The organism is Gordonibacter sp. RACS_AR49, assembly GCF_030418435.1.
GTDB lineage: Bacteria > Actinomycetota > Coriobacteriia > Coriobacteriales > Eggerthellaceae > Gordonibacter > Gordonibacter urolithinfaciens.
In genome coordinates this window covers 54,812-111,629 of the sequence record NZ_JAIUDM010000006.1, presented here as the reverse complement: position 1 = coordinate 111,629, position 56,818 = coordinate 54,812, and the positions used below count along the sequence as shown (strand labels likewise).

At 67.1% G+C, this 56,818-nt stretch carries 51 protein-coding genes (2 of these 51 cut by a window edge); 43 read left to right on the top strand and 8 right to left on the bottom strand.

What is annotated here, in order from left to right; genetic code table 11:
* The 3 genes from LB310_RS10985 to LB310_RS10975 all read left to right on the top strand — a co-directional run.
* Window positions 1-1,833, top strand: partial view of a methionine--tRNA ligase gene (locus LB310_RS10985; protein WP_227115507.1) — the 3' portion only. The gene continues 222 nt to the left of window position 1, outside the view; the window shows 1,833 of its 2,055 coding nt (coding positions 223-2,055); its start codon lies off the left edge, out of view; it ends in the stop codon at window positions 1,831-1,833.
* 47 nt (window positions 1,834-1,880) lie between these two features.
* Entirely contained in the window at window positions 1,881-2,357 is a 477-nt protein-coding gene (rnhA, locus tag LB310_RS10980) for a ribonuclease HI (protein WP_278806484.1), read from the top strand.
* A gap of 161 nt (window positions 2,358-2,518) precedes the next feature.
* Window positions 2,519-3,625: an NlpC/P60 family protein gene (locus LB310_RS10975; RefSeq protein WP_278806485.1), complete on the top strand. Its 1,107-nt coding sequence runs from the start codon at window positions 2,519-2,521 to the stop codon at window positions 3,623-3,625.
* A 103-nt stretch (window positions 3,626-3,728) separates the two neighbouring features.
* Here LB310_RS10975 and yihA read toward each other — a convergent pair whose 3' ends face one another.
* Complete coding sequence (yihA, locus tag LB310_RS10970) at window positions 3,729-4,310, bottom strand: ribosome biogenesis GTP-binding protein YihA/YsxC (protein WP_278806487.1); 582 nt, start codon at window positions 4,308-4,310, stop codon at window positions 3,729-3,731.
* Window positions 4,311-4,587: 277 nt separating this feature from the next.
* Here yihA and LB310_RS10965 point away from each other — a divergent pair, with 277 nt between their 5' ends.
* The 16 genes from LB310_RS10965 (at window position 4,588) to rpmE (ending at window position 21,250) form a co-directional block, all read left to right on the top strand.
* Window positions 4,588-5,208 carry a YbaN family protein gene (locus LB310_RS10965; protein WP_278806488.1) on the top strand — a complete coding sequence of 207 codons (621 nt, stop codon included), beginning with the start codon at window positions 4,588-4,590 and terminating at the stop codon, window positions 5,206-5,208.
* A 6-nt stretch (window positions 5,209-5,214) separates the two neighbouring features.
* Window positions 5,215-8,871, top strand: coding sequence for a thiol reductant ABC exporter subunit CydC (cydC, locus tag LB310_RS10960; RefSeq protein WP_278806489.1), 3,657 nt, complete (start codon window positions 5,215-5,217; stop codon window positions 8,869-8,871).
* 248 nt (window positions 8,872-9,119) lie between these two features.
* A complete protein-coding gene (gene rpsB / locus LB310_RS10955; protein ID WP_096228148.1) occupies window positions 9,120-9,929 on the top strand; it encodes a 30S ribosomal protein S2 in 810 nt (269 codons plus the stop codon).
* A 138-nt stretch (window positions 9,930-10,067) separates the two neighbouring features.
* A complete protein-coding gene (gene tsf, locus LB310_RS10950) occupies window positions 10,068-10,934 on the top strand; it encodes a translation elongation factor Ts (protein WP_123673614.1) in 867 nt (288 codons plus the stop codon).
* A 175-nt stretch (window positions 10,935-11,109) separates the two neighbouring features.
* Window positions 11,110-12,399, top strand: coding sequence for a UDP-N-acetylglucosamine 1-carboxyvinyltransferase (gene murA / locus LB310_RS10945; protein ID WP_278806493.1), 1,290 nt, complete (start codon window positions 11,110-11,112; stop codon window positions 12,397-12,399).
* A 12-nt stretch (window positions 12,400-12,411) separates the two neighbouring features.
* Entirely contained in the window at window positions 12,412-13,908 is a 1,497-nt protein-coding gene (locus LB310_RS10940; protein WP_278806495.1) for an LCP family protein, read from the top strand.
* A gap of 232 nt (window positions 13,909-14,140) precedes the next feature.
* The gene (locus tag LB310_RS10935) at window positions 14,141-14,377 is read left to right on the top strand and encodes a NifU family protein (RefSeq protein WP_015540363.1); all 237 of its coding nucleotides are present in this window, start codon (window positions 14,141-14,143) and stop codon (window positions 14,375-14,377) included.
* An 18-nt stretch (window positions 14,378-14,395) separates the two neighbouring features.
* Window positions 14,396-14,686: a hypothetical protein gene (locus LB310_RS10930; protein ID WP_087191019.1), complete on the top strand. Its 291-nt coding sequence runs from the start codon at window positions 14,396-14,398 to the stop codon at window positions 14,684-14,686.
* Between the two features lie 151 nt (window positions 14,687-14,837).
* On the top strand, window positions 14,838-15,728 hold the full coding sequence (pdxS, locus tag LB310_RS10925) for a pyridoxal 5'-phosphate synthase lyase subunit PdxS (protein WP_087191018.1): 891 nt from the start codon (window positions 14,838-14,840) through the stop codon (window positions 15,726-15,728).
* 7 nt (window positions 15,729-15,735) lie between these two features.
* Complete coding sequence (pdxT, locus tag LB310_RS10920) at window positions 15,736-16,326, top strand: pyridoxal 5'-phosphate synthase glutaminase subunit PdxT (RefSeq protein WP_096228151.1); 591 nt, start codon at window positions 15,736-15,738, stop codon at window positions 16,324-16,326.
* A 73-nt stretch (window positions 16,327-16,399) separates the two neighbouring features.
* Window positions 16,400-16,618, top strand: a complete 219-nt coding sequence (locus LB310_RS10915; RefSeq protein WP_087191016.1) for a UDP-N-acetylmuramoylalanyl-D-glutamate--2,6-diaminopimelate ligase — start codon at window positions 16,400-16,402, stop codon at window positions 16,616-16,618.
* A 96-nt stretch (window positions 16,619-16,714) separates the two neighbouring features.
* The gene (gene lgt, locus LB310_RS10910; RefSeq protein WP_087191015.1) at window positions 16,715-17,554 is read left to right on the top strand and encodes a prolipoprotein diacylglyceryl transferase; all 840 of its coding nucleotides are present in this window, start codon (window positions 16,715-16,717) and stop codon (window positions 17,552-17,554) included.
* A 94-nt stretch (window positions 17,555-17,648) separates the two neighbouring features.
* Window positions 17,649-18,029: a desulfoferrodoxin family protein gene (locus LB310_RS10905; protein ID WP_087191057.1), complete on the top strand. Its 381-nt coding sequence runs from the start codon at window positions 17,649-17,651 to the stop codon at window positions 18,027-18,029.
* 179 nt (window positions 18,030-18,208) lie between these two features.
* The gene (gene pyk / locus LB310_RS10900; protein WP_278806204.1) at window positions 18,209-19,666 is read left to right on the top strand and encodes a pyruvate kinase; all 1,458 of its coding nucleotides are present in this window, start codon (window positions 18,209-18,211) and stop codon (window positions 19,664-19,666) included.
* 93 nt (window positions 19,667-19,759) lie between these two features.
* On the top strand, window positions 19,760-20,668 hold the full coding sequence (gene rhaD, locus LB310_RS10895; RefSeq protein ID WP_278806205.1) for a rhamnulose-1-phosphate aldolase: 909 nt from the start codon (window positions 19,760-19,762) through the stop codon (window positions 20,666-20,668).
* Window positions 20,669-20,782: 114 nt separating this feature from the next.
* Entirely contained in the window at window positions 20,783-21,250 is a 468-nt protein-coding gene (gene rpmE / locus LB310_RS10890; RefSeq protein ID WP_087191012.1) for a 50S ribosomal protein L31, read from the top strand.
* A gap of 119 nt (window positions 21,251-21,369) precedes the next feature.
* Here the strand turns inward: rpmE and LB310_RS10885 are convergent, their stop codons facing one another.
* The 4 genes from LB310_RS10885 to LB310_RS10870 all read right to left on the bottom strand — a co-directional run bounded on the left by LB310_RS10885 (window position 21,370) and on the right by LB310_RS10870 (window position 26,022).
* The gene (locus tag LB310_RS10885; protein WP_154248886.1) at window positions 21,370-22,509 is read right to left on the bottom strand and encodes an ABC transporter substrate-binding protein; all 1,140 of its coding nucleotides are present in this window, start codon (window positions 22,507-22,509) and stop codon (window positions 21,370-21,372) included.
* Window positions 22,510-22,545: 36 nt separating this feature from the next.
* Window positions 22,546-23,328 (bottom strand): ABC transporter ATP-binding protein, encoded by a 783-nt coding sequence (locus tag LB310_RS10880; RefSeq protein ID WP_096228157.1) that lies wholly within the window; start codon window positions 23,326-23,328, stop codon window positions 22,546-22,548.
* Window positions 23,325-24,485, bottom strand: coding sequence for an iron ABC transporter permease (locus LB310_RS10875; RefSeq protein ID WP_301155064.1), 1,161 nt, complete (start codon window positions 24,483-24,485; stop codon window positions 23,325-23,327). The genes LB310_RS10880 and LB310_RS10875 overlap by 4 nt, the downstream gene beginning before the upstream one ends.
* 643 nt (window positions 24,486-25,128) lie before the next feature.
* Window positions 25,129-26,022, bottom strand: coding sequence for a DUF364 domain-containing protein (locus tag LB310_RS10870; protein WP_278806207.1), 894 nt, complete (start codon window positions 26,020-26,022; stop codon window positions 25,129-25,131).
* Window positions 26,023-26,173: 151 nt separating this feature from the next.
* Here LB310_RS10870 and LB310_RS10865 point away from each other — a divergent pair, with 151 nt between their 5' ends.
* Both LB310_RS10865 and LB310_RS10860 read left to right on the top strand, forming a co-directional pair.
* Window positions 26,174-27,067 (top strand): hypothetical protein, encoded by an 894-nt coding sequence (locus LB310_RS10865; RefSeq protein WP_278806208.1) that lies wholly within the window; start codon window positions 26,174-26,176, stop codon window positions 27,065-27,067.
* A 69-nt stretch (window positions 27,068-27,136) separates the two neighbouring features.
* On the top strand, window positions 27,137-27,829 hold the full coding sequence (locus tag LB310_RS10860; RefSeq protein WP_278806209.1) for a flavin reductase: 693 nt from the start codon (window positions 27,137-27,139) through the stop codon (window positions 27,827-27,829).
* Window positions 27,830-27,931: 102 nt separating this feature from the next.
* On the opposite strand, the gene LB310_RS10855 is transcribed toward LB310_RS10860, so the two are convergent.
* The gene (locus tag LB310_RS10855) at window positions 27,932-28,879 is read right to left on the bottom strand and encodes a LysR family transcriptional regulator (RefSeq protein ID WP_278806210.1); all 948 of its coding nucleotides are present in this window, start codon (window positions 28,877-28,879) and stop codon (window positions 27,932-27,934) included.
* Between the two features lie 546 nt (window positions 28,880-29,425).
* Between LB310_RS10855 and LB310_RS10850 the strand changes: the two genes are divergently transcribed.
* The 8 genes from LB310_RS10850 (at window position 29,426) to LB310_RS10820 (ending at window position 40,064) form a co-directional block, all read left to right on the top strand.
* A complete protein-coding gene (locus LB310_RS10850) occupies window positions 29,426-30,676 on the top strand; it encodes an MFS transporter (RefSeq protein ID WP_278806211.1) in 1,251 nt (416 codons plus the stop codon).
* A gap of 90 nt (window positions 30,677-30,766) precedes the next feature.
* On the top strand, window positions 30,767-32,983 hold the full coding sequence (locus LB310_RS10845) for a molybdopterin-dependent oxidoreductase (RefSeq protein ID WP_278806212.1): 2,217 nt from the start codon (window positions 30,767-30,769) through the stop codon (window positions 32,981-32,983).
* Window positions 32,983-33,321: a hypothetical protein gene (locus LB310_RS10840; RefSeq protein ID WP_087191002.1), complete on the top strand. Its 339-nt coding sequence runs from the start codon at window positions 32,983-32,985 to the stop codon at window positions 33,319-33,321. Before LB310_RS10845 ends, LB310_RS10840 begins: the two co-directional genes overlap by 1 nt.
* Before the next feature lie 140 nt (window positions 33,322-33,461).
* The gene (locus LB310_RS10835) at window positions 33,462-34,769 is read left to right on the top strand and encodes an MFS transporter (RefSeq protein WP_123673586.1); all 1,308 of its coding nucleotides are present in this window, start codon (window positions 33,462-33,464) and stop codon (window positions 34,767-34,769) included.
* A gap of 76 nt (window positions 34,770-34,845) precedes the next feature.
* On the top strand, window positions 34,846-35,040 hold the full coding sequence (locus LB310_RS15350; RefSeq protein ID WP_143412717.1) for a zinc-ribbon domain-containing protein: 195 nt from the start codon (window positions 34,846-34,848) through the stop codon (window positions 35,038-35,040).
* A gap of 109 nt (window positions 35,041-35,149) precedes the next feature.
* Complete coding sequence (locus tag LB310_RS10830; protein WP_278806213.1) at window positions 35,150-35,377, top strand: hypothetical protein; 228 nt, start codon at window positions 35,150-35,152, stop codon at window positions 35,375-35,377.
* Between the two features lie 9 nt (window positions 35,378-35,386).
* Window positions 35,387-36,226, top strand: a complete 840-nt coding sequence (locus LB310_RS10825; RefSeq protein WP_278806214.1) for a hypothetical protein — start codon at window positions 35,387-35,389, stop codon at window positions 36,224-36,226.
* A gap of 34 nt (window positions 36,227-36,260) precedes the next feature.
* Window positions 36,261-40,064: a BadF/BadG/BcrA/BcrD ATPase family protein gene (locus tag LB310_RS10820; protein ID WP_278806216.1), complete on the top strand. Its 3,804-nt coding sequence runs from the start codon at window positions 36,261-36,263 to the stop codon at window positions 40,062-40,064.
* Between the two features lie 70 nt (window positions 40,065-40,134).
* Here the strand turns inward: LB310_RS10820 and LB310_RS10815 are convergent, their stop codons facing one another.
* Window positions 40,135-41,079 (bottom strand): class I SAM-dependent methyltransferase, encoded by a 945-nt coding sequence (locus tag LB310_RS10815; RefSeq protein ID WP_278806217.1) that lies wholly within the window; start codon window positions 41,077-41,079, stop codon window positions 40,135-40,137.
* A 112-nt stretch (window positions 41,080-41,191) separates the two neighbouring features.
* Between LB310_RS10815 and thyX the strand changes: the two genes are divergently transcribed.
* From thyX to LB310_RS10775, 8 genes are all read left to right on the top strand, one after another.
* Window positions 41,192-41,872 (top strand): FAD-dependent thymidylate synthase, encoded by a 681-nt coding sequence (gene thyX / locus LB310_RS10810; protein WP_301155063.1) that lies wholly within the window; start codon window positions 41,192-41,194, stop codon window positions 41,870-41,872.
* 1 nt (window position 41,873) lies between these two features.
* Window positions 41,874-43,337, top strand: coding sequence for a DUF1385 domain-containing protein (locus LB310_RS10805; RefSeq protein ID WP_301155062.1), 1,464 nt, complete (start codon window positions 41,874-41,876; stop codon window positions 43,335-43,337).
* 86 nt (window positions 43,338-43,423) lie between these two features.
* Entirely contained in the window at window positions 43,424-44,200 is a 777-nt protein-coding gene (locus tag LB310_RS10800; RefSeq protein ID WP_278806284.1) for an ABC transporter ATP-binding protein, read from the top strand.
* Complete coding sequence (locus tag LB310_RS10795; RefSeq protein ID WP_278806285.1) at window positions 44,197-45,372, top strand: ABC transporter permease; 1,176 nt, start codon at window positions 44,197-44,199, stop codon at window positions 45,370-45,372. Before LB310_RS10800 ends, LB310_RS10795 begins: the two co-directional genes overlap by 4 nt.
* A gap of 303 nt (window positions 45,373-45,675) precedes the next feature.
* Complete coding sequence (locus LB310_RS10790) at window positions 45,676-46,407, top strand: amino acid ABC transporter ATP-binding protein (protein ID WP_087190992.1); 732 nt, start codon at window positions 45,676-45,678, stop codon at window positions 46,405-46,407.
* A gap of 7 nt (window positions 46,408-46,414) precedes the next feature.
* Window positions 46,415-47,239 carry a transporter substrate-binding domain-containing protein gene (locus tag LB310_RS10785; protein WP_157005726.1) on the top strand — a complete coding sequence of 275 codons (825 nt, stop codon included), beginning with the start codon at window positions 46,415-46,417 and terminating at the stop codon, window positions 47,237-47,239.
* Window positions 47,232-48,947, top strand: coding sequence for an amino acid ABC transporter permease (locus LB310_RS10780; RefSeq protein WP_301155061.1), 1,716 nt, complete (start codon window positions 47,232-47,234; stop codon window positions 48,945-48,947). Before LB310_RS10785 ends, LB310_RS10780 begins: the two co-directional genes overlap by 8 nt.
* Window positions 48,944-49,606 carry an amino acid ABC transporter permease gene (locus LB310_RS10775; protein ID WP_278806288.1) on the top strand — a complete coding sequence of 221 codons (663 nt, stop codon included), beginning with the start codon at window positions 48,944-48,946 and terminating at the stop codon, window positions 49,604-49,606. The genes LB310_RS10780 and LB310_RS10775 overlap by 4 nt, the downstream gene beginning before the upstream one ends.
* Before the next feature lie 127 nt (window positions 49,607-49,733).
* Here LB310_RS10775 and LB310_RS10770 read toward each other — a convergent pair whose 3' ends face one another.
* Window positions 49,734-50,201: a hypothetical protein gene (locus LB310_RS10770; protein ID WP_278806942.1), complete on the bottom strand. Its 468-nt coding sequence runs from the start codon at window positions 50,199-50,201 to the stop codon at window positions 49,734-49,736.
* 679 nt (window positions 50,202-50,880) lie between these two features.
* On the opposite strand from LB310_RS10770, the gene LB310_RS10765 reads away from it, so the two are divergent.
* The 6 genes from LB310_RS10765 to LB310_RS10740 form a co-directional block, all read left to right on the top strand.
* Complete coding sequence (locus LB310_RS10765; protein WP_197533111.1) at window positions 50,881-51,138, top strand: type II toxin-antitoxin system RelE/ParE family toxin; 258 nt, start codon at window positions 50,881-50,883, stop codon at window positions 51,136-51,138.
* Window positions 51,131-51,403: a helix-turn-helix domain-containing protein gene (locus tag LB310_RS10760; protein ID WP_041239715.1), complete on the top strand. Its 273-nt coding sequence runs from the start codon at window positions 51,131-51,133 to the stop codon at window positions 51,401-51,403. Before LB310_RS10765 ends, LB310_RS10760 begins: the two co-directional genes overlap by 8 nt.
* Window positions 51,404-51,619: 216 nt before the next feature.
* Window positions 51,620-54,181: a DNA topoisomerase I gene (locus tag LB310_RS10755; protein WP_278806941.1), complete on the top strand. Its 2,562-nt coding sequence runs from the start codon at window positions 51,620-51,622 to the stop codon at window positions 54,179-54,181.
* A 410-nt stretch (window positions 54,182-54,591) separates the two neighbouring features.
* Complete coding sequence (gene mdh, locus LB310_RS10750; protein ID WP_301155060.1) at window positions 54,592-55,515, top strand: malate dehydrogenase; 924 nt, start codon at window positions 54,592-54,594, stop codon at window positions 55,513-55,515.
* A gap of 208 nt (window positions 55,516-55,723) precedes the next feature.
* Window positions 55,724-56,515: a nitroreductase family protein gene (locus LB310_RS10745; protein ID WP_278806937.1), complete on the top strand. Its 792-nt coding sequence runs from the start codon at window positions 55,724-55,726 to the stop codon at window positions 56,513-56,515.
* A gap of 105 nt (window positions 56,516-56,620) precedes the next feature.
* Window positions 56,621-56,818 carry the 5' portion of a hypothetical protein gene (locus LB310_RS10740; RefSeq protein ID WP_015540341.1) on the top strand. It continues 123 nt past the right edge of the window, so the window shows 198 of its 321 coding nt (coding positions 1-198); it begins with the start codon at window positions 56,621-56,623; its stop codon lies beyond the right edge, outside the window.

Genomic DNA, 56,818 nt, shown 5'->3' with positions numbered 1-56,818 from the left:
TGCTTCGGCTCGCCCATAAACGAGGGCTACCGGAAGCTGGTGGAGGCCGGCGAGTTCGACGGCACCATCGAGGAGTACGTGCAGAGAAACCACGACGCCCAGAAGGCCACGCTCGATGCCTACGGCATCAGCCTGTCCATCTACGAGGGGTCCGGCATGGGCCACTCGGGCGACGTTCACCAGCTCATCAGCGAGAAGTTCATCGAGAAGCTGCACGAGAACGGGCACTTGCACAAGCGTGCCACGCTGCAGTTCTACGACGCCGAGGCGCACACGTTCCTGAACGGCCGCCAGGTGACGGGCCGCTGCCCCGTGCAGGGTTGCAAGTCGGAGCACGCCTACGCCGACGAGTGCGACCTGGGGCACAGCTACGCGCCCGAGGACCTCATCGCGCCGAAGTCGTCCCTCACCGGCACCGTCCCCGAGATGCGTCCGGTGGAGAACTGGTACTTCGACCTGCCCGCCTTCGGCGACTTCCTGCGCGAGCGGGTGGCCGCGATGGAGGCCGACCCGAACATCCGCGCCATCGTGCCCCAGGCTGTAAAGGAGTTCCTGGCGCCGCCGGTCGTCTACATCAAGAACGACGCGCGCGAGGCCTACGAGGCCGTGGCCGCCGAGCTTCCCGCCCACGAGCTGCGAGAGCCCGAGCGCGGCAAGCAGAGCTTCGAGATAGAGTTCAAGGACATCGACGCCCGCGACGCGGCGCGCGATGCGCTGGGGCGGGCGGGCATCCGCTTCCGCACTGGCAAGGCGCTCGTGCCGTTCCGTATCACGGGCAACATCGAATGGGGCGTGAAAGCCCCGGTCATCGACGGGCTTGAGGGGCTCACCGTGTGGTGCTGGCCCGAGAGCCTGTGGGCGCCGATGTCGTTCACCATGGCAGTGAACGACCAGATGGGCCTGCCGCGCGGCAGCTGGCGCGACTGGTGGTGCTCGGACGATGCCGAGGTCTACCAGTTCATCGGCCAGGACAACCTGTACTTCTACGGCGTGGCCCAGCCTGCGCTCATCGAGGCCATCCGCCCGGGCGACCTCATCATGCCGGGCGTGGCCGAGCATCCGCTGCACCAGACGCGGCTCGTGGCGAACCACCACATCCTGTTCGGCGACAAGAAGGCGTCGTCGTCGGGGTCGGTGAAGCCTCCCACGGCCGACGAGCTTCTGGACTTCTACACGGTGGAGCAGCTGCGCGCGCACTTCCTGGCACTCGGGCTCGATCAGAAGTCGGTGGGCTTCAAGCCCAAGCCGTTCCTGGCCACCGAGGAGGAGCTGGCCGACCCGCGCGTGGCCGACCCGGTGCTCAAGGAGGGCGCGCTGCTCACGAACGTGTTCAACCGCCTGGCCCGCAGCTGCTTCTACGAGGCGCAGAAGAACTTTGAGGGCTACCTGCCGCTCGGCCGCCCCACGGACGCCGCGCTCGCGCGCGCGAACGAGACGCTTGCGGCCTACGACCGCCTCATGCTGAAGGTGGAGCTGCACTCCGTCATGTCGCTGATGGACGACTTCATCCGGTTCGCGAACAAGCACTGGTCGGACGGCATCAGGGCCGCCGAGCTGGAGGGAGACGACGAGGCGCGCCGCCAGGTGCTCGTAGACTCGTTCTACCTGCTGCGCGTGGCCACGCTGCTCATGCACCCCATCGTGCCCGCGGGCACCGAGAAGATCTGCGACTACCTGAGCTTCGAGTTCGACGACTTCTTCAGCTGGAACTACGACCTGGAGGACATGGGCGAGTTGTGCAGCGCCGGCGAGATCGACGAGGGCCGCCACCGCATCCGCGAGTTGCCGCCCCGCTTCGACTTCTTCGAGAAGCACCCGTCCCAATACAAGTAACCTGAAGGCGCCGCTCATGCGGCGCCTTCCATCGCGAAAGGGCATTCATGCAGGTAGAGATCTTCACCGACGGCTCGGCGCGGGGCAATCCGGGGCCGGGAGGGTACGGCGCGGTGATGCGCTTCGTGGACAGCTCCGGCAAGGTGCACGAGAAGGAGCTCTCGCAGGGATTCGAGCACACCACGAACAATCGCATGGAGCTCATGGCCGTGATAGCAGGTCTCGAGGCGCTGAAGCGCCCGTGCGATGTCATGTTGTATTCCGACTCGCAGTACGTGGTGAACGCGTTCAACCAGCATTGGGTGGACGGCTGGCTCAAGCGGGGTTGGAAGAACTCGCAGAAGCAGCCCGTGAAGAACGACGATCTGTGGAAACGCCTGCTGGACGCCAAGAAGCCCCATCGGGTGGAGTTCGTATGGGTGAAGGGCCACGCCGGCCATCCCGAGAACGAGCGCTGCGACGAGCTGGCCACCGCTGCCGCCGACGGGGAGGGACGCATCGCTGACGAGGGGTTCGCCGGGTAGGGGCCCTGCTCGTTCATGGACGCGCGCCCTCGACCTATCCCGTACCCGCTTGCGCTGTGATGTTCCTGTATCGATACGGTTGTGTCTTGGGAACGGAGGGGCAGGGTCTGTTAGACTGTTGCTCAACGTATCAGAGCTAACGAAGCAGGTGGAGGCCCCACATGCAGCACAGTGCAACGAAGGCGCGCGCCAAGGGCGCGCTGACCGGATTCGTCGCGGCATCGCTCGCCGCATCCCTCATGATCCCCTCGCTCGCCTTCGCCGAGCCGACGTCTGCCGAGAAACAGGCCGAGGCCCAGTCCGCCCTCGCCTCGCTGAACGCGATGCAGGAGAAGCTGGAGCAGACGGCCATCGCCTACGACGAGGCGGTAGCGGCCCAGGAAGAAGCCGAGGCCAACCGCAACGAAGCGCAGGCGCGCATCGACGTGGCCACCGGCCAGATAGCCGACTTGCAGGATCACCTGGGGACCCGTGCCCGCAGCATGTACCGCACCGGCAACAGCACCCTGCTCGACCTGCTGTTCGGCTCCACCACGTTCGCGGCGTTCGCCACGAACTGGGATCTGCTCAATACCCTGAATCAGAACGACGCCGACCTCGTGCAGCAGACGAAGGACCTGCGTGCCGAGGTGCAGGAGCAGGAGGCCGTGCTCGCCGAGCAGGAGCGCATCGCCAAGGAGAAGGCCGACGAGGCGAAGCGCAGCAAAGACGAGACGGCGGGAACCATAGCATCCATGCAGGCCACATACGACAGCCTGAGCGCCGAGGCCGCCGCCCTGCTCGAGCAGGAGCGCGCCGCCCAGCAGGCCGCCGAGGCCGCCAAGGCCCAGGATGTGGTGGACGCCTCGATCCAGCAGGCGACGGGCGGCAACACGGGCAACACGGGCGGCAATCCGGGCTACACGCCCTCGCCGTCGCCTGGGCCCTCCTATGACGAGGCTATCGCCGACACCGTGGTCGGACGCGCGTACAGCCAGATCGGGAAGGCGTACGGATACGGCGACCCGAGCTACGGCGCAGGTCCGAACGAGTACGACTGCTCCGGTTTCGTGTCGTTCTGCCTGTCGGGCAGCTACTCGCGCATGGGCAGCACCTCGACGTTCATGGGATGGCCCACCGTAAGCGACCCCCAGCCGGGCGACGTGTGCGTCAATTCGGGCCACTGCGGCATCTATATCGGCAACAACCAGATGATCCACGCGGCCACCTACGGCGTGGGCGTCGTCATCGGCCCCGTGCAGGCGGGCATGAAGATCGTCCGTCCGTAACGCTATCTGAATACAAACGCAAGGAGGGGCGGCCGTTCAGTTGGCAGCCCCTCCTTGCGTTTGCGATCGGCGCGAGCGAACGCGCGCCGATCGTTGGCCGCGCCTACGCCACCGCATCCCTGATGATCTTCCGCAGCTCCTCGATGCCGTCGCCCTTCGCGGACGACGTTACCACCATAGAGGCGTCGTCGCCCAGCGCGAGCTGGCGCTTGAGGGCGGCCTTCTGCTTCATCTGCTGCTGGCGGGACAGCTTGTCGGCCTTCGTGAGCGCCACGACGAAGGGGAGGTCGGCCTCGCGCAGGAAGCGGATCATGTTCTCGTCCAGCTCGGACGCCTCGTGGCGGATGTCAACGAGGGCCACCACGAGCGCGAAGGAGCGGTCTTGGTTGAAGTAGCCCTCGATGAGCTCCGACCAGCGCGCCTTCTCGGACTTCGACACCTTGGCGTAGCCGTATCCCGGCAGGTCCACGAACGTCACGCCGTCGCCGTCGAAGAAGTTGATGGTGGCCGTCTTGCCGGGCGTCTGCGACACCTTCGCCAGGCCCTTGCGGTTGAACAGCTTGTTCAGCAACGACGACTTGCCCACGTTGGACCGCCCCGAGAACGCGACCTCAGGAGCCGCCGAAGGCGTAAGCTGCGCCGACGTGCCGAACGACCGTTCGAATCGCACGTTGTTGAAGTTCATGCTGCGCTCCTTCCCATCGGATGCGAGCGTCGGCGGGAAGCGGCTCGCCCGTCCATGGTAGCGCAGCGTTGACGGGGAAACCGCGGGAACCGCGTCCCTGCCCGGTATTTCCATGCGTCCGCTGCGACCGCTCGACGGGTGGTGGCGAATGGGGCGCGTTTGGGAGGGGGCCGCGGCTTTCACTCAATAATTACCCATGGTTTACTTTTTATCGCGACTTCGCTATCATGCAAGTGAAATAAGTTAGCTATAGCAAACTATGAACGGAGTCAAGGAGATGGAAAACCAGATGCAGGAAGCCGAAGGGGAGCAGCGAGCACGCAGCGGCCGGAGGGCCGTGCACTACGCCTGGGCGGCGGCCGGGTTCGCCGCATTTGGGCTCGGCGCCCTCGGTGCTGTGCTGCCTGTTTTGCCGACGACGCCCTTTTTGCTGGTGGCCGCCTTCTGCTTTGCCCGCAGCTCCGAGCGCCTCAACGCCTGGTTCCGCTCCACGAAACTGTACCGCACGGTGCTTGAGGGCTACGTGGCCAAGCGCTCGATGACCGTGAAGGCCAAGGTCACGCTGCTTATACCCACCACGATCATGCTTTCCTTGTCGTTCGCGCTCATGGGCTCTATACCGGTCGGTCGCGTGGTGGTCGCCGTCATCTGGGTGGCCCACGTGGTGTACTTCGGCTTCGTGGTGAAGACCGAGCGTGCGGGTGCGGCCGATGTCAGCGGGGCAGGTTTAGGCGAGAGTGCCGTGCCGGTTGCTGCCGTCGAGGCTGTGGGTGTCGCGAGCGCTGCCGGCGCTGGCAGCGCCGTTTCGGAGCCCGTCCGCAAGTCCGCAGCTGCAAGCGAGGTCCTGCTCCACGCGCCGGTTGCCGCGCGCCTGCATGCCGATGGGGAAGGGGCCTAAACCGCCGTGTTCGACAAACGCCTGCTCGCCCTCGTCCCGTCGGCGCGGAAGTTTATCGCTGCCGACGTCGTGTTCCAGTGGATTGCCCTTCTTGCCAATATCGCCCTGTTCTTCATGATCGGCTCGTTTTTGCAGACGCTGCTCGCCGATGCGGTTACGGTGCAGGCGGCGGCGAACCTCGCCGTTTTCGCCGCGCTGGCCGTGGTCGTGCGCATGGTGTGCCAAACGCTCGCGCAGCGCATGGGCCTTGCCGCGAGCGAGGCCGCGAAGCGCGCTGTGCGCCAAGAGGTGTACGACAAACTCGTGCGCCTGGGGCCTGCCTATCGCGAGCGCATCGCCACGAGCGAAGCTGTGCAGATCAGCGTGGAGGGCACCGAGCAGCTGGAAAGCTACTTCGGCTCGTACCTACCGCAGCTGTTCTACGCGGTGCTGGCTCCGCTTACGCTGTTCGCCTGCTTGGCACCGGTCTCGTTGCCGCCGGCTGTGGCGCTCATTGTGTGTGCGCCGTTCATTCCCGCCTCCATTATGGCAGTGCAGAAATTCGCCAAGCGCACCATGCGCAACTACTGGGGCTCCTACACCGACCTTGGCGGCATGTTTCTCGAGAATATCCAAGGCTTGACCACGCTCAAGATTTACCGTGCCGACGAGCGGGCGCACGAGCAGATGAACGGCCAGGCCGAGGGCTTCCGCCGCCAGACCATGCGCCTTCTGCGCATGCAGCTCAACTCCATCACTATCATGGACCTGTTCGCGTTCGGTGGCGCCGCGGTGGGCATCTCCGTGGTGCTCGGGCAGTATGCGGCAGGCGCCGTGGCGTTCGGTGCCGCGTTCGCCATCGTGTTCTTGTCGGCCGAGTTCTTCCTGCCGCTGCGCACGCTGGGATCGTTTTTCCATACGGCCATGAACGGTATGGCTGCCGCCGAGAAGATGTTCACCATTTTGGACACACCGGAGGACCGCGACGGCACGCGTTCGGTGGACCCGGCGGGTGCGGATATTTCGTGCCGCGGCGTGGGCTACTCGTTCGACGGTGAGCGAACGGTGCTCCAAGACGTCGACTTCGAGGCTCCTGCCGGCAGCTTCATCGGCGTGGCGGGGGAGAGCGGATCGGGCAAGTCCACGCTCGCCGGCATTCTGACCGGGGCGAATGCCTCCTATAGTGGCACGGTTGAAGTGGGCGGGATCGACCTGCGCGACGTCTCGCGCGCCTCGTTGCGCGAGACGATCACGGCCGTGTCGTTCCAAAGCTACCTGTTCAAGGGAACGCTGCGCTCGAACCTCGCGCTGGCGAAACCTACGGCGACCGACGACGAGCTGTGGTGTGTGCTGTCTCGCTGTCGCCTCGATGGCTTTGCGCGCGAAGCCGGGGGCCTGGATGCCCCCGTGGCGGAGGCCGGCCGCAACCTGTCGGGCGGCCAGCGCCAGCGTCTGGCCATGGCCCGAGCGCTGCTGCACGACGCTCCGGTGTACCTGCTGGACGAGGCCACCTCGAACATCGATGCCGAAAGTGAGAGCGCTATCATCGAGCTTGTACACGAGCTGGCGCGCACGAAGACGGTCATCATGATCTCGCACCGTCTCGCAGCCCTGCGCAATGCCGATTGCATCTACGTGCTCGAGGATGGCCGCGTGGCTGAATCGGGCCCACATGATGTCCTTGTCGCAGCTTCAGGCGCCTACGCCCGCCTCTGGGAACAACAAGCCGAACTGGAAGCCTTCGCCCGCGGCGAAACGGGGGAACCCACCAAAACGGCACCCGCCGAAGTCGCTACCCCCTACCATTCCGCCGCCGAAGTCACCGTCGCCGAACACACCGCCGAAGCCCTCGCCTCCGAGCACGCCGTTGCCGAGCGCGTCGCCGTCGAAGCCTCCTGCGCCAATTCTACCCCCTATCATTCCGCCGCCGTTGACTCCGGGAGCATTTCTGACGAGTCGGCGGTTCCGGGAGGTCTCGCCGGGTCGTCCTCTTCCGCAGACTCCGCAAACGCCGCAGCCCCCGCTCCCCATCGCTCGCATCTCTCCGTCATGCTGCGCCTTGTGAAGCTCACGCGGCCGCTGTTGCCGGTTATGGCGCTTGCCGTGGTGCTGGGCGTTGTGGGCTTTGCGGCGGCTATCTTCCTCACCGTGTTCGCTGCCTATGCGCTCCTTGATCTCGCCGGATTGCCGCAGCCTATCGCTGCCGGGGTAGCCGCTGTGGCGCTCGGCGTGTGCGGTGTTGCGCGCGGTCCCCTGCGCTATGGCGAGCAGCTGTGCAACCACTACCTGGCCTTCCGCATCCTTGCACTCGTGCGCGACCGCGTGTTTGCGGCGCTGAGGCGCCTGGCGCCCGCCAAACTGGAGGGCCGTGACAAGGGCGACCTCGTGTCGCTCGTCACTTCCGACGTGGAGCTGTTGGAGGTGTTCTACGCTCACACCCTCTCCCCGGCGCTTATTGCGCTCATCGTGTCGGTAGGTATGACGGCGTTCGTCGGCTTCCAGTCGCCGGTACTTGGCGCGCTTGCGCTTGCCTCGTACGTGCTCGTGGGCGTGGCGGTGCCGCTCGTGTCTTCCAAGGCCAGCGGAAGTGCGGGGCGCGCTGTGCGCGACCGCATCGGCGACATGAACGCGTTTGTGCTCGACAGCTTGCGCGGCCTCGCCGAGACGCTGCAGTACGGTCGAGCGGCCGACCGCGCGCACGAGCTCTCGTCGCGCATGGTGAACCTGGCCGGCGTCGAGCGGCGCCTCAAAGGCCGCACAGCGCTGTTCATGGCGCTTGTCGGCGCCGTCGTGATTGTCTGCGATGTGGCGATGCTGCTCGTTTCTGCCGCGCTTGTGATGCAGGGAGATATCGGCGTGGGCGCCGCCGTGTTGGCCACCACGGCGCTCATGTCATCGTTCGGCCCGGTTATCGCCGTGGCGAACCTAGGTTCCACCCTGCAGCAGACCCTGGCATCGGGCGCACGCGTGCTCGACCTTCTGGACGAGCGCCCGCAGACCGAGGAGGTGGCCGACGGGGTGGATCTGGACGGCTTCGAGGGCGCGGCCGCACGGCGCGTAGACTTCTCCTACGGTGGCGCGCGCGTGCTCGAGCAGGTGGATGTGCGCATCGAGCCGGGCGAGATCGTGCGCGTGGCGGGCCGCAGCGGCGCGGGCAAGTCCACGCTGCTCAAGTTGTTCATGCGCTTCTGGGATGCCGAAAAGGGCGTCGTGGAGGTGTCGGGCCGCGACGTGCGCCGCGTCAACACCGCCAGCCTGCGCGAGGTGGAAGGGTTCATGACGCAGGACACGCACCTGTTCGAGGGCACCATCCGCGACAACCTCGTGCTCGCGCGCCCCGATGCCGCCGAGGCCGAGCTTGCCGACGCCGTGCGCAAGGCATCGCTCGCGGATCTGGTGGAGCGCCTGCCGCAGGGCCTCGACACGCCGGTGGGGGAGCTTGGCGACACGCTCTCGGGCGGCGAGCGCCAGCGCATCGGGCTTGCCCGCGTCTTTTTACACGACGCCCCACTCGTGCTACTCGACGAGCCCACGAGCAACCTCGACAGCCTGAACGAGGCCGCCGTGCTGCGCGCGCTCGCCGAGAACCGCGACGGCAAGACCGTGCTCATCGTCAGCCATCGCGCCTCAGCGGCCGCCATAGCCGACCGCACGTTCTCCGTCGAGCACGGCCGCGTGTCGTAGGCGTCACCTGGCTGGCCGAGCGCTCCGCCAGCTGCTCGCCCCCGCTGTCTCGGAGGAGGAGGGGTCGGCCGTCATGCAGTTTTTTTGCAACACCGTGAACGGAGGGTTGCAATCAGAAGGCGCTGTGGTAAACTTTCAAAGTTTCTAATTACGCATGCTCGTGCGACCCGCTCCGCCAGTGGCCAACCGGAAAAGGCTGCGGAGGCAGGGGATGACCTCGGGCAGAGGACTAACGAATGGAGAGAGCAATGACGAAAGTCAGCATTCAGACGCTGCTCGATGCGGGCAGCCACTTCGGCCATCAGACGCGCCGTTGGAACCCCAAGATGAAGCCCTACATCTTCGGCAGCCGCGGCGACATCTACATCATCGACCTCAAGCAGACGCTCTACGGCCTGGACGCGGCCTACACGTTCGTGTCCGAGATCGCCCGCAAGGGCGGCACCGTGCTGTTCGTGGGCACGAAGAAGCAGGCCCAGGAGGCCGTGGCCGACGCTGCCAACAAGTGCGGCATGCCCTACGTGAACGCCCGCTGGCTCGGCGGCATGCTCACGAACTTCGTTACCATCCGCTCCCGCGTGACCCGCATGGAGGAGCTGGAAGCCATGGAGGCCGACGGCCGTATGGCGGTGCTGCCGAAGAAGGAGCAGATCCTGCTGCGCAAGGAGCTCGGCAAGCTGCAGACGAACCTCAACGGCATCCGCAACATGAAGCGCGTGCCCGACGCCATCTTCGTCATCGACACGAACCGCGAGGCCATCGCCATCCATGAGGCCCGCCGCCTGGACATTCCCGTCGTGGGCACGCTCGACACGAACTGCGACCCGGACGACGTCGATTTCGGCATCCCGGCCAACGACGACGCCATCCGCTCCGTGCGCCTGCTCGCCGACTTCGTGGCCGACGCCGTGATCGCCGGCGTGGGCGTGCCGGTGACGGCCGCCGAGATCGCTCCGGCCGACGCCGAGGCCGCCCCTGCCGCCGAGGCCCCGGCTGCCGTGGAGGCCGCCCCTGCCGAGGCTGCCCCCGAGGCTGCGGCCGCCCCTGCCGCCGAGTAGGCTGCGCGCGGCGAACCCGCCCCGCTACTGCGGGAGCGGGCTTTATGAGAGAAGAGTCGAGCCCTCCCCGCCTATGCGGCCCGAGGGCGCTTCCACCCCGGCACCGCGCATGCGGCGCCGTAGAGAGAAAGGAACAACGTGGCTGAGATCACCGCTTCCCTGGTCAAGGAGCTCCGCGAGATGACCGGCGCCGGCATGATGGAGTGCAAGAAGGCGCTCGTCGAGGCCGAAGCCGACCTGGAAAAGGCCGTCGACGTCCTGCGCACCCGCGGCCTGGCCGCCGTTGCCAAGAAGGCCGGCCGCGCCACCAACGAGGGCACGGTCATGGCCATCGTCTCCGACGACGCCACGACGGGCGCCGTCGTGGAGCTCAACTGCGAGACCGACTTCGTGGGCATGAACGACAAGTTCAAGGCCTACGCCGAGAAGATCGCCAAGGCCGCCCTGGCCGCCAAGCCCGCCGACCTGGAGGCCCTCAAGGCCGCCGACGCCGAGGGCGAGACGGTGGAGGCCGTGGTGACCGACGCCATCCACACGCTGGGCGAGAACATCCAGCTGTCCCGCTTCGCGCTCGTCGAGGGCGGCGCCGTGTCGTCCTACATCCACGGCGGCGGCAAGATCGGCGTGCTCGTGCAGTTCGACGTGGAGGGCATCGACCCCGCGTCCGACGGTTTCAAGGCCTACGGCCGCGACATCGCCATGCAGGTGGCCGCCGCGTCCCCGGTCGCCGCGAACCGCGATGCCGTCGACCCGGCCATCGTCGAGCACGAGAAGGCCATCTACATGGCCCAGGCCGCCGAGTCCGGCAAGCCCGAGGCTATCCAGGAGAAGATGGCCACCGGCCGCCTGGAGAAGTTCTTCAAGGAGAGCACCCTCACCGAGCAGGCCTTCGTGAAGAACCCGGATCAGAGCGTGTCCGAGTACACCGACGAGGTGGCCAAGAGCCTCGGCGGCACGATCGGCATCGTCGACTTCAAGCGTTTCGTGCTGGGCGAAGAGGCGTAAGGCCCCGCATCGACCGCGGCCCATCTGCTCTTCTGCTTTCGCTGTGAAGGCCCGCTTCGTGCGGGCCTTCGCTTTCTATAATGGCAGGGTGCTGCAAACGGCGCCGGGGCAACGGCGCGTGGACGATAGACGAGCGATGCCCGGCCGCCTTCGAGCCGGGTGCGAAGGACAATCCATGGCTGAAGAAATCATCATCGTGCAGGGCACGGGCGTGCTGACCGGCGAGGTTCCCGTGTCGGGCGCAAAGAACTCGGCGCTCAAGCTCATGGCCGCCGCCTTGCTGGGAGGTGGAACCACCGCCATCCACAACGTGCCGCTCATCTCGGACATCGCCATCATGTCCGAGGTGCTGCGATGCCTGAACGCGCGCGTTGAGCGCGAGGGCCACACGCTCGTGGTGGACACCGGCTCCGTGGACAAGTGGGAGACCCCCTACGAGCTGGTGTCGAAGATGCGCGCGAGCATCGCCGTGCTGGGCCCGCTCATCGGGCGGTTCGGCCAGGCGCGCGTCGCCATGCCGGGCGGCTGCCAGATCGGCGCCCGCAAGATCGACATGCACCTCGTGGGGCTGGAGGCGCTGGGCGTGGAATTCGTGGTGGACCACGGCTTCCTGGAGGCCACCACGCCGCACGGTCTGACCGGCGCGCACGTCGTGCTGGACTTCCCCAGCGTGGGCGCCACGGAGAACCTGCTCATGGCCGCCGTGGCAGCCGAGGGCACCACCACCGTGGAGAACGCGGCGCGCGAACCGGAGATCGTCGACCTGGCGAACATGCTGAACGCCATGGGGGCGCGCGTGTCCGGCGGCGGCTCGTCGCTCATCGAGGTGGAGGGCGTGCCCGTCGAGAGCCTGCATCCCTGCGAGCACACCACGGTGGGCGACCGCATAGAGGCCGGCACGTTCCTCACCGGCGGCGCGCTCATGGGCGGCCCGGTGACGGTGCGCGGCATCGACCCGTCGTACCTGCGCATGGCGCTCATGAAGCTGGAGGCCATGGGCTGCGACGTGCAGGCCGGCGCCGACTGGATCACCGTGCGGCGCGAGGGGCCGCTCGCGCCCATCGATTTGCAGACGCTGCCGCACCCCGGCTTCCCAACCGACCTGCAGGCGCAGTTCATGCTGCTGGCGGCCCGCGCCGAGGGGACGTCCGTCATCACGGAGAACGTGTTCGAGAACCGCTTCATGTTCGCCAGCGAGCTCATGCGCATGGGTGCCGACATCGCCATCGAGGACCATCATGCCCTCGTGCGCGGCGTGGATGGGCTGCAGGGTGCCGACGTGTCCTCCACCGACCTGCGTGCCGGCGCGGCGCTCGTGCTGGCGGGCGTCTCGGCCGAGGGGGAGACGCGCGTGCACGACATCCGGCATATCGACCGCGGCTACGAGGACTACGTGGGCAAGCTGGGCCTGCTCGGCGCCGACATCGAGCGCGTGACGATAGACGACGCGCTGCCGGCGTGCTAGCGGGGCCGTTGCATGGCTAGGCGCAAGAAGGGCTTCACCGCAGCCCAATCGAAGCTCACGTCGCACCGTATGAGGTCGGCGATGCTCGGCACGCACGTGCCGCGGCGCATCCGCCCGGCATCGGCCCGCATGAACGCCGATGCTGTGGGATTCTCCAGCACGCGCAAGAAAAAGCGCGCCGCGCGCGGCGTGGTGGATACCCTGTTGCCCTCCACGGCCACGCGCGAGACCTCGTCGGACTACAGCCGCCGCGTGGGGCGCCGCGACATCGCCCAGGAGCTGCAGCGCAAGGCGCGCGTCCGCCGCATCGCGGCCGCCGTCATCGCCGTCGCGGTGGTGGCCGTGGTCGCCGGCGGCGTGGGGCTGGCCACGTTCTTCGGCTCGGTAGATGGGAAGATGGGGCTGGGCGACTCCGACGTGAAGGCCGCCCTCACGGCGCCGAAAGAGGGCGCCTGGTACGCCCTGCTCGCGGCCGACCTGGGCGCCGCCACGGCCACGCAGGAGCAGGAGGGCCCCGACGCGCTCGTGCTCGCGCGCGTGGACGCTTCCTCCCGTGCGGTCACGCTCGTCTCGATTCCGGCGAACTTGCAGGTCACGCTCAAGGACGGCAAGGTCCATCCCCTGCGCGAGGCCGCGGTGCAGGGCGATGCGGCGCTCGTGTCAGCGGTGGCCGGTTTCGCGGGAGTGGACATCGCGCACTATGCGAAGACCGATGCGGCGGGCATCGCCTCCCTGGTGGATCATTTGGGGGGTATGGAGGTCGACGTGGCGCAGGAGGTGGACGACCCTGCGGCAGGCGACGTCTACCTGGCCCCCGGCGTGCAGACGCTCGACGGCAATGCGGCCGTCACGTTCCTGCGTGCGCGGAACTTCTCGAACGGGATCGACGATCAGGCGCGGAACCAGCGTGAGTTCCTGGCGTCCTTGGCCGCGCGCATGCTCGAGGACGGCGGCGCTTTGGCGTTCGCCACGCAGCTGGACGCTGTGGGCGGCTCGTTCCATACCGACGTTGCGGCTGTGGACGCCCTCAAGCTGGCTGGCGCGCTGGGCGGCATCGATGCCGCGAGCGTGCAGGGAGCGCTCGTGCCCGGTTACGAGGCCACACGCGACGGCGCGACCCGCTACGTGGCTTCGAGCGACGCGTGGGCGGGCATGATGGAGCTGGTTGACGCAGGTCAGCCGCCCGTTGTGGACGAGGGCGCGTATGCGCAGGTCGACCGCGGCAGCTTCAAGCTGGAAGTTCGCAACGGCGCGGGCATAACGGGCGGGGCGGCCCAGGTGGGAGAGATCCTGGCGGCCGACGGGTTCAACGTGGCCGGCACGGGCAACGCCGACAGCTCCGAGTTCCCCGAGACGCTCGTGGTGTACGACGGCGAGGAGCACAAGGAGCAGGCCGAGGAAGTGGTGCGCGCTCTGGGCACAGGCCGGGCTATCGTGGGCGCGGGCTATTACGAGTACGAGACCGATGTGCTCGTGATCATCGGCAGGGACTGGAAGCCCGTGGCGTAGGCGGGACGCGATGCGGCTGGCTCCGGTGCCTGTGACTTGCTCCCAGCGACGGCCCTGCCGCCTTTCGGGCCGCTCGATGCGCCCCTCCCGCATGTCCTGCAGCCACCCGCCTCGGAACGCGGCCGGCCGGTCGGTGTCGCCCGCGTGCATTTACGGCACCGAGCGCGTCGCACCCGCCGCGCTATGGTAGAATCGGCACCCGAGAAACATCATTTCGACGAAGGAGCTTTTCATGGTAGACAAGAACGACGTGGCGGCGGTGCTCGAGCTCATCCGCCCCAGCCTGCAGGCCGACGGCGGCGACGTGAGGTTCGTCGATGTGGACGAGGACGGCGTGGTGTCGGTGGAGCTGCAGGGTGCCTGCAAGGGCTGCCCCATGTCCGAGATGACGCTGGCGAACGGCGTGGAGCGCATCCTGAAGGAGCGCGTGCCCGGCGTGACGAAGGTCGTCGCCGTCCACGAAGGCTAGAACGGAGGGACCGGGGCCATGGCGAACTGTTGGGAGCGGCGCGGGTGCGACGAGGAGATGATGTCGCGCTGCCCGCACAACACGCCCGGCGAGCCGTGCCCGGCCGACTGCCACTACGCCGCCTGCGACCGGCCGACGCACGTGGTGGCGACCGACTTCGCGGTGCTGCTCAACCCCGAGCGGTACTACGATGCGGCCGTGAAGGAGGTGTGCCGCTTCTGCGAGCACTTCCTGGAGCACGGCCCGGACATCGCCGACGCGCCCGAGGACGGGCCGCGCGCCGGCAACCCGAACCGCTTCCTGCTGTAAGGCGGGCCGCGGCTGCCGCTTGCACGGCGGGACGCCGTTCCCGCTCTCCGCATGCAGCGTTTGGGGTATCATGAGCAAGGCAGGAACGCGCGGCCGCCCGGGAGGGCGGCCGCGTTGCACGCAGGGGCCAACGATGGAAACAGGAGGAAGCATGACCGAGCAGGTGCAGGGCACGCTGAAGGTGAAGACCGGGTTCGCGGAGATGATGAAGGGCGGCGTCATCATGGACGTCGTGAACCCCGAGCAGGCGAAGATCGCCGAGGATGCGGGAGCGGTGGCCGTTATGGCCCTCGAGCGCGTCCCGGCCGACATCCGCGCCCACGGCGGCGTGGCTCGCATGAGCGACCCCACCATGATCGAGGGCATCGTGGAAGCCGTGTCCATCCCCGTCATGGCGAAGTGCCGCATCGGGCACTTCGTGGAAGCCCAGGTGCTGCAGAGCCTCGGCGTCGACTTCATCGACGAGAGCGAGGTGCTCACGCCGGCCGACGACGAGTACCATGTGAACAAGTGGGACTTCGACGTGCCGTTCGTGTGCGGCGCCCGCAACCTGGGCGAGGCCCTGCGCCGCATCGCCGAGGGCGCGGCCATGATCCGCACGAAGGGCGAGCCGGGCACGGGCAACGTGGTGGAGGCCGTGCGCCACATGCGCACCGTGACCACCGACATCGCCCGCATCAAGGGCCTGCGCGACGAGCAGCTGTTCACTGCCGCAAAGGACTTGCAGGCGCCCTACGAGCTGGTGAAGTGGGTGGCCGAGCACGGGTGCCTTCCCGTGGTGAACTTCTCCGCCGGCGGCATCGCCACGCCCGCCGACGCGGCGCTCATGATGCAGCTGGGCTGCGACGGCGTGTTCGTGGGCAGCGGCATCTTCAAGTCGGGCGACCCGGCCAAGCGCGCCCGCGCCATCGTGGAGGCCACGACGAACTACGACGACCCCGACACCATCGCGCGCGTCTCGCGCAACCTGGGCGAGGCCATGGTGGGCATCGAGATCTCGGACATCCCCGAGAACGAGCTCATGGCCGGACGCGGCTGGTAAGGCTCGCATGACGACGAAGCGCATCGGCGTCCTGGCTCTGCAGGGCGCCTTCCGCGAGCATCGGCGCATGCTCGAAGGGCTGGGGGCCGACACGCGCCTCGTGCGCTGGCCGGCCGAGCTGGACGGGCTGGACGGCCTCGTGATACCGGGGGGCGAGTCCACGGCCATCGCGAAGCTCCTGGCCATCCACGGCTTGTACGAGCCGCTGCGCGCCGCGCATGCGGCCGGCATGGCCGTGTTCGGCACGTGCGCCGGCGCCATCCTCATGGCGCGCGATATAGAAGGCGCGCGCCCCGACCAGGAGCCGCTCGCCCTCATGGACGTGCGCATCCGGCGCAACGCCTACGGCCGGCAGATCGACTCGTTCGAGACGGCGGTGCCGTTCGACGGGGTGGCGGGAGGCCCGGTGAAGGCCGTTTTCATCCGCGCACCCCGCTTCGCCGATTTGGGGCCGGGCGTGCAGGTGCTCGCCGCCGGCGACGACGGCGAGCCGCTTGCCGTGCGCGAAGGTCGCGCGCTGGCCGTGGCGTTCCACCCCGAGCTCACCGACGACGACCGCGTGCATGCCTATTTCCTCGAAAGCGTGGTCGGCGCGTGACGTTCGGCCTCGGGGAAGTCTGCTACAATGGGTTTCATTGGCGGACCCGGCAAGGCGAAGGAGCGTGAGGCGCATGAGTCAGACGATTACCTGCCCGGCGTGCGGCGCGTCCGATCTGGACGTGTGCTGCTACGACTCCATGATGGTCGTGCGCGCGGACCTCGCCATGTTCACGTTGCGCTGCCCCTCGTGCGGCGCCAAGGTGTCCAGCATGCAGACCATCCCCTCCCAGCTGCGCGAAGAGGTGCGGTTCGCCGCCATCGAGGTGGGCGCGGGCATGGGCCGCGAGTAACGTCACGCGCCCGGCTGCGCGTCGGGGCGGGCCCGCACGCGGCGGAACCTTCCGCCGGCGCCGCAGGGCCGGCGATCGGCAAGGCAAAGGAATCCTATGCTCAACGACCTTTACTGGAATCTCGACCCCGTCCTGTTCTCGGCGGGGCCGTTCACCGTGCGGTGGTACGGCATCGCTTACGTGGCGGGGTTCGTGTGCGCCGCCCTGCTCATCTGGCGGCTGGCCAAGCGCTGGCGCATTCGCGTGGACGCCGACGCGCTGCTCACCATCATGTTCTGCGTCATCATCGGCGTCGTGGCGGGCGGTAGGCTGGGATACGTGCTGTTCTACGGCAACGGCCTGGAGTTCTACCTGCAGAACCCCCTCGAGGTGCTCGCGTTCAACCATGGCGGCATGAGCTTCCACGGCGGGCTCGTGGGAGCGCTCCTCGCCGGCATAGCGGCCGCGAAGATGACGGGCATCCCGTACCTCACGTTGGCCGACCTGGGCTGCGTGGCGGCTCCCATCGGGCTCTTCTTCGGCCGCCTGGCGAACTTCGTGAACGGCGAGCTGTGGGGCGGCCCCACCGACCTGCCGTGGGGCGTCGTGTTCGGCGGGGCCGCGGGCTCCATGCCGCGCCACCCCTCCCAGCTCTACGAGGCGCTGCTGGAGGGCGTGCTCATCTTCGCCGTGCTGTTCCTGCTCTCGCGCAGGCTCCCGCCGCGTCCGCGCGGCACGTTCCTGGGCGTGTTCCTTATTATGTACGGTTGTTGTCGGTTCGCCATCGAATTCGTGCGCCAGCCCGATGTGCAGCTAGGATACCTGTGGGGCGGTTGGCTGACCATGGGCCAGCTTTTGTCCGTCCCGCTCGTGCTCGTGGGAATCGGCGTGCTCGTTTATGCGCTTCGGATGAAGAAGCCGCAACAGGGTCTTCCTGAATTGCCACAAGGCGAGTAACATATAAGGCGTGCCATCAAGGAACGAACCTGAAGCCCGGTCGGGCCCCGCGCAGGCGGTGGTTGCGGTCGGGAACGACCTCGAAGGGGGAACCATGGAACTCAAATTCTACCATTGCCGCCACTGCGGCAACATCGCCGTCAAGCCGTTCGACTCCGGCGTGCCGCTGGTATGCTGCGGCGAGCAGATGGAGGAGCTTGTCGCCAACACGACCGACGCCGCGCTCGAGAAGCACGTGCCCGACGTGAAGGTGGACGGCTCGAACGTCCACGTGCAGGTGGGCAGCACGCTGCATCCCATGACGCCGGAGCACTACATCACGTTCGTGTGCCTGCAGACGAAGAACGGCTACCAGTTCGTGCAGCTCACGCCCGAGGACGCTCCCGTGGCCGACTTCGCCGTGGCCGAGGGCGACGAGCCGGTGAAGGTGTACGAGTACTGCAACATCCACGGCCTGTGGGTGGCCGAGGTCTAGGCCCCGCTTCCCAAGCCGCACCGAGCGCCCGTCCCGCACCGCGCGGGGCGGGCGCTCGCGCTTTCCCTTTGTGAAACTCCGCTTCCGATTCGGCCGCCGCCCGGACGCGCGGCGGGGTTCGCGGTATCATGCAACGTGCAGGGCCCGGTCCGGGCACCGCACATGGCGGAAGGAGCAGCATGGCAAGGCGCACGAAGATCGTTTGCACGCTGGGTCCGTCGGTGGACGACGAGGCGTCGCTGCGCGCCCTGCTGGGGGCGGGCATGGACGTCGCGCGCTTCAACTTCTCGCACGGATCGCACGACGAGCACCGCGCGCGCATGGAGCGTTTGCGCAAGGTGCGCGGCGAGCTGGACTCGCCCTGCGCCATGCTGCTGGACACGCGCGGGCCGGAGATCCGCACCGGCCGCTTGGCGGGAGGCCGTCCGGTGGAGCTTGCGGCCGGCAGCCGGATCGTGCTCGTCGAGCGCGCGGTGGAGGGCACGCCCCAGCTGGTCTCGCAAAGCTGCCCGGGCCTGGCCGCGGCCGTGGGGGAGGGCACGTCCATCCTCGTGGACGACGGGCTTTTGGAGCTCGAGGTGGAGGGCGTGGACGGCACCGACATCCGCTGCATCGTGAGGAACGCGGGCACGCTCGGCGAGCGCAAGTCCGTGAACGTGCCGGGTGTGGCGCTTCCCCTGCCGGCGCTCACGGACCAGGACTGCGACGACCTGCTGTTCGGTATCGGGCAGGAGGTCGACTTCGTGGCCGCGTCGTTCGTGCGCGACGCCGACGGCGTGCGGGCGGTGCGCCGGTTCCTGGACGGGCACGGCGGCGAGGGCATCAGGATCGTCGCGAAGATAGAATGCTCCGAGGCCGTGGAGAACTTCGACGCCATTCTGGAGGCCGCCGACGGCGTCATGGTGGCGCGCGGCGACCTGGGCGTGGAAGTGCCCGCCTGGCGCGTGCCCCATATCCAGAAGAACATCATCCGCGCGTGCAACCGCGCATCGAAGCCCGTGATCACGGCCACCCAGATGCTGGAGTCCATGGTGCGCAACCCGCGCCCCACGCGCGCCGAGGTGGGCGACGTGGCCAACGCCGTGTACGACGGCACCGATGCCGTCATGCTGTCGGGCGAGACGGCGTCGGGATGCTACCCGGTGGAGGCCGTGCACATGATGGCGCAGGTGGCGGAGGCGAGCGAGCCGTACCTGCACGACGAGGCCGCGCCCGACCGCAGCCGCGAGCATGCGCGCGTGGCCTTGGCTGTGGGCATGGCGGCCGTGCAGGCCGCCGAGACGCTGGGAGCCTCGTGCATCGTGGCGCCCACGATGTCGGGGCGCACGGCGCGGCTCATGTCGAACCTGCGCCCGCGCGTGCCCATCTACGCGGTCACGCCGTTTCCGCGCGTCATGCGCCAGCAGCAGCTGAGCTGGGGCGTCACGCCCATGCTGGGCGACGTGCAGGGCGACATGCAGCATGTGGTGGAGAACGCGCGGGCCAAGGTGCTGGAGCGCGGCCTGGTGGCGCCCGGCGACATCGCCGTGTTCACGGCGGGCGACCGCGCCACGAGCCCGCTGGAGGACGTGGGCCGCGGGCGCACCGACGTGGCGGCCACGAATGCCATGTACGTGGTGCAGATCCGGGAGGACTAGGACGCGCGGGCGGCCCGGTTCGCGCCGAGGGCGCGGGCTGCGGGCGCGCCTGCAGACGAGGGCCGCCGCGGGCGGCCGGACAAGGAGCAGGACATGGGCTTTTTCGACAATGCGCAAGAAGTGATCGACCGCGGCGTCTCGGTGGCGAAGGGCGCCGTGTCGGGCGTGGCCGTGGAGCAGCAGGGCTTCGTGAAGGGCTTCGTGCGGCTGTGCAACGACGGCTGGGAGCAAGGCTGGCACGAGCGCAACGGCGGCAACGCGACGTACCGCCTCACGCCGGAGGACGTGGCGTCCTGTCGCTCGTTCTTCTACGACACGGCCAGCTCGTGGGTGCCGATGGGGCTTGCCGCGCCGGGCATGCGCCGCTCGTTCTTCCTGGTCACACGTGCCGGCGCGTTCATGCGCAACGTGGCGCTCGACCCGGACGCCACGCTCGGCATCGTGGAGCTGAACGACGAGGGCGACGCCTGGCGCATCGTGTGGGGCTTCAAGGAGGGCGGCATGCCCACGAGCGAGCTGGCCAGCCATGTGCTCATCCACGAGAAGCGCGCCGCCGCCACGGCGGGCGCGGCCCGGGTGCTCTACCATGCGCACCCGGTGAACGTGGTGGCCTTGTCGGCTGTGATGCCGCTCGACGCGCGCACGTTCACGCGCGCGCTCTGGAAGGCCATGACCGAGTGCGTGATCGCCTGCCCCGAGGGCCTGGGCGTCGTGGGGTGGATGGTGCCGGGCGGCGCGGACATAGCGCAGGCCACCGCCGAGCTCATGGGGCGCTATCCGGCCTGCGTGTGGGCGCAGCACGGCCTGTTCTGCTCGGGCGCGGACTTCGACGCCACGTTCGGCCTCATGCACACGGTGGAGAAGGCTGCCGCCGTGTACGCGCAGGCGCGCCTGCTCAACGGCGGCAGCGATGCCTTCCCGAACACGATCCCCGACGCCGGCCTGCGTGCCATTGCGGAAACGTACCACCTGCCGATCAACGGGGAGTTCCTGGAGGGGTAGGATTCCGCTGTGCGCGTTGCCTATTTTCCCTCGCATGAGCGTTCCGACTGTGCTATCATGCAAAGGCTTGTCTTCGCCTTGGTCGGAAACCAAGGCCTGTCTAAGGAGAACCAAATGAAACAGGGAATTCATCCGGAATACGTCGAGTGCACAGTGAAGTGCAGCTGTGGCAACACGTTCACCACCATGTCGACGAAGCCGGAGCTGAAGATCGACATCTGCAACGTGTGCCACCCGTTCTACACCGGCCAGCAGCGCTTCGTTGACACCGGCGGACGCGTGCAGCGCTTCGCCGACAAGTTCGGTGCCGCCAAGGAGACCGTGGCCGAGCGCGAGGCTGCGAAGAAGGCCGCCAAGGCCGCAGCCGTCGCCGAGGCCGAGGCAAAGCGCAAGGCCGAGCGCGAGGCGAAGGCTGCCGAGAAGGCCAAGCGCGCCGAGGAGTTCGCCAAGAAGGCCGAGCGCGACGCCGCCAAGGCCGCCGAGGCCGAGGCTGCCGCCCCTGCCGAGGATGCCACGGCCGAGGAAGTCGCCGCCGTGGATGCCCTCGTGGAGGCTCCGGCCGAGGAGAAGGCCGCCGAGTAGCGCGCAACCGAGATCCGGTACGAAACAGGAACGCCCGGCCATCGGCCGGGCGTTCCTGTTTCGGGGCCCGGCCATCGGCCGGGCGCTTCTGCTTCCGAAGGAGGGAGGAGGGAAGCCGTTTACTTCGCCTGCGCGTGCGCGGCGATCTCGTCGAACTCGGCCTGCGAGAGGTCGTAGCCGTAGAACGTCTTGAAGTAGCCGGCCACGGTGTCGTACATATCGTCATCGTAGTGGTCGGGGTACAGCAGGCGGGGCAGCCACTGCATGCCCAGCACCTGGTTCACGGTCGGGGGGTTGTTGAGCCAGCACCACGGCGCGCCGGGCACCTCGTAGTAGTTGCCGCTCTTCACGGCCGAAAGGTCGGCCCAGGCCGGGTCGCTGCCCACGGTGTCGTAGATGCTGCCCTCCTGGAACAGGATGAGCTCGGGATCCCAGAGGGACACCTGCTCGAGGCTCACCTCGGTGCCGCTGCCGCTGCCCGACACCTTGCCCAGGTCGGCCACGTTGTTCGCCACAAGGTCGACGACCTGGCCCTGGTAGGAGTTCTTCGCGATGGTGTTCGTGCCCGCGTCGCCCAGCAGGTAGGCCACGCGCACGCGCTGGTCCTCGGGAATGCCCGCCATCACGGACACGGTCTCGTCGTAGGCGTTCTTGCAGTAGGCGGACAGCTCCGCGCCGCGGTCCTCCATGCCCAGAAGCTCGCCGAGCATCTCGTAGGCGTCGCCGTAGGTGTCCATGGTGGTCTCGACGAACACGACGGGGATGCCCAGCTGGGTCTGCAGCGTATCGAGGTCCTCCTTGATGCCGTCCTTGGCCTCGCCGGTGTCGATGAGGATCTGCGCGCCGGCCGCGGCCACGGCCTCCTTGTTGAGGTCGCCCTTGGCGCCGAACGCGGCGCCGGTGACGGGCAGGTCGGCGTAGTCGCCGCCCAGGTACTTCGCCTGATCGGCGGTGAGTTCCTGCGAGAGCGTGACCAGCTTGTCGGGGGCCATCGTCAGCAGGACCTGCGTGGCGGTGTGGCCGGCGGGGGCGATGCGGTCGATCTGGGCGGGAACCTCCACCTCGCGCCCGGCCGAGTCGGTGAACGTGCGCGTGGCGCTCTCCGCCGCCTGGTCGTTCTTGGGGGCGTCGCCGCCTGACGCGCCCTCGCTGCCGCCGCCGGAGCAGCCGGCGAACGCGAACGCCAGCCCCAGGCAGAGCGCGCAGGCGGCCAGCAGCCGCACGAGGCGCGTGCGTTTCAAAGTCCTCGTTCCTTCCATGTTCCTTCCTTTCCTTCCGTTCCCTTTTCCTGGAACCTATCGCTGTATCTCGCGTACGGGCACGCAGACGCGCACCTTGTCGCCGTAAAGGGAGTTGACCTCCACGTCCACGCCGTAGATGGTGCTCACCAGCTCGCGCGTGATGACGTCCTTCGGGTCGCCGTGCGCGAAGACGCGGCCCTCGTGGATGACGAGGGTCTGGTCGGCGTAGAGGAACGCCTGGTCGGGCTGGTGCGTGGACTGCACGATGCTCAGGCCCTCTCGGGCCAGCTGCCGCACGCACGACAGCACCCGCACGGTGTTGCCGTAGTCGAGCGCGCTCGTGGGCTCGTCCATGATGATGGTGCGCGCGTTCTGCGCGATAGCGCGTGCGATGAGCACGAGCTGCTGCTCGCCGCCGGAGATCTGCGTGTAGGGGCGGTGGCCCAGGTGCGCGATGCCGATGCGCTCGAGCGCGTTCCACGCCTGGTCCACCTGGCCGCGCTTCGGCGTGCCGAACAGGCCCACGCGGCCGCCGGCGCTCATGAGCACCACGTCGAGCACCTCGTAGTTGTACACGGGGGCGTGCGACTGGGGGATGTAGGCTATCTCGGAGGCGCGGTCGCGGATGGACAGGGCGCGCAGGTCCTTGCCGTTCACCGTGATGCCGCCCTCCCAGTTCCTGTTCAGGCACAGGATGCAGCGGAACAGGGTGGACTTGCCCACGCCGTTCGGACCCAGCACGTTCACCAGCGTGTTGTCGGGGATGGAGAACGTCAGGTCGTGCAGCACCTCGCGGCGCCCGTACGAGAAGCTCAAGTGCTCGACGTCGATGCTCATAGCTGCTTCTTCCTCGTGATGAGGTACAGGAAGAACGGCGCGCCGATAAAGGCGGTGAGGATGCCGATGGGTATCTCGGAGGTGGTGGCAAGGCGTGCCACGTCGTCCACGATGAGCAAGAAGCTGGCACCCATGAGCATGCTGGCCGGCAGGAGCTTGCGGTAGTCGCAGCCGATGACCATGCGGGCGAAATGGGGAATGACGAGGCCCACCCAGCCGATCATGCCCGTGACCGCCACGCTGGCGGCCGTCACGAGGGTGGCCGCGAAGATGACCACGATGCGCACGCGCTGCGCGTTCACGCCCATGGTGGACGCCTCGTCGTCGCCCATGGTGAGGATGTTGATGCGCCACCGAAGGGCGAACAGGATCAGAAGGCCGGCTGCCATAGGCGCTGCGGCCATGGCCAGGTCGGCGGGCTTTGCGCCGGTGAGGCTGCCCATGAGCCAGTAGGTGATGACCGCGAGCTGGTCGGTGGGGTCGGCGATGAGCTTGGTGTAGGACACGGCTGCCTGCAGAAGCGAGCTCATCATCACGCCGGCCAGTACCACCACCATCATATGGTTGCCCTTGGCACGGCTGCTTACCAAGAGCACCAGCAGCACGGTGACGATGGCTGCCGCGAACGCGAACGCGGAGATGCCGAAGGCCCCGAGTCCCAGGAGAATGGCCACGGCCGCGCCGAATGCCGCGCCCTGCGAGGCGCCCAGGATGTCGGGCGACACGAGCGGGTTCTGGAACGTGCCCTGGAACGCCGCGCCGGCGGCCGCGAGCGAGCAGCCCACGAGCAGCGCGAGCGCGATGCGCGGCAGGCGCACCTGGAAGAACAGCGTTTCCTGCTGGGCGGTCCAGAACGGCTCGACGGGCGCTACCAGGTTCGCCAGCATGCCCCCGGCCTCGGCCGGCGTGATGGGAAAGCGGCCGAGCATGAGCGAGGCGAGCGTGGACGCGACCACGAGCACGCCGAGCGCCACGAGGACGATGGCCGCGCGCCGCCGCTGGTTGCGCGAGGCGCACCGGGCTGCGTGGGAATCGTCGCGGGAGGTTTCGCGAGACGCGTCGCACGTGGCGTTGCGGGCGGCATCGTCCGGACGCCGAGGGGGCACCCCCTCGGCGTCCCTGATGCCGGAAGCATCAGGGACGCCCCCATCCCCCATGAAGGTATGCTCAAGAGCCCCGATCGTCCCCGCCCCCTATAGACTGTAATAAGAATAATACCTAAACCAATATATCCTAAAAAATGAATATTATCAATTGGGAACATATAAATCGGGAATTGGAAGACAATGGACAATGGCGAGAGGGGGATCGATGCGAAAGGCGCAATATTTAAAACGCCCGCTCTTACTCCCCCTTTGACGCACAATCGGCGATTAGCGCAATCTGACGACCTTCGCGCGTTGTGGCCCTCGGGGCAGCCGCTCGACGCGCGGGGTATGCGGCGCCGTGGACAAAAAGGGGCAGTTGTCGCTATTCTGGATAAAAGATAATTTAAACACCGGGCCTGCCACCAGGCGTTTCGAAAACGCCGCATTCGCAACCCCTTGATTTTTGCCCAAAATCTATAGACTACCGCGCCTTTTTGTCCCTTACCCTTTCAATCATATATTGAATCGCCGCAGGCATGCGCAAGGAGCTTTGCGCATGCGGCACGACCGCGATCATCGACTATGTGTCAAAGGGGGAGTCGGAACATTCGTTTGAAATAATGAATGAACTTTCCTTTGCTTGGCGGGAGGGTTCGCCGATGGGCGGCCTGCAAGGCCCGGTACGCCCGCGCTGGGAGCGCGCGGGCCCCGCCTACGCCCCTGGCCGGGTGATGGACATCATCTGCAGCGCCTCGCCGAAGAACTGGCCGGCGCCGTTCTGGACAGCGAAGCGGGCCTTGTCGGGGTCGGCCACCACGCTGCCGGCCAGCATCTCCACGTCCCAGTCGAACAGGAACGGCGACATGACCACGCTCGGGCCCACCATGACGGTAGTGCCGTTCTTCGTGAGGTCGAGCAGGCGCGGGGCCGTCTTGTTGATGATGGTGACGCCGGTGATGAACGTGTAGTCGCTTTTCGGCAGCACGTACTCGCAGGCGGGGTCGGGCGTGTCGAGGGCCTGCGTGCAGTTGCGCTCCAGCACGGTGAGGTCAGCGTACTCGGCGATGCGGTCGACGTGCGGGAAATGGCCGACCACGGTGACGCGGGTGCGGCCGTCCCCGCCGCGCGCCTCCCCGGCGGCCTCGATTTGCGGGCGGTACTGCTCGAAGGCGTCGCGCGGCGGCACGCCTCCGCGCGAGCCGCGCTCGGAGCGCTCGACGGGCGGGTCGTACACGGCGCCCAGCGGGTCGAGCAGGGGCTTCTGCGCGTAGTAGGCGTTGAGGGCCGCCACGCCGAGCGTGGCCTCCTCGAAGCACCACGACTTCGCCAGCTCCGCCACGGTGCGCAGCGGCAGGCCGCGCAGGTCCATCGTGTGCTTGCGCTTGGCGCCGCCCTTGCAGGTGAAGCTGATGCCCATGCCGCAGTCCGCCTCCACGTAGGACCAGTGCGTGCCCAAACAGTAGTCGCGGACGACCAGGTCCTCGGGAACGTGCCCTATCAGGTGGTTGTAGAACTTCCACGGCGTGTCGTGGCCGTGCGTGCCGGGGAAGCTGATAACGTCGTTTCCGAGGTTGTTCGCGCAACAGTCTTTCTCGGGGCATCCCATGGTCGTACCGTTCCTCTCTCTCGCGGAGCCGCCGGATGGGCGCCTCCCTCGGGGCCGTTCACGGCGGCCCTATCCGTATCTTCAATAGAGTATAATACAGAGTCGAGGAGAAATAAATGCAGGGCGAGGGCGGCGCGAGGAAGGGGATGCGATGCTGTTCATCTTGACGGGGGACGTGCAGTCGGGTAAGACGCGCTGGCTCGAGCGTCTGGTTGCCGAGCTGGCGGCCGACGGCGTGGAGAGCCGCGGCGTGCTGGCACCCGGCGTGTGGCGCCTGCGCGCTGACGGGGACGATGGCGGCCCGCGTCCGCTCGGATCGGGAGAGGGGGCCTACGAGAAGCTGGGCATCGACAACGTGCTGCTGCCCCAGGGCGAGCGCCTGCGCTTCGCTCGCCGCCGCGACCTGGCCGAACGCGACGGTCAGCTGAACCCGGCCAGCCAGAGCACGGCGGCGCAGCTGGCATGGGAGATACCCGGGGAATCTCTCTCGCGCGTGAACGCGCACTTCGAGATGCTGGCGAAATCAACCCTTCCCGAACGACGGGCATCCGATGGCGCTGCGGTTTCCACGCGCTTCGGTCAACGGGCGCCTGACGCTGCCGCGAATTTTCCACATTCCGAAAAACGGTCGCCGGATGGACAGCTGTTCGAGAAAGCGGCAAATGTTTCATGTAAAACATTTATTCGCGAAGAAGGCGAAGGAGGTGCGGCTGCGCCCGCGGCAGGGGAAAACGCATACGTTCCTGCGGCGGGGAGAACCGTGGCTGCCGCGTGCCCTTGGCTGCTCGTGGTGGACGAGCTCGGGCGCTTGGAGCTGGAGCGCGGATGCGGGCTGACCGCCGCGCTGGACCTGGTGGAACGGGGGCCGGTCCCCGGGTGCCCCCATGCTCTCGTCGTGGTGCGCGCACGGCTGCGCGACCGCGCCGAGGAGCGCTTCGCCGCGGCATGGGGCGGCTGCGAGGCGCTCGCGCCCGGCGACGGCGCGCGCAAGGCCGTCCGCCGCGCGTTCGGCCTTGCTTCCCTTATCGATAACGAGTATCATTAGGTTTCAGAGAGGCATCCGAAGGTCTTATCGCAAGCCGGGCGCGAGCGCGCCGCGGCGGAAAGGCGCACCATGATCGATCAAACCGCGTTCTTCAGCCTGAGCTACGGGCTCTATGTGATCTCGTCGAAGGACGCAGACCGCGCGGCCGGCTGCGTGGCCAACACGTTCCAGCAGGTCACCTCGTCGCCGCTGCAGGTGAGCGTGGCGCTGAACAAGGGGAACGCCACCACCGGCGTCATCCGCGCTGCGGGCCGCTTCTCGGCCACGTGCCTGGCGCAGGATGCGCCCATGGAGCTCATCGGCACGTTCGGCTTCCACTGCAGTGACGACTTGGACAAGTTCGCCGCCTGCGAGCACGCCTTCGACACCGCCGGCCTGCCCTACGTGGCCGAGCATGCGTGCGCGCACTACTCGGCGCGCGTGGTGCAGGAGATCGACCTGGGCACGCATGTCCTGTTCGTGGGCGAGGTGGAGGAGGCCGAGAAGCTGCTTTCCTGCGAGCCCATGACCTATGCCTACTACCACCAGGTGAAGGGCGGCAAGACCCCGCCGAAGGCCTCGAGCTTCCTGCCCGACGCCGTAGGCGCCCCCCTGCCGGCCGACGCCTCTGCCGAGGCGGCCGCCGCCGAACCCGGCCAGCCGAAGATCGCTTGGCGCTGCACCGTGTGCGGCCATATGGAGTACGTCGAAGAGCTGCCCGACGATTACGTGTGCCCTGTGTGCGGCGTGGGAAAGGATATGTTCGAGCGGGTGGAGCTGTAGCGGCTCCGCTAGCAGAATGCCCTCGCAAGGGCGGCTCTGTCGTCGTCGAGCCGCCCTCGTGGGGAGTCCCTCCCTGCGAACCTCATGGTGCCCGCCGGGCGTTCACAGCGTGTACTTGCCAAGATAGTGCCGGTGCTTGTACCTGATGAGCGCGCGAAGTCGTTGGACGTAGCCATACTGGTCGGAGCTCTTCTGAAGGCCCGAGTTCTCGAGCACGCCCACGAAAAACCAGTGAGGCGGGTTCAAATCGAGCGATATGATGCTCTCGGTATCCTTGCGAACCGATTGGGTGAACGTGTCGCTGAAGGTAACCGCCTTGGAGTTTCGCACCAGGGAGTTGATGCGCTCGATGTTGGTGCTATGCAGGATGATCGTCGGTGCCTTGCGGCCGGGTCCTTGGAAAGCGCGCTTGACGAATTTGTTGAGGACCGGCTCGTTGAAGTAGGCAAGCGACAGGTCCGACATCTGCTGTGGCGTGATCTCGCCGTCGGGGAACTTCGCGACCAGGCTTTTCGGCGCCTTGACGGTTATCCGCATGGAGAGGAACGGGGTGAAGGTGAGGTAGGGGAATGCGTCGAGTTCCGCAACGTCCTCTTGGAGGATGTTGACCAGGCCGAAGTTGGTTTCCCCGCACTCGATGGCCGCGATGATCTCGTTGAGCTCGCATTCGCTGACGGAGCAGTTGTCCAGGCCGTGCTCGCCCAGCTCCCCGTCGAGCAGGTTGAAGATAGCGTTGCATACGTACGAGGTTGCGAACACGTTCACGGTCGTGCTCGTCGCGGAGGGGCCGACCTGCATTTTGAAGAAGCGCTCGCGGGCGCGGTCGCTCTGCCTCACGATCTCCGTCGCGTGCGACTTCAGGATCGAGCCCTCTTCCGTCAACTCGATCCCCCGGCCCTTTTTCCTGAAGAGCACGACTCCCAGCTCGCTTTCGAGCGCGCGCATCGCCTTGCTCAACCCCTGCTGCGAGATGAAGAGGTTGTTGGAAGCTTGCGAGAACGATCTGCATTCGGCGATTTCCAAGAAGTACTCGAGGACCTCGATGCGCATACCTATCCCCTTACTTTGGCTTATGGCATCTTGAAAGCGTTGGGTGCGTTGGGCTCGGGCAAGTCCATTGTACCGGGTATAGCCGAATATTCAAACGACATTAGGTTGGGGCAAGAAGATACGAAAAGTTGTCGAAAATCTTATACCATCGCATTGACGAGGCTCATGATCTGGTATTAAGCGATTCTTCCTCCTGTTTCTGCCTTCCTCGCAGCCGCCTGAAACGGAAACCTTCGGTTTGCCTGCCGGGCGAGCGAACCCTGTTGGATTGTTCCGCCCGAAGTCCGTACAATCATTGCCATCGACCGAAGCGAAAGCCGATCCGGCCCCGTTCACCGGGCCGGCGGTTATGAACGAAGAGCCCCTCAACGCGAAAAAGAGAACCCGTCAAGCGGGTCGGCTTCGCACACTCTTTTTCCGGGCTTCCGGCGCAGCGTTCCCGGTATCGCCGATCAACGGGGACCGAGGCCGGTTCAAGGCGCTTCGGCTTGGGGACGGGGCATTGCGCCCCTCGGATGCACGAGCAAGGAAGGGGATGAATTCACTATGGGCTACAGCAAGGGGAAGAGGGTCTCCGCGGCGGTTGGCGTGACCCTTGTTTTGGCGAGCGCCTCGGGAGGGACGTCCGTCATGAACGCGATCGTGCCGTTTCTGCTCGAGGGCATGCAGGTCAACCTCACGACCTTCATGATAGGCCCCACGGTGGCAACGATACTCTCGTTCGCCATGAGCGCGATAGGGGTCAAGATCATCGACATCATCAGCCCGAAGTGGTGCATGCTGATCGGCTCGGTATGCAGCGCGCTCACCATGTACATGGTGGGGACCGCGACGTCGTTCGTCTTCTGGATCATTGCGAACGTCCTGAACGGCATCGTTCTCGCATTCGCCACGTATGCGGCGGCGGGTGGGGTTATCGCGGTATTCTACGGCGAGAATACGCAGAAGGCGTTCGGCGTTGTAGGAGGAATGACGGCCCTGCTCGTGGCCGCCTGGATGGCCGCCACCTCGGGCCTGCTCCACATCATGCCGTACTCCCAGCTCTTCACGGTATACGCCGTCGGCATCGTCGTGGTCGGCGTCTTCTGCAACCTCGTGCTCATCGGCAAGGTTCCCCGCCGCAAGGCCACGCTGAAGGCGCAGCCCGCCGCTGGAGCGGAGCAGGGTGACGCTGCCTCACAGGATCTCCCCGGATACACGTTCGGCGAGACTTTGAAGAAGGGCGCCTCCATCTACTTCTTCCTCATTGCGATGTTCCTCGTTGCGTGGTGCGCGTCGGGCATCACCTCGTATGCGAGCGTCTACTACACCTCGTTCGGAATGGCGGCCACCACGGCTGCGGCGATGCTCAGCCTGTACTCGTTCGCCGCGGCGTTCCTCAAGCTCGCCTCCGGCTTCATTTTGAAGAGAATCGGTGCGAAGGCCATGAGCATCGTAATCTACCTCGGGTTTGCGGCGGGTATCGTGTGCCTGCTCGTCTGGAGCCAGACGCAGCTGTTCCCGCTTGCGATCGTCGGCATCGTGCTCTGCGCATTCATATCGTACGCAACGATGATCCCCGGGCTGTTCGTGCCCGACCTGTACGGCATGAAGGACTACACAGGCATCAACTCGGCCGGCGTCGCCGGATACTACGCGGGCGCCGTCACCGTGCTGTTCGGCCTGTCGATCGTCATCGGCTTCCTCGGCTACTTCAACGCCTTCGTCGTGCTGGCAATCGCGGCGCTGGTGACGATGGCCTTCATGCTCGCAGCGGTTGCAACCAGCCCGATGAGGGGCATGAAGGGGAAGGAGTGATGCGCAGGGCGGTTTCATGAAGGGGGACGGCCGCGGGCGGGCATCCGAAACCGCGCGCCCGCGAAAAGCAAAGGAACGGAAGGAGAGGAAATGGCGCTGAAGAAAACGCGAACCATGTGCACGACGTGCCACGCACGCTGCGGCGTCCTGGTCTACTCGGACGAGGACAACCGTATCGTCAAGATCGAGGGCGACCCCGATAACGTCAAGTCTAAGGGCGTGATCTGCGGCTCGGGCATGTCCGAGCGCGAGATCCACAACAACCTGGAGGGTCGCCTGCTCTATCCCATGAAGCGCGTCGACTGGGACCCGAAGGGCGAGCGCAACCCCGAGAACCGCGGCAAGAGCGAGTTCGAGCGCATCAGCTGGGATGAGGCCATGGACATCATCGCCGACGAGTGCCTGCGCATCAAGGAGGAGTACGGCCCCGAGGCCATCATCACCGGCCAGGGCACGGGCCGTGTGGCGAACCATTGGCACTGCCGCCTGAACTCGTCGCTCGGCCTGGAGGGCTGGAGCCTCGTGCCCACGCACGTGTGCCTCATGCCGCACATCCTGCCGAACGCGTTCACGCTGGGTGTGTTCAGCTCGGCGGCCGGCGACATGCGCAACGCCCACTGCGCCGTGCTCTGGGGTCAGAACCCCGCCATGGAGACCGCCTGGTGCAAGGAGGTGTTCAAGAACCAGGCCGCCGGCATCACGAAGCTCATCGTCATCGACGTGCGCTTCCAGGATATGTCTAAGCACGCGGACGTGGCCCTGCAGCCCCGTCCCGGCACCGATGCCGCCCTCGCGCTGGCGTTCATGCACGAGATCATCGAGCATGGGTGGTACGACCCCGAGTTCATCGAGAACTGGACGTACGGCTTCGACGAGCTGGCCGAGCGCGTGAAGGACTGGACCCCCGAACGGGCTGCCGAGATCTGCCAGGTGGATGCTGACGACATCCGCCTGGCCGCGGAGTACATGGGCAACTGGGGTCCGGTGGGCATGTGCATAGGCCTCGGGCCCGGGTGCATGCACACCAACGCCATCCAGAACGGCCGCGCCATCGCCTGCCTCCAGGGCATGCTCGGCTACCTGGACGTGAAGGGCGGCATCCCCGTGCCCTTGTCGTTCTCCGTCATGCTCGACGACAAGATCACCCTCTGGGATTCCCAGAAGGACCCCGGACGGCCCGAGCTGTTCACGTTCGGCGGCGAGGAGCACCCGCTGTACAAGTCCTTCGGCCGGTCCAACGACCCGCATGCGGTGTTCAACGCCATCATCACGGGCGAGCCGCGACCGGTCAAAGCATACATCGCCATCGCGAACGACCCGCTCCTGTGCTACGAGAACACCAACCTCACGTACCGGGCCATGACCTCGCCGAACCTCGATTTCGTGTGCGTGAAGGACTTCTATATGTCGCCTACGGCCAAGATCGCCGACCTCGTGCTTCCCTCGGCCGACTGGTCGGAGCGCTACTCCTACGACGAGGAGCTCGACGGCAACTTCCTGTTCACGTTCGACAAGGCCGTGGACGCGCCGGGGGAGTGCTGGTGCGACTGGCAGTTCTTCCTCGAATGGGGCAAGCGCATCGACCCCGACAACTGGTGGTGGAACGACGTCCAGGAGATGGTGCTGTGGCGCATGAGGGAGTTCTACGGCTTCGATCTGACTTGGGACGAGTTCCAGTCAGAGAAGTACCGCTCCACCGAGCCCGGCGGCAAGCAGGGCGAGGTTGTGGAGAAGAAGTACGAGAAGGGCCTGCTGCGCCCCGACGGCTCTCTGGGATTCCCGACCCCGTCCGGCCGCATCGAGTTCTGGTGCGAGTCGCTCGCGGCGTTCGGCTACGACCCGCTCCCCGACTTCGAGGAGCCGGCCGAGTCGCCCGTTTCCACGCCGGAGCTGGCAAAGGAGTACCCGCTGGTCGTGGTCACCGGCATCCGCATCTACTCCTTCTTCCACTCGGCTTGGACGAACACTCCCGCCCAGCGCAAGATGTACCCGGACCCGTTCGTCATGATCCACCCCAACGATGCCCGGAAGTACGGCATTACCGACGGGGAGTGGGTGACCGTCGAATCCCGGGTGGGGCATATGATCTCGAAGGCCTACGTCACACGCGAGATCAAGGAGGGCGTGGTCGGCGTGCCGCGCCCCGGTTGGCGCGACGAGTGCAAGGAGCTCGGCCTTCCCGGATACGGCTGGGACAAGGCGAACGGCAACGTGCTGATCCCCTCGACCCCTGCGGAGCCCGGCTACGGTGCTACCCCCATGCGCTCCTCGCTTGTCAAAATCTATCCTGGAAGGGGTGACCTGTAATGAAGAAGCGCGTGAACGGGGAGGGCATCGCCCTTCTCCATGACCTCGACGACTGCACCGGCTGCTTCGGCTGCGAGGCCGCTTGCCGGGAAACCTGGCGCTATCCCTACGACGAGGATTGGATGCGCGTAATACGACGCACTCCTTTCGTGGTCGATGGAAAGCTGCGCACCTACCATGTGGTGGCTCCCGTGCTCGACAAATGCGCCGCCTGCTACGCGAAGGATCCCAATCCGCTGTGCGTGACCGGATGTCCCGGCCAAGCTCTGAGGATCGGGCCGCTTGCCGAGATCGTCAGGGAGGCCGAAGACCGCCACTGCAACATCTACACGGCGTAGGCCTTCCTCGTCGATCGCATGCGCGTCGACGATCGCCGCCGCCCGTCCGAGGGGCGGACGGCGGAAGATAGAGCGGACGGGCGTGAAGGGGTGTGCTCTAAGAGCGTCGCGCCCGTCCACCTTCACAAGGAGGAACATCGATGGCAGAAACAAAGAAAAGCTCCAAGTTCTTCACGCCGGGCTGGATACAGGTTGTCGTCGCCTTCGTGGTGGCTATCGTCACGCAGGGCTTCGGTATCTACCACTTCGGCATGCTCAAGGTGCCGATGACCGAGGCCCTGGGCGCCCAGCCGGCGGAGGTTGCGCTCGGCTTCTCCATCTACGCCTTGGCGGCGGGTTTCGCAAGCCTGGTGGTAGGGGACGTCATCAACAAGATCAAGCTGCGCGGATCGATGCTGTGCTCCGCAGTCCTGTTCTCGGGCGGTTTCCTCATCTTGGGGCTCATGACCGAGATCTGGCAGGTGTATGTCGCCTACGTGGTCATGGGCATCGGCTCCGCCCTGGGCGGAATGGTCATCCTCTCCGGCATTCCCAACAACTGGTTCAACAAGCGCCGCGGCATTGCCACGGCCATCATCTGGTCGGCCATGTTCCCCGGTTCCCTGGTCGTCGGCCAGATCATACCCGCGGCCACGGCCTCGGGCAACTGGCAGATGGCTCCGTTCGCCCTCGCCGGCATCGCCTTCGTCGTCCTTGTCGTGGGGGCGTTCCTGCTTAAGTGGCAGCCCCAGGAAGTGGGCCTGCTGCCCGACGGCATGACCGAGGAGGAGGCCGCCGCCCAGGCCGAGGCCGCCGGCGCGGCGAAGCTCGTCGGCCTCACGCGCGGCGAGGCGCTCAAGACCACGACGTTCTGGTTCATCGCCATCGCCTTCGCCCTCATCGGCATCGGCGAGCAGGGCCCCTTCCAGAACTTCCCCGCTTACATCGTAGGCAACGGTTTCGACCTCGCCGTCGCCGGCGCGTTCATGAGCGCCATCTCGCTCTCCGGCGTGGTGGGCAAGCTCGCCTCGGGCGTCATCATCGATGCCGTCGGGCCCCGTATTGCCTACTGCATCCTCAACTCGCTCGCAGTCGTCGGCCTCGTGCTGATCATCTTCGTGGGCGACAACATCGTGCTTCTGTTCGCGAGCTCTATCCTCTTCGGCGTGGCCCTGAGTTCGTCCGCCGTGTGCTTCTCCACGGCAACCGCCATGTACCTGGGGCCGAAGCACTTCGGTGCGATCTACGGTTTCGTGTTCCTGGGCAAGCCCATCTGCGATGCCATTGGCGTGCCGCTGGTTGCTGCTGTATCGGGGACGGCGCTCGGCTTCTCGGGTGCGTTCGGCATCTGCGCTGTGTTCGTGGCCGGCTCGACCATCTCCATGTTCATGGTGCGCAAGAACAAGAAGCTCGTCCAGATGGAGGAGGAAGCCGCCAAGGAGCTTCAGGCGGAGGTCGCAGCGCAGTAGCTTGAACGCCCTCGAATACGCGCTTCGGGCTCGTGCCGGGGGCTTGGAATAACCCACGTGTACAAGGAGGTTGACCATGTGCTTCAGACCAGCTGCCGCCGCTTCCGGCGGACCGGTCAAGTGTCCCAAGTGCGGCGCTTCGGTATCGGCATCCGCCGACGCCTGTCCGAGCTGCGGCGCCGTTGCCGCAGGGCCGGCCAAGCCCGCACCGCCCGGCGTTCCCGGCGCCCCTAAGGCGCCCGGTCCGCCGAAGGCTCCGGGTCGGCACTAGCTGCTGAAAAGGTTGAAGGAGGCGCGGGCACGGTCCGGCGAGGAGCTCGCCGGGCCGTGCCTCCGGGTCGATCGATGCCCCTCGCGGCGCATCGGGGAGGGAGCAGACGATGGCCTGCGGATTTGCCTGCGAGCTGTGCGGGAAGTGCAACGGCGAGAACAAGAAGAGGGCTGCCGGAGGCGGTTCGAGGCTCGTCACCCAGCCGCGCGGCCTGTGCGGTTCGTGCGGCACGCTCAACAAGCCGTCTGCGAAGGTGTGTGCGGAATGCGGATGCGAGCTCAAGGTTCCCGAGCGGAAGGTCTACGTTCCGGGGCTGAACCATTCCGACAACGGGTAGGTGGGGCACGTGTTCTCCGAATTGCCGCTGGCGCTGTGCACGACGTTTTCCCTTATAGGGGCGGGAGCCTTCATGGTTCTCGCCGTGCTGCCGGACGGGCCGCTTCGGCGGCCGCAGGTCCGCGGGAACGTGGACGTGCTGTGCATCATGCCCTGCCTTGCCGTGGTGCTCGGGCTGGTCGCCGCCTGCTTCGGCTTCCAAGACCAGAGCACCGCCGTGGTCTTGCTCCGGGGCCACGGCGGTGCGGCGCTGGTCCTTGCCGCCGTGGCGGACGTGCTGCTTGCGTGCGCAGCCGTGGCCTACTGCCTCTGCGTCAATTTCGGGAAGGCTGCGGAGGGCTGGCGCAGGGCGCTGCTCCGTGTCGTGGGCGTGCTTGCCGCGCTGTTCGCGTGCGCGTCGGGCCTCGCCCACCTGGCGGCACCCGAGCCGTCTTGGGCGACGCTTGCGACGCCGCTGCAGATGCTCGGCTTCTCGCTGCTCGGCGGCTCCGCCCTCGTCGCGCTGATGCTCGAGAAGGCGGGCGCGTTGGATGATCCCTCGGTGAAAAGGTCGCTGACCGTTGCCGCCGTGCTGGGGGCCGTGCTGGGCATCGGCGGCTTTTCCGCCCAGGTGCTCGCCGTCTCGGGGATGACAGGGGCGGCGGGCGCAGGCGCCGACCTCGTGCGCGCCGCTTCGATGCATATAGCGGTAGGCATCATCTGCCTTGTTGCGACGCTCGTTTTCGAGGCCATGGCGATTCGCATGAAGGAGAAGGGCTTCCACTCCGTCATCGCGGTTGCCAGCGGCTTCGTCGGCGTGTTCTGCCTGCGCCTGGCTTTCTACGCCTTGCAGTTTGCGGGAGCCGCCTAGCTGGGAGGCGGCAGAGAGGTCGGGAGGGTTTCACGTGGCGAGCATCGGCATAGACATAGGGTCGAAGACGATCAAGGTCGTCGTCCTGGACGGGGAGGGCGCCGTGGTCCATTCGGTGTACCGGAGGCACCGTGCGGACGTCGCGTCGACGCTTGCAGGAGCGTTGCACGAGCTGACCTGGTGCTTCGGCGACATAGAGGGCACCGTGGGCGTCACCGGCTCCGCCGGCATAGGGATTTCCGGCCTGCTCGGGCTGCCGTTCGTGCAGGAGGTGGTTGCCACGACGACGGCGGTTCGGAGAGAGTGCCCCCAGGCAGATGCCATCGTGGAGCTGGGCGGCGAGGATGCGAAGCTGGTGTACCTCACCCGGGGTCTCGAGCAGCGTATGAACGCTACCTGCGCGGGCGGGACCGGAGGCTTCATCGACACGGTAGCGTTTATGCTCGGCTTGAAGACGGCGGAGCTTAGCAAGCTCGCGCTCGGCGCGAACCGCGTGTACCCCATCGCGTCGCGTTGCGCCGTGTTCGCCCAGACGGATATCCGCCCCCTGCTCAACGCGGGAGCGCGTGCGGCGGACATTGCGGCGAGCGCCTTGGAGGCCGTGGTACGCCAGACGCTCGGAGGGCTTGCGTGCGGTCGCCCCATCGAGGGCACCGTCGTCTTCCTCGGCGGGCCCTTGGAGCACATCCCCGAGCTCGTGAGGCGGTTCCGCTCCGCCTTGGGCCTCACGGCGCGAGAAGGCATCAAGCCCCTCGACGCCCACCTGTTCACCGCGCGTGGCGCGGCGCTGCACGGTGCGGAGGCCTTCGGCGAGCGTGGTGACGCGGATGTGTCGCTGGTCGCCCTCGAGGAGCGGCTTGCCCGCCTGGCCTCCTTCGCGGACGACTTCCCCCGGTTGCCCCGCCTGTTCGCGTCCGAAGGAGAACTTGCCGCCTTTCGGAGGCGCCACGCCTCCTGCACGATGCCGCGCACAAGGCTGTTCGACTGCGAAGGCCCGCTCTACCTCGGGCTGGACGCCGGATCGACGGCCGTCAAGCTGGCGGTGCTCGACGAGGCGGGGCGCCTCGCCTACGCCGACTGCCGCCCTCCCGGCGGTGAGGTGCTTGAGACGGCTATCGCCATGCTCCGGGACTTCCATGCCGTCGTGCCGCGTGCCGTCGACGGGACGCCCTACGCCTACGTGGCCCACGCCACGGCCTGCGGGTACGGGGAGGATCTGATCAGGGCGGGGTTGGGCTTCGACTCCGGGGTGGTGGAGACGCTCGCCCATGTGCGCGCTGCACGGAGCTTCAGCCCCGATCTCACGTTCCTGCTCGATATAGGCGGCCAGGACATGAAGGCTGTCTGGGTACGAGACGGACGGGTGCTCAACGCCGTGCTGAACGAGGCCTGTTCCAGCGGATGCGGCTCGTTCGTAGAGGGGACGGCGCATTCGCTGCGCTCGACCCCCGAGGAGTTCTCCGAAAAGGCGCTCCTGGCGGAATCGCCCGTTGACCTGGGAACCAAATGCACCGTATTCATGAGCTCGCGTGTCCGCCACGCCCAGAAAAGCGGTGTTGCCGTGGAGGACATCGCCGCCGGCATCGCGTGCTCCGTCGTGCGCAATGCGCTGTTCCGCATCATCGGCCTCGATCGGCTCGACTCCCTCGGCGACTGCGTGGTGGTGCAGGGAGGCACGTTCATGTCCGATGCCGTGCTGCGGGCCTTCGAGCTCGTGAGCGGAAAGGAGGTGGTGCGTCTTGACACGGCGCACCTTATGGGCGCCATCGGCGCGGCGCTCACCGCGCGGGAGCGAGCGCACGCCGCCGCCCGTGAGGGTGCGTGCGCCGTGCGCAGCGGCCTTGCCAGCCGCAAGAAGCTCGACCGCCTCTTCCCTGCTCGCAGCAGCCGGCGTTGCGGGGGCTGCGGGAACGGCTGCTTGCTCTCGGTGGTCGACTTCGGCGGTGGGCGCCAGTTCGTGAGCGGCAACCGCTGCGATCGCGCGCACGGCATCGTCGAAGCGCGCCGCGGCTCCTCGGCACGGGGCGGGAGGCGCCCGCCCAACGCAGTCGCACTCGAGCGCAAGCTGCTTGCGAAGTTCTCGGGGTCGGAAGGCTCGGGGCCCCGCGCGCGCCTGCGCGTGGGCATCGTGAACGCCCTTGCCGGGCACGCCCAGATGCCGTTCTGGCACACGGTCATAGCGGCGCTCGGATTCTCCGTCGCGGTGCCCGATGACGGGCGTGCGGAGGAGAGCGGTGCTGCGCGCGAGGGCGCGGCCACCATCCCCTCGGAAAGCGTCTGCCATCCGGCGAAGCTCGCGCACATGCGCCTGTACGACCTCGTGCGCAGTGCGCGCGCCGACGCGGTTTTCATGCCCTGCTACGTGCGGGGAAGGAAGTGTCCCGTGGCATGCGGTTACGCAGCCGCCGTGGCCGACTGCGCGCCCCTATTGCGGGACGGGGGCGCGATGCTCGTCTCGCCGATGCTGCGCACCGTGAATCCCGCCGCCCTCGCAGACGATGCGGACGACCGGGCGGCTCTGCTTGCGAGCTTGAACGTCGCGGCTGCGACGGCGGGCCTCCCGGCGGTGGCGGATGGGGAGCTCGCAGCGGCCATCGCCGCCGGGCTGGCGGTCCAGCGGGAGTTCGAGCGGACGGTGGGCGAGGCGAACCGGCGGGCGCTTGCGTGGGCCCATGGGGCTGGCCGGCGGGGCGCGGTCCTGGCCGGCCGACCCTACCATGTCGATCCCGCCGTCATGCACGGCATCGACGGCGTCTTGACGAGCCTGGGCTTCGCCGTGCTCTCCCCGACGGCGTTGGACGCGCCCTGCGAGGAGCTTGGGGAGGAAGCGAGCCTGGCTTGGGAGCGGCCTGCCCGCCTCGAGCGGCTCGCCGGGCTGGTCCTCGCGGACCCGGCGATCGAGCTTGTGTGCCTCCAGTCGTTCGGCTGCGCTTACGATGCGGCGGTTTTGCCCGTCGTGCGCGCGGCGTTGGAAGCGGCCGGCCGTCCCTTCACCTCTCTCAAGGTTGACGGGATCGTCGATACGGCCCCTATCCGCATCCGCCTGCGCACGCTCGCCGAGGCATGCGAGGGCGGATCTGCCTACCGGGCAGACGGGGAACGTTACCGCATTGCCTTGCCGGTTCCCCCCGAACGCGGGTGCGGCACCTCTGCCCACTGGAGCCTTCTCGGGCCCATGGGGAGGGCCGACGTCGACGCTGCGTCAGGCGTGGTCCCCGACGATATCTGCTTTGTGGCGCGAGTGCTTGCCGGCAGGTTGATCCGCATGGCGCGGGACGCCGGAAGCCTTGACGTCGTCGAGATGCCGGAGGTTTGCGAGAAGTGCCTGCTGGCGGCCGTGCCTGGTTTGGTCGGTTGCGCTGTCGGGCGCCGCTTCGCCGTGCGCTGGTCGAGGGTTTGGCGCATCCCTTCATCCCCTGGTGTCGACGAAGGGGCCTGCCGCGCCCCGGGACGGCCCCGCATCGGCCTCGTGGGGAACGCCCTGATGGTGTTCGAGCCTTTCATGAACGACGGCATAGCCGAACTGATAGAAGGAGGAGGATGCGAGGCCGTTCTGCCGCGCCCCGAGGGGCTGATGACGGACGACGTGCGCTACCTGCCCGAATTCGACCGTTTTGCCCAGCTGGGCGTCGACCATGTGATCTATCTGCAGGCTTTCGGGTGCCTTAAAGGCCACGTCCGGGCTCGCGGGGCGCTGCACGAGCTTGCTGGCCGGTATCCGGGCATGCCCGTCACCGTGATCGACTACGAACCGGAGGCTTCGGCCCTCAACCGCGAGAACCGGGCCCTCCTCGCAATCGCGGCAGCTAAGGAGGCGCTCGCCGATAGGGGTCTCTAGGCCGATGGGCGCTCCGCGCAAGACGACGGCGCGCCCACTGCCGAAGGCCGCATGGCGAAGGGGGTCGGACTCACTTGTCCCAGGCGATGAACGCCCAGGTGACTTTGCGGGGCTCGCGCAGGGCGAGGCGCTTCTCGGGCTCGCCCTTCCGGCCGGGCAGACCGGCGCGGGGGTTCTCCACGAGGTTGTCGGCGAGCCAGGGGCGCAGGCGCGCGAGGGCGGCGTCCCGCTCCGCGGTGGTGACGAGGGACCCCACGGCGTCGTCCACCATGCGGGAGAACGTCTCGTAGGCCTCCTCGGGCGTGTCGAACGTGTCGGGGCGCGCGCTCTCTATGTAGGACACCTCGGGCTTCAGGCCCTCCTCCGCAAGGATGGCGAACGCGTAGAGGTAGTCGCGGCCCAGCTGGTTCTGCAGGCCGAGGGCGGTGAGCACGCGCTCGTCGGTCCGCGGCGAGCCGCCGGTGGGCAGCGTGATGCACACGCGACGGCGCGCCGCGTCGGTCAGGCGCATGAGCGAGTCCTTCAAATCGGCGGTGGCGATGGAGCGCGAGGCCACGGCCACGTCGGCCGAGTCGTGGAGCACGCCGTGGGCGGCCCAATCGTCCTCCCAGCTCATGAGCTTGGGCGTAACGGACACGATGCCGCGCTCGGCGAGCTCGTCCTCCAAGACGCCCAGCATGCCCTGCGAGAAGTCGGCGGCCACCACGGGGTGTCCCGCCGCGCCCAGCGGCACCGACAGCGCTCCGGTCCCGCAGCCCATGTCGAGCACCGACTCGCCCGGCCGGATGCCCGCCAGGTCCAGGAACCGCTCCACGTAGGGGTTCGGGGCGTCCTTCGAGCCGAACGTGGCCGCGCGCTTGTCCCAGTGCGAGGCGTCGTCCGCGGCGCGGCGGGCCTTCTGCAGCTCCTTCCATTCCTCGTTCCAGTCGTGCGTGGTGAGCAGCGGCGTGAAGGCGGTTGCGGGCTTATCGGGGTGGGAGCCGTCGGGCGTTTCGTGGATGGAGTTTTCGACCATAGGGAAGCCTTTCGCATCGCGGGTTCTCGGCATCGGTTACCATACTAGCGAAAGACAGCGCCGAAACGAGCCTTATCGTCAAAATTATCCCGAATTGAGGAGTATCCGACCCATGCACGTCGAACTTCTGTACCACACTCCCGACCCCGAGCGCGCCATAGCCACGGCGGCGCGCCTGTGCTACGCGCCCGTGGGCGCCGCCGAGCTCATGGAGACCATGCCCGAGGAGCGCGTGCGCAGCGTGCTCTCCACCATCATGGGCAGCGGCCACTTCTCCACGCTCGAGCACGCCAGCTACACCTTCGCGGTGGACGGCGTGTCGCGCGCGCTCACGCACCAGCTGGTGCGGCACCGCATTGCCAGCTTCAACCAGCAGAGCCAGCGCTATGTGAGGTTCGCGGACGGCGTGGCCACGGTGAAACCCGAGAGCGTCGCGGCGAGCGAGGAGGCGAGCGCGGTGTTCGACCAGGCCATCGCCGCCGCCGTCGAGGCGTACGGGAAGCTGCTGGATGCGGGCGTGCCGGCCGAGGATGCGCGCTACCTCTTGCCGAACGCGGCCGAGACGAAGATCGTCATCACCATGAATGTGCGCGAGCTGCTGCACTTCTTCTCCTTGCGTTGCTGCAACCGCGCCCAGTGGGAGATCCGCGACATGGCGCACCGCATGCTTGAGCTGGCGCGTCCCACGGCGCCGTTCGTCTTCCTGGACGCCGGCGCCCCCTGTGTGGGCGGCACCTGCCCCGAGGGGAAGATGACCTGCGGAAACCCGTATCCGCGCGTAAAGAGGGGCTAGCATGGGCGAAGAGAAGAGCGACCTCTCGCGCGCATTCTCCGAGGACGGCGCGCGCAAGACGCACGTGGGCGGGCAGGCCCTTATCGAGGGCATCATGATGCGCGGCAAGTACAACTGGTCGGTGGCCGTGCGCGAGCCGGCGGGCGGAATCTACGTGGAGGAGCACGATCTGGCGAGCGGTCGCGCGAAGAATGGCTGGCTGCACTGGCCGCTCGTGCGCGGCTGCAGGGCTCTCGTTGAGTCGCTCGTGCTGGGGTTCAAGGCGCTCGAGATCGCGGCGGAGCATGCGTTTGCGGAAGATGATTCTGGCGAGGCTGCCGCTCCTACCTGCGAGACCGCGGAGGGGCTCGGCACCGCCCAGTCGCTCGAACAGTCCTGCTCGCACGGACAGCCCGCTGGGCTGTCCGGCTCGTGCGGAACTCGCTTGGTGGACGATGCCGAGCCCCTCCGCTCCAAGGTGGTTGAAGGGGGGCATGCTGGCGGCGAGCCTTCCGTTGCGGATGTTGCGGCATCGGGCGTCGAGGAGGGCACGGGCGGCTCCCTCGCCGATGAGGGGAAGGGCTTTTCTTGGAAGGACGACTTCGGGCGGCCGGGCACGATGATGGACGCCCTCGGGGCGCAGACGTCGCTCGAGGTTGTCGGCGGGCCTGACGCCGCGGGCGGCGGCAATGCCGATGCCTTGGACGGCGGACGCCCCTGCGCCGCGGAGCCCGAGAAGAAATCCTTCCTCGACCAGGAGGCGGAGTTCGGCAAGGGGGCCATGGCGGTGTCCATGGTGCTCGGGCTCGTGCTGGGCGTGGTGCTGTTCATCGTGGCGCCCGCCTTCGTCACGAACCTCATCGTGGGGGAGTACGACCAGAACACCGTGCTCTGGAACGTCGTGGACGGCCTCCTGCGCGTGGCGGTGTTCGTGTTCTACCTGTGGCTCATCGGGCGCATGGCCGAGATCAAGCGCATGTTCGGCTACCACGGCGCCGAGCACAAGACCATCCACTGCTACGAGCACGGCCTGCCCCTCACCCCCGAGAACGCGCGCAGCTTCCCGCGCCTGCACGTGCGATGCGGCACGGCGTTCCTCATCATGGTCATGATCATCGCCATCCTGGTGTACACGGTCACGCCCATCAACGGGCTCATCGCGGCCTGGGGCGTGCCCGACGGCGCGCCGAAGCTCGCGCTGGTCATACTCGTGCGCATCCTGCTCATGCCGGTCATTGCCGGCATCTCCTACGAGATCACCGTGCGCTGGGCGGGCAGCCACCCCGAGAACCCGCTGGTGAAGGTGGTGCTGTGGCCCGGCATGCAGATGCAGTACCTCACCACCAACGAGCCCGACGACGGCCAGATCGAATGCGCCATCGCGGCCATGCAGCGCGTGCTGGAGCGCGAGGAGGCCGAGGCGGCGAAGGCCGCCGGGGCCCCGGCGGCCAATCGGGACGCCTCGTCCGCGGAGGCAGCCGCCTAGCCGGGGCAAGCGAAAACGCTTGCCCCCCCCCCTGACTGCTATACTGCTGCGGAACCGTTCCCGATTCGACTCTGAAAGGCGAGCCGATGGAATCAGCCATCACCGTTACGAACCTGCGGAAAACCTTCAGGCTCTCCGCCAAGCAACGCAAGCTCGAGCGCACCGACGCGAGGACGAAGACGGCCGTCGACGGCCTCTCGTTCGAGGTGCGGTGCGGCGAGATCTACGGCCTCTTGGGCCCGAACGGCGCCGGCAAGACCACCACGCTGCGCATGCTGGCAGCGCTCGTGAAGCCGGACGAAGGCAACGCGTTCGTGGAGGGCGTCTCGGTCATGGACGACCCTATGAGGGTGCGCGGCATCATCGGGTTCCTGACGAGCGAGCTCAAGCTGGAGGATACGTTCTCGCCGGACTATCTCTTCGACTTCTTCTCTGAGCTGCACCACGTTGAGCCGGCCGTGCGCGACGAGCGCAAGCGCGCGCTGTTCGGGCGCTTCGGCATCGACCGCTTCGCGCAGACGAAAGTGGCCGACCTGTCCACCGGCATGAAGCAGAAGACGTCGCTTGCGGTGTCGCTCGTACACGACCCCGATGTCATCATCTTCGACGAGCCCACGAACGGCCTCGACGTGCTCACGGCGAAGGTCGTGACCGACTTCTTGGTGGAGCTGAAGGGCCAGGGCAAGACCATCCTCTTGTCCACGCACATATTCAGCCTGGTGGAGAAGGTGTGCGACCGTGCCGGCATCATTATCGGCGGGCGCATGGCGGCCAACGGCACCCTGCCGGAGCTCACGGGAGGGCGCTCCCTCGAGGACGCGTTCTTCGACCTGTACGCCGCGAGCGCGGGGGAGGCCTCATGAGAAGCAACGTGCTCACGATAGCCAAGAAGGAGCTGGCGAGGTTCTTCAGCAACAAGGCGTCGGCTATCGTCTCCATCGCGCTGCCCGGCCTGCTCATCTTCCTCATGTGGACCGTCATGGGCGACGCCATGGGCTCCCTGTTCTCGCCCGACGAGGGCAAGCGCCCCGTGGTGGCCGTGGTGAACGAGCCGGCGAGCATCGGGGCGCTGGCGCCCGAGGGCGGCATCGACATGGTGGGCGAGGAGGCCCTGCCCGGGGCCGAGGAGATGCGGGAGCGCATCGGGCAGGGCAGCGTGCAGGCGTTCGCCGTGTTCCCCGCCGGGTTCGACGAGGCCGTGGCAGCCTACGACCCGGCGTCAGGCGAGCCGGCTCCGCAGGTGGAGGTCTACTTTGACTCCACCGACCCCAACTCGTCGCAGGCGTATGCGACCCTCACCGGCCTGCTCGACGCCTACGAGTCGTCGCTGGCGAACCGTTTCGATGTGAACGCGGGGCAGGGTGCCTACAACGTGGCCGCGGAACGCGACATAGCCGGTTCGCTCGTGGTGTCCATCGTGCCCATGCTGCTGCTCATCCTGCTGTTCACCAGCTGCATGAACATCGCGGCGGAGTCGGTGGCCGGCGAGAAGGAGCGCGGCACCATGGCCACGCTCCTGTCCACGCCCATCAAGCGACGCGATATCGCTCTCGGCAAGGTGCTGGCCGTCACGCTCATCGGCCTGGCCATCGCCGCGTCCAGCATGCTGGGCATTTTCGCGGGGCTGCCCGGCATCATGCAGGGCACGGTGGACATGAACGTGTACGGCCCGGCGGACTACCTGCTGCTGGTGCTGGTGGTGGTGTCCACCACGCTGCTCGTGGTCATGCTCATCACCGTGGTGTCGGCCCTGGCCAAGACCACGAAGGAGGCGGGCATGTACCTGACGCCGCTCATGATCGTGGTCATGCTCGTGGGCATCCTCGGCATGTTCGGCGGCGGTGCGAAGGAGGAGCTCTGGTTCTACCTCGTGCCGCTCTACAACTCGGTGCAGTGCATGATCGGCATCTTCACGTTCGACTTCCAGCCTCTGAACGTGGCCGCGTGCGTGCTGGGCAACCTGGCGTACACGGGGGCCGGCGTGCTCGTGCTGCAGCGCATGTTCAACAGCGAGCGGCTGATGTTCGCACGCTAGGCGGGGGGCGAGACGCGGGGGCGAGACGCGGGGGCGGGGATGACGTCTCGTCAGGGGCGGAGCACCGGGCCGCGCGTCGCCCCGCGGAATGAGACGTCATCCCCGTCCCCGTGTCTCCCCCCGTGTGCCGGTTTCGCTTCCATCTCCGCTGATTTCGCTATCGTCAGCCTTCCGTAACCTCCTTGCCATCTGGGGCGATGACGTGCATGCTAGACTGGTCGATGCACTTCGTCATGAAATCTTGCAAGACCGCGGCGCACTGACGATCGCGGCCTTTCACGCGGGAAACGGGAGGCTCCGACGGTGGGAAGCGCGATATCGGTCAAGGACATACGCAAGAACTTCGGCACGGTCGAGGCGCTCCGGGGCGTGTCGCTGGAGGTCGACGAGGGGCAGAAGGTGGTGGTCATCGGTCCCTCGGGCTCGGGCAAGAGCGTGCTCATCCGCTGCATCAACGGGCTGGAGACGCCGGATTCCGGCTCCATCACGGTTGAGGGCATGGATTTGTCCGACCGGCATGTGAACTCACGCGCGCTCGCCCGCGACGTGGCCATGGTGTTCCAGAGCTACAACCTCTACCCGCACAAGACGGTGCTCGAGAACGTGACGCTGGCCCCCATCAAGGTGCTGAAGGTGCCGCGCGAGCAGGCCGAGCGCGACGGCCGCGCCTATCTGGACCGCGTGGGCCTGTCCGACAAGGTGGACAAGTATCCCGACCAGCTCTCCGGCGGCCAGCAGCAGCGCGTGGCCATCGCCCGTGCCCTCAACATGCATCCCAAGATCATGCTCTTGGACGAGCCCACGAGCGCGCTCGATCCCGAGATGGTGCAGGAGGTGCTCGACGTCATCAAGTCGCTCGCCGAGACCAGCATGACCATCGTCATGGTCACCCACGAGATGGGCCTGGCGCGCGAGGCGGCCGACACGGTGGTGTTCATGGAGAACGGCCTGATCGTCGACCAGGGCACCCCGCACTACCTGTTCGACGAGACCGACAACGCCCGCGTCAAGAGCTTCCTGTCGAAGATCCTGTGAGGCGGCCATGATCACGAGACGCACCTTCATCCGCACGTCGGCGCTGGCCGTGGCCGGCCTCGCGCTGGCCGGCGGTCCGATCGCCCTCGCGGGCTGCGCGCCCGACGGAGACGTGCTGCGCGTGGGCACGAAGATCGACGTGCCGGGCTTCGGCTTCCAGAACCCCGAGACGGGCAACATCGAGGGCATGGAGGTGGACATCGCACGCGAGCTGGCCAAGCGCATCAAGGGCGACCCGAACGCACTCCAGGTGACCGGGGTGAACGTGACCACGCGCGGAGCGATGCTCGACAACGGCACGCTCGACGCGACGCTGGCCACGTTCACCATCACCGAGGCGCGCAAGAAGAGCTACAACTTCTCGCGCCCGTACTATACCGACCACATCGGCGTGCTGGTGAAGAAGTCCTCCGGCATAACCGACCTGGCGGACCTCGACGGGAAGACCGTGGGCGTGGCGCTGTCGGCCACGACCCGCGATAAGCTCACCGCCGCGGGCGACGAGATCGGCATCCATATGAAGTTCGCCGAGTACTCGACGTATCCCGAGATCAAGATAGCGCTCGTCACCGGGCGCGTCGATGCCTTCTCGGTGGACCGCTCCATCTTGAACGGCTACGTGGACGATTCCACCATGCTGCTGGACGCGCAGTTCGCGCCGCAGGAGTACGGCGTGGCCACGAAGAAGTCGAACACCCAGCTGGCCGACCAAATCGATGCCGCCATCGGCGCCATGTCCGACGACGGCACGCTGCGCTCGCTCCAGGAGCGCTGGGGGCTCGTGGACGACGCGCCCGCCGGAGACGGGAAGGACGGTGGGCAGGATGCTTGACATCTTCGCGCCCAACAAGTGGGAGGCGCTCTTCCAGCGCTGGCCCGACATCCTGGCCGCGTTCGGCACCACGGTGGGCATCTCCGTGCTCGCGCTCGTCATCGCGCTGGCGCTTGGCATCGTGTTCGGCGTGCTGTCGGTGTCGCGCATAGCGCCTTTGCGCTGGGTGACCCGCGTGTACGTGGAGGTGGTGCAGAACGTGCCGCTGCTTCTGCAGGTGTTCGTTTTCTACGCCATCTTCCCGCTGCTGGGGTTCTCCCTCGCCGCGTTCTGGATCGGGGTTCTGGCCATCGGCATCTACCATGGCGGCTATATCTCCGAGGTGGTGCGCAGCGGTATCGGCTCCATCCATCGCGGGCAGTTCGAGGCGGCGAAGAGCCAGGGCTTCTCGTACTGGCAGTCGATGTTCGTGATCATACTGCCCCAGGCCATCCGCATCATCATGCCGCCTTTGGCCGTGCAGGCGGCGAACCTCGTGAAGAACACCTCGGTGCTGGCGCTCATCGCGGGCGGCGAGCTCATGTACTTCTCGAACTCGTTCGCCGGCGCCACGAGCTACTACGGCCCCGTGTACGTGGTGGCGGCGCTGCTGTACTTCGTCATCTGCTTTCCGCTGTCGCGCCTGGCGCTGTACCTCGAGCGCCGCACCCGCGCGCACCGGCATCTGTCCACGGGCGACGCGACCGAGGAGCTGGCCGAGGATGAGCTCGAGGTCACGCCGGGCACGCACGACATCACCGGGCGCGCGGCGGCCGACGCGCTTGCCGGCGGCGTGGGCACCATGTTCGAGACGGTGGATATAGCCCCGGCCCGCCAGGCCCCCTCTCCGCGCCACCCGCTGCACGTGCTGGGAGACGAGGCGGACGGCCCGGCCGAGCGCGGGCCGATGGAGCAGGCGTACACCGGCCGTGTGGCCGCCGAGATCGCCGACGAGATAGGCCGCGAGATAGCGCAGGAGATAGCCGAGGAATGCGGCGACGACGAGGCCTGCGCAGCGCGCGCGATGCGCACGAAGGCCGGACGCGTGAAGGCTCACCGCCGCCTGGAGCGCCGCGCGGCCGCCCGCCGCGGGGTGGAGAGCACGGTTGCCGGCAAGGCCGAGGCCGGCGCCGCCGCGCCCGCGTCGCCGGATGCCGTGGCCGAGGGCGTGCGCGACCTGGGAGCGAGGCGCTCGCCGGAGGCCGACGAGGCCTTGGCCTCGCGGGCCGAGACGGCCACGAGCGACCGCATCACCCGCGACGTGCGCAAGCGCGTCGACGGCGGCGCCGCGTTGGAGGCCGATGCGCAACGTGCTCCCGTCGAGGCTGCCGGCGCGGAGGGCGGGCGCACGGTGCATCGCCAACGTGCCGACGCGCACGACGAGGCCGAGCTGGGAGCGGAGGCCTTCCTCGACAACGACTACGTGCCCGGCGAGCTGGACGCGCCGGCAGAGCGGCCCGCCCACGTGCGCGCGCCGCACGACGAGGCCGACTTCGACGCCGAGAGCGAGGATGCGGCCGCGCGCCAAGCTCGGCGCGAACGCCGCAGCGGCGACGAGGAGGCAAGGGAGTCCAGCGGGCCGGAAACGGTCGTGCCCGAGGACGTGGACATGGAGGCGCTTGCCGGCATAGCCGCGCGCGCGGCCGACGATGCCGCCGCGCGCATGGAGCGCCTGCGGCGCGAGGGCCTCGAAGGCCTTGGCAAAGACGAGCGAGGGGAGGGCAAATGAGCGAGATAGCCGCCCTTTTCACCTGGGTGAACATACGATTCCTGCTGCAGGGCCTGGGTATGACGCTGCTGATATCCGCGCTGGCCATCCTGTGCTCGGTGGTGCTCGGCACCGTCATCTCGGTCATGCGCACGTCGAGCAGCCGCGTGCTGCGCGGCGTGGCCACGGTCTACATCGAGATATTCAAGAACACCCCGCTGCTCCTGTGGATCATGTTCACGTTCTTCGTGGCGCAGCTGCCGCCCATCGGCGCGGCCGTGTTGGCGTTCACGCTGTTCACGAGCGCGAGCGTGGCCGAGATCGTGCGCGGCGGCCTGGCGAGCGTGCCGTTCGGCCAGTACGAGGCCGCGAAGTCGCAGGGCTTCTCCACCGTGCAGACGTACCTGCTGATCATCTTGCCGCAGGCGCTGCGCAACATGGTGCCCGCGCTGTTGTCGCAGTTCGTGACCACCATCAAGGACACGAGCTACCTCTGGGGCGCCATGGCGCTGCAGGAGCTCATGGGGCGCGGCATGATACTCATGAACAGCTACAACTCAACGGTGCAGATATTCGCCATCTTCGGCATCATGGCGCTCATCTACTTCGTGGTGTGCTTCACGCTCTCGCAGATCGTGCGCGCCTACCAGCGCCGCCTGAAGGAGGCGCGCACGGCGTAGGGGCGAGACAGGGGGACGGGGATGATGTCTCATTCCCCGACGCGGTACGGCCTTGCGAAACTCCTGGGAATGAGACATCATCCCCGTCCCCCTGTCTCGCCCCTGTCTCGCGGGCACCCAGAGGCATCTACTGCGCGAGTGCCAGGTACGGCAGGTACGCCTGCGCGCTCTCGGGGACGGCGAGGGTGACGTTCTGGCCATAGGCCGAGACGGTGACGTAGCCCGGGTCGTCGTAGGTGGTAATGGTGCCGTCGATGCCGGCGTACGACCCGTCCACGGTGCCGGTCTCCACGGCGTCCGCAGGCAATGCGGCGGCCTGCCAGCCGTCGATGTCCAGCTCGGCCACGAGCTCGTCCACCTGGTCGGCCGTGAGGCCGGTTGCGGCGGCTATGTCGTCCTTGCGCTCGTCGATGGCGTTCTTTACCTGGCCCTTGAGGTCGGTTGCGTCCATGGCGGCGTTCGCGACGGCCGCCTTGGCGCCCTGCGCCGCATCGCTCACGGGGCCGAGCGAGGTGTTCGAGAACACGACGACGCCCACGCCGACGAGCACGACGACGGCGAGCAGGGCGAGAAGCGCTCCGAGGACTTTCTTCATGAGGTGCCTCCTTGCGGTTTGGATGGCCTGCGCGGCGTGCGGTGCGCCGTGCGGCGCTGCTGCGCGGTCGCGCGGCTGCGGGCGGTTCCGCCGCTGGTGCGTTTCGTGGTCGATGCGCGCGGCGGTGGGTGTCGTGGTTCGGCGGCCTACCCGAAGGATAGCCTACCCGAGAATCGCCCGGTTCACGAAACGCCCGCAGCTTCTCCAACGCGCGGTAACGAAATCCCCATCGCATTTCCCGAAGCGGTCCGTCTTCCTTCCAGGGTGCCTTATGCATCATCAGGGGTTTTCGCGCGAAGCGAAAAACCGCAAGGTTCGTGCGGCAATCGTGCAAGGATTCGGCAAGGAACAGGCGGTCGCCGCGCAAGAAGCGCACGGCCGACGCGCTTGAGACGCGCAAGGTTTTTGCGGTTTCGCGACGGTCGACCGACGGTCGCCATGCAAGGTCGCGGCGCTATGATCGGCGGAGGATTGCGGGAATGGGCGGGAGAAGGGCAGAAGGCAGGACGGATATAAGACGGGATGGTACTTGCGTATATAACATATATGTTATATACTGTTGGTATCCCCGCAAGGGGGCGGAATGGAAGAGTTCGAGGTTGTTTTCTATTGTAAGGCGAATGGAACGAAGCCTATGGTGAAGTCCTCGATTCGCTCGAACCGAAGCTGAGGGCGAAGGTTGACCGCCATCTCCGCTTTGCGCGATCAGGCCGACATGCTGTGGGAGCCGCATTCGAAATCCATGGGAAAAGGCTTGTTTGAGTTGCGTGTTCGCCAGGGCAGCGACATCGCTCGCGCCTTCTATTTCTTTTTCTGCGGAAGCAAAATCGTGGTGACGAACGGGTTTGTGAAGAAATCGCAGAAAGCCCCTCGAAGGGAGATCGAGCGGGCGCTCGCCTACAAAGCCGATTGGGAGAAGAGGTTCGGAAATGGATGATCTTGATCGTTATCATGCGGAGCAGATGAAAGACCCCGAGTGCGCCGCCGAGTACGAGCGCCTGGAGCCGGTGTACGACATCATCAGCGCCATCACGATGGCGCGCGCCGAGCAGAACCTCACCCAGCGCGAGCTGGCCGAGCGCTGCGGCATGAGGCAGAGCGCGTTCGCGCGCCTCGAGTCCGGCAACGCAAACCCCACGCTCAAGACGCTACAGCAGGTGGCAAAGGGCCTCGGCAAGAAGCTGCGCATCAGCTTCGTGTGAGCGCCCTACCGCCGCGCCACCTCCGCCGCGGTGCGGCCCGCCGGTTCCGCGCTCGCTTCAAGATGCGTATTTTTCGCCGCAACTGCCGCAAATCGTGTATGCTAGCGTCTGCTGCGCGCCCAAGCGCGCCATCCCCGCACACGTTAATAAACGAATGGGGCATCGTGTGAACGCGATCAGGCCGCGGGAGGCGGCCGGAAGAAGAGGAGGAACCGCGTGAAGCTGGTGGTAACCGAGAAGAACGACGCGGCTCAGAAGATCGCCGACTTGCTCGGCGTCAAGAAACCCAAGGCGGACAAGGTGTATTCCACGCCGGTGTACCGCTTCGACGTGGACGGCGAGGAGTGGGTGACCATCGGCCTGCGCGGCCACATCCTGGAGCCCGACTTCACCCCGACCATGGTGTACAAGAAGCGCGGCGGCTGGCAGGGCGTCACGGAGGAGGGCGAGACCTTCCCGGCGAAGCTGCCCGCGACGCTGCCCAAGCCCCCCTTCAAGAAGAAGAAGCCCTTCACCGAGGACGGCGTGGAGCTCAAGACCTGGAAGATGGACGCGCTGCCGTACCTGGTGTACGCGCCCATCAAGAAGCTCCCCAAGGAGAAGGAGATCATCCGCTCGCTGAAGAACCTGGCGAAGAAGGCGGACTCCGTCATCATCGCCACCGACTTCGACCGCGAGGGCGAGCTCATCGGAAGCGACGCGCTCTCCTGCATCCAGGAGGTGAACCCCGACGCGCCCGTGTCGCGCGCGCGGTACTCGGCGTTCACCAAAGAGGAGATCACGCACGCGTTCGACAACCTGGTGGAGCTGGACGTGAACCTGGCGTCCGCCGGCGCGTCGCGCCAGGACATCGACCTCATCTGGGGCGCGGTGCTCACGCGCTACCTGACGCTCGTGAAGTTCGCCGGCTACGGCAACGTGCGCTCGTCGGGCCGCGTGCAGACGCCCACGCTCGCCCTCATCGTGGCGAAGGAGCGCGAGCGCCTGGCGTTCGTGCCCGAGGACTACTGGGTGATCCGCGGCGCGTTCGGCACCGACCCGGACGCGTTCGAGGCCCCGCACGCCACGGCCCGCTTCAAGGTGGAGGCCGAGGCGAGCGCCGTCATGGCGCACGTGGAGGGCGCCACCACCGCCCGCGTGTCGGGCGTCGAGAAGAAGAAGCGCACGGTCCAGCCGCCCGCGCCGTTCAACACGACCTCCCTCATGGCCGCCGCGTCCGCCGAGGGCCTCTCGCCCGCGCGCACCATGCGGATCGCCGAGAGCCTCTACATGGACGGCTACATCTCCTACCCCCGCGTGGACAACACCGTGTACCCGAGCTCGCTCGACCTCGCCGACACGGTGAAGGCCATCTCGGGAAACCCCGCCTACGCGCCGTACTGCAAGGAGCTGCTGGCGAAGGGCGAGCTCAAGGCCACGCGCGGCAAGAAGGAGACGACGGACCACCCGCCCATCTATCCCACGGCCAAGGCCACGCCCGACGACCTCGCGCCGGCCGACTACAAGCTGTACAACCTCATCGCGCGGCGTTTCCTGGCCACGCTCTCCGAGGCGGCCGTCGTCGAGGGCACGAAGGTGTCGCTCGACGTGAACGGCGAGCCGTTCGTGGCCAAGGGCGACGTGCTGGTGCGTCCGGGCTTCCGCGCCATCTACCCCTACGGCCTGAAGAAGGACGAGCAGCTGCCCGCGCTCGCGGAGGGCGAGACGATCGCGTTCAACGGCGCCACCTGCACGAAGAAGCAGACCGAGCCGCCCGCGCGCTACAGCCAGGGCAAGCTCATCCAGGAGATGGAGAAGCTGGGCCTGGGCACGAAGTCCACGCGCCACTCCATCATCGAGCGCCTCTACGCGGTGAAGTACATCGTGAACGACCCCATCGAGCCCTCGCAGCTGGGCATGGCCGTGTGCGACGCGCTCGACAAGTTCGCGCCGCACATCACGCATCCCGAGATGACGGCCGAGCTGGAAGAGGAGATGGACAACATCGCCGAGGGCCGCACCACGCGCGTGAAGGTGGTGGACACGAGCCGCGACCTTCTGGCCGACCAGCTGGCCAGCCTCCTGCCGCACTCCGAGGAGGTGAAGGACGCGCTCGCCGACGCCGTGGCCGCCGACGCCTACGTGGGCCCGTGTCCCAAGTGCGGGAAGGACTTGCAGCTACGCGCGAGCCAGAAGACGCGCGGCATGTTCATCGGCTGCGCCGGCTGGCCCGACTGCGACGTCACCTACCCGCTGCCCAAGGGCAAGGTGGAGGCCGTGCCCGAGCCGTGCCCCACCTGCGGCATGCCCCAGGTGAAGGTGACGGCGTTCCGAGCCAAGCCGCGCACCATCTGCATCGACCCGAACTGCGCCACCAACAAGGAGCCGGACGTGATCGTGGGCGAGTGCCCCGTGTGCAAGGAGAAGGGCAAGCAGGCGAACCTCGTGGCGCAGAAGAACCCGCGCACGCTGAAGCGCTTCATCCACTGCGAGAACTACGAGGAGTGCGGGGTGGGTTACCCGTTGCCGCAGTACGGCGCGCTCACGGCCACGGGCGAGGTGTGCGAGCACTGCGGCGCGCCGATGGTGATCGTGACCACCGCGCGCGGCCCGTGGAAGCTCTGCCCCAACTTCGACTGCCCCGGCAAGGAGCAGGACGAGGAGAAGAAGGGCGCGTCGGGTGCGAAGGGCGGCGCGAAGAAGGCGCCCGCCAAGAAGGCGCCCGCCAAGAAACCCGCGGCGAAGAAGGCTCCCGCGAAGAAGCCGGCCGCCAAGAAGGTTTCCTCCGACAAAGCCTAGCGACCAATTCCCGATCGATCGTCTGGTCGGCCCTGACCTACCTCGACAGCGCAGCCCCGCGGCTGCGCTGTCCCGTACCTACGCATCGACCGGTCGGCCGGGCAACGGCTTCGGGCTCTTGCTGCACACTTTTCACCAGTTTTTTACGTCGGAAGGCGGGTTTTCCGACCCGTGAAGCCGAACAGGCTATCAGCGATGACCGTTTCCCCTGATCGCGTTTCCTTGCGGCGAGGTCTCAAGTGCCGGAGTGTAGAAATCTGGTGAAAAGTGTGCAGCGCGGCTTCGCGTCGCCAACCGTCACCAACTGCGACGTGCCGTTTCGCTGGAGATGCGGGACTCGTCGTCGCAGCTTGGCGCGTGGGGCGCTACAATGCGGGGCGCAGAACCTGACTTCGAAGGAGAGCAATCACATGCCCAAGGTAACCATCGTCGGCGCCGGAAACGTCGGTGCCACCGCCGCCCACATCATCGCGTCCAAGAACCTGGCCGACGTCGTGCTCATCGACGTGGCCGAGGGCCTGCCCCAGGGCAAGGCGCTCGACATGATGCACATGCGCAGTGTGGAGAAGTTCACCGTGCACGTGACCGGCACCAACGACTACGCCGACACGCGCGACTCCGACGTGGTGGTCATCACCGCCGGCATCGCCCGCAAGCCCGGCATGACCCGCGAGGATCTGCTCGGCGTGAACGCCGGCATCATGAAGTCGGTGATCGGCCAGGCCAAGGAGGCGTCCCCGAACGCGGTGTTCATTTGCGTGACGAACCCGCTCGACGTCATGACCACGCTGGCGTTCCGCGAGAGCGGCCTGCCGGCGGAGCGCCTCATGGGCATGGGCGGCGTGCTGGACTCCTCGCGCCTGTCGTTCGCGGTGTGCGAGAAGCTCGGCTGCGAGCCGGCGGCCGTGGAGGCGTGGGCCGTGGGCGCGCACGGCGAGGGCATGGTGTGCTGGCCGCGCTTCACCACGGTGGACGGCACCCCCATCACCGAGCTCATGGACGAGGCGGCCGTGGCCGAGGTCGTGCAGCGCTGCGTGAAGGGCGGCGCCGAAGTCGTGGCGCACCTCAAGACCGGCAGCGCCTACTACGCGCCCGGCGCGTCCATCGCCAAGATGGTGGAGGCCATCCTGGGCGACACGCACGAGATCATGAGCGTGTGCGCGCACATCGACGGCCAGTACGGCATCGACGACCTCTACATGAACGTGCCCGTGCGCTTGGGCCGCGACGGCGTGGAGGAGGTCGTGGAGTTCGACCTCGACGACGAGGAGCTCGCGGCGCTGAGCGCGTCTGCGGACAGCGTGCGCGCCGGTCTGGCGAACCTGCCGGAGTAGGTCGACCTGCGGGGCGGGCGGAGGGAGGCCGTGCGGCACTCCTCGCACACTTCGCGAAAGCTCGTCGCACCGCACGGCCTCCCTCCGCCCTAGGCGAGGGGCTGCGAGGTGACGGGCTTCCGTGCGGCTCACAAGGAGGCGTCGCTTGAGGCGGCGTCTTCTTCGTTGGGGGGAGGGGTCGGACTCCCTTGGGAAGAGAGGGTTCAACATGCTGATAGAGATCGACGCTGGGCGCTGCATCGGGTGCGGGAAGTGCGTTGCCGACTGCGTGGGGTCTAATCTGGCCGTGGAAGACGGCATCGCGCAGGTGAAAGGCCGCTGCATCCTGTGCGGCCACTGCGTGGCCGTCTGCCCGACGGCGGCGGTGTCCATTCCGGGTTACGACATGGCCGACGTGGAGCCGTCTGCGCCGGCGGGCGAGACGATCGACGCCGCCGACCTCCTGCGCGCCATCAAGTCGCGTCGCAGCGTCCGTTCGTTCAAGCCGGAGCCGGTGGGACGCCAAGAGCTCGAGTTCGTGCTGCAGGCAGGTCGCTACACGGCCACGGCGAAGAATGCGCAAGGCTGCCGCTTCGTCGTAGTGCAGGACGGCCTCGCCGAGCTCAAACGGCTCGTGTGGGACGGCATCGAGGAGCTGCTTGCGCTGCCGGCAGACGAGAAGCCGCGTTGGGTGAAGCTCTACAAGTCGTTTTTGCGCGACGCGTGCGCGGGCAGGCAGGACTTCCTGTTCCGCAACGCACCGGCTGTCGTGTACGTGGCTGCCGAGCGCGCCGACGACGCGGGCCTGGCGGCTCAGAACATAGAGCTCATGGCGGCCGCGCAGGGCCTCGGCGTCCTGTTCAACGGCTACCTCTGCCGCGCCTCCGAGGAGCTCCCCGCCGTGCGCGCGTTCCTTGGGGCGGACGAGCGCCCCCTGCAGATGTGCCTGTTGCTGGGCTGCCCCGCCGTGTCCTATCCCCGCACGGCCCCGCGCATGCCGGGCGACTTCGTGGTGAAGTAGACTGCCGTCATCGCAAAAAGTAAAGAACTCTTGACATTCTGCCGCGGAGGCGGCATACTGCGAAATGTCAAGAGTTCTTTACTTTGTGGCCGAAAGGAGCCGATCATGGACGAGATGGAGAAGTCGATCAGGACGCGGTCGGAGGCTCTGGGATACAAGTTCGCGGTCCTGCTGCTGGCGACATGGACGCTCGTCAATCTGGTGCTGTACCTGGCCACCGGGGGCGCGCGGGATATGCTGCCCACGCTCGTGCTCATCGCCGTGCTGCTGGCGCAGGGCTTCTCCGAGGAGTCGATGAAGCGG

What these genes read in the sequence shown, in the direction of transcription:
- rpmE (WP_087191012.1), top strand. Translation starts at nt 20,783, where the DNA reads ATGAAACAGGGAATTCATCCGGAATACGTCGAGTGCACAGTGAAGTGC.
- LB310_RS10870 (WP_278806207.1), bottom strand. Translation starts at nt 26,022, where the DNA reads ATGGGATGCCCCGAGAAAGACTGTTGCGCGAACAACCTCGGAAACGAC.
- LB310_RS10780 (WP_301155061.1), top strand. Translation starts at nt 47,232, where the DNA reads ATGCTTGACATCTTCGCGCCCAACAAGTGGGAGGCGCTCTTCCAGCGC.
- lgt (WP_087191015.1), top strand. Translation starts at nt 16,715, where the DNA reads ATGCTCAACGACCTTTACTGGAATCTCGACCCCGTCCTGTTCTCGGCG.
- LB310_RS10800 (WP_278806284.1), top strand. Translation starts at nt 43,424, where the DNA reads ATGGAATCAGCCATCACCGTTACGAACCTGCGGAAAACCTTCAGGCTC.
- LB310_RS10835 (WP_123673586.1), top strand. Translation starts at nt 33,462, where the DNA reads ATGGCAGAAACAAAGAAAAGCTCCAAGTTCTTCACGCCGGGCTGGATA.
- mdh (WP_301155060.1), top strand. Translation starts at nt 54,592, where the DNA reads ATGCCCAAGGTAACCATCGTCGGCGCCGGAAACGTCGGTGCCACCGCC.
- LB310_RS10865 (WP_278806208.1), top strand. Translation starts at nt 26,174, where the DNA reads ATGCTGTTCATCTTGACGGGGGACGTGCAGTCGGGTAAGACGCGCTGG.
- LB310_RS10815 (WP_278806217.1), bottom strand. Translation starts at nt 41,079, where the DNA reads ATGGTCGAAAACTCCATCCACGAAACGCCCGACGGCTCCCACCCCGAT.
- LB310_RS10845 (WP_278806212.1), top strand. Translation starts at nt 30,767, where the DNA reads ATGGCGCTGAAGAAAACGCGAACCATGTGCACGACGTGCCACGCACGC.
- LB310_RS10830 (WP_278806213.1), top strand. Translation starts at nt 35,150, where the DNA reads ATGGCCTGCGGATTTGCCTGCGAGCTGTGCGGGAAGTGCAACGGCGAG.
- LB310_RS10860 (WP_278806209.1), top strand. Translation starts at nt 27,137, where the DNA reads ATGATCGATCAAACCGCGTTCTTCAGCCTGAGCTACGGGCTCTATGTG.
- LB310_RS10930 (WP_087191019.1), top strand. Translation starts at nt 14,396, where the DNA reads ATGGCGAACTGTTGGGAGCGGCGCGGGTGCGACGAGGAGATGATGTCG.
- rnhA (WP_278806484.1), top strand. Translation starts at nt 1,881, where the DNA reads ATGCAGGTAGAGATCTTCACCGACGGCTCGGCGCGGGGCAATCCGGGG.
- LB310_RS10805 (WP_301155062.1), top strand. Translation starts at nt 41,874, where the DNA reads ATGGGCGAAGAGAAGAGCGACCTCTCGCGCGCATTCTCCGAGGACGGC.
- LB310_RS10915 (WP_087191016.1), top strand. Translation starts at nt 16,400, where the DNA reads ATGAGTCAGACGATTACCTGCCCGGCGTGCGGCGCGTCCGATCTGGAC.
- LB310_RS10775 (WP_278806288.1), top strand. Translation starts at nt 48,944, where the DNA reads ATGAGCGAGATAGCCGCCCTTTTCACCTGGGTGAACATACGATTCCTG.
- LB310_RS10795 (WP_278806285.1), top strand. Translation starts at nt 44,197, where the DNA reads ATGAGAAGCAACGTGCTCACGATAGCCAAGAAGGAGCTGGCGAGGTTC.
- murA (WP_278806493.1), top strand. Translation starts at nt 11,110, where the DNA reads ATGGCTGAAGAAATCATCATCGTGCAGGGCACGGGCGTGCTGACCGGC.
- LB310_RS10855 (WP_278806210.1), bottom strand. Translation starts at nt 28,879, where the DNA reads ATGCGCATCGAGGTCCTCGAGTACTTCTTGGAAATCGCCGAATGCAGA.
- LB310_RS10850 (WP_278806211.1), top strand. Translation starts at nt 29,426, where the DNA reads ATGGGCTACAGCAAGGGGAAGAGGGTCTCCGCGGCGGTTGGCGTGACC.
- pdxT (WP_096228151.1), top strand. Translation starts at nt 15,736, where the DNA reads ATGACGACGAAGCGCATCGGCGTCCTGGCTCTGCAGGGCGCCTTCCGC.
- yihA (WP_278806487.1), bottom strand. Translation starts at nt 4,310, where the DNA reads ATGAACTTCAACAACGTGCGATTCGAACGGTCGTTCGGCACGTCGGCG.
- pdxS (WP_087191018.1), top strand. Translation starts at nt 14,838, where the DNA reads ATGACCGAGCAGGTGCAGGGCACGCTGAAGGTGAAGACCGGGTTCGCG.
- LB310_RS10760 (WP_041239715.1), top strand. Translation starts at nt 51,131, where the DNA reads ATGGATGATCTTGATCGTTATCATGCGGAGCAGATGAAAGACCCCGAG.
- LB310_RS10935 (WP_015540363.1), top strand. Translation starts at nt 14,141, where the DNA reads ATGGTAGACAAGAACGACGTGGCGGCGGTGCTCGAGCTCATCCGCCCC.
- LB310_RS10965 (WP_278806488.1), top strand. Translation starts at nt 4,588, where the DNA reads ATGGAAAACCAGATGCAGGAAGCCGAAGGGGAGCAGCGAGCACGCAGC.
- LB310_RS10880 (WP_096228157.1), bottom strand. Translation starts at nt 23,328, where the DNA reads ATGAGCATCGACGTCGAGCACTTGAGCTTCTCGTACGGGCGCCGCGAG.
- pyk (WP_278806204.1), top strand. Translation starts at nt 18,209, where the DNA reads ATGGCAAGGCGCACGAAGATCGTTTGCACGCTGGGTCCGTCGGTGGAC.
- LB310_RS10745 (WP_278806937.1), top strand. Translation starts at nt 55,724, where the DNA reads ATGCTGATAGAGATCGACGCTGGGCGCTGCATCGGGTGCGGGAAGTGC.
- LB310_RS10975 (WP_278806485.1), top strand. Translation starts at nt 2,519, where the DNA reads ATGCAGCACAGTGCAACGAAGGCGCGCGCCAAGGGCGCGCTGACCGGA.
- LB310_RS10875 (WP_301155064.1), bottom strand. Translation starts at nt 24,485, where the DNA reads ATGGGGGATGGGGGCGTCCCTGATGCTTCCGGCATCAGGGACGCCGAG.
- LB310_RS15350 (WP_143412717.1), top strand. Translation starts at nt 34,846, where the DNA reads ATGTGCTTCAGACCAGCTGCCGCCGCTTCCGGCGGACCGGTCAAGTGT.
- thyX (WP_301155063.1), top strand. Translation starts at nt 41,192, where the DNA reads ATGCACGTCGAACTTCTGTACCACACTCCCGACCCCGAGCGCGCCATA.
- LB310_RS10885 (WP_154248886.1), bottom strand. Translation starts at nt 22,509, where the DNA reads ATGGAAGGAACGAGGACTTTGAAACGCACGCGCCTCGTGCGGCTGCTG.
- LB310_RS10785 (WP_157005726.1), top strand. Translation starts at nt 46,415, where the DNA reads ATGATCACGAGACGCACCTTCATCCGCACGTCGGCGCTGGCCGTGGCC.
- LB310_RS10770 (WP_278806942.1), bottom strand. Translation starts at nt 50,201, where the DNA reads ATGAAGAAAGTCCTCGGAGCGCTTCTCGCCCTGCTCGCCGTCGTCGTG.
- LB310_RS10940 (WP_278806495.1), top strand. Translation starts at nt 12,412, where the DNA reads ATGGCTAGGCGCAAGAAGGGCTTCACCGCAGCCCAATCGAAGCTCACG.
- LB310_RS10840 (WP_087191002.1), top strand. Translation starts at nt 32,983, where the DNA reads ATGAAGAAGCGCGTGAACGGGGAGGGCATCGCCCTTCTCCATGACCTC.
- rpsB (WP_096228148.1), top strand. Translation starts at nt 9,120, where the DNA reads ATGACGAAAGTCAGCATTCAGACGCTGCTCGATGCGGGCAGCCACTTC.
- LB310_RS10905 (WP_087191057.1), top strand. Translation starts at nt 17,649, where the DNA reads ATGGAACTCAAATTCTACCATTGCCGCCACTGCGGCAACATCGCCGTC.
- rhaD (WP_278806205.1), top strand. Translation starts at nt 19,760, where the DNA reads ATGGGCTTTTTCGACAATGCGCAAGAAGTGATCGACCGCGGCGTCTCG.